Raw genomic sequence first — 55,670 nt, forward strand, 5'->3', positions numbered from 1 at the left:
CAGGAGCGGCTCACATCATGGATCGGGCATAGCTGCCCATCAGGAATCCGGATAGATTAGAGCAAGCCTTCCCTGTCATTGTTCATCACGATTCTGTCCTTGCAAAGTTCAGGCTGACCATAGATTTGGAATGGCATCCCTGGCCGAACGTTTCAGCCAGCCCGCACCCTGTTGGGGACGGGGAATTCCGGCTGCGCCAGCGCTGCCGGCAGCAACCCGTCGGCGTACCCGATATCGAACATCATCCCCTCTGACAGCACGCCGCAGATTTTCTTCGGTGCCAGGTTCACCACAAATAGTGCCTGCAGCCCCACGAGAGCCTGCAGGTCTGTGCGCTCCTGCTTGATGCCGCACACGATGGTTCGGGCAAAGTCGCCAAAGTCGACGGATTGCTGAACCACTTTATCCGAGCGAGGCACATCCATGAGCGCGGTGATGGTGCCGCAGCGGATATCGAGCTTGTCCAGGTCGGCCAGTGTGACCAGTGGTTTGACGGGGTGGCTCATGCGAAGCTCCTGAGTGGATTTGGAAGGTGAATGTCATTCAACACCTTGGGAGCCCTGCGAGGAAATGGAAAAAGGGAGCTGGCATAACGCCGAACCCAGGCGCCATTGCCAGCCGCTGGGTTTCCCGCTTGTAGAGGAGGGTGGCTGTCCTAGGTGGCTTAGGCTGGCATACCCAGCGTGAAGCGGCCTGTCGTGTCCCGCAGTGCCGCGGCCAGTTCCGCACTTTCGTTGATGGCCGCTTGGCTGTGGTCTAGCGCCTGCCGGTTCTGGTCGGACAGTTGAGCCAACTGTTCGACGGTTGCCGCAATTTCGCGGCTGGCTGCGCCTTGCTCGCCAATTGCATCGACGATCTGTGCGACCAGCACTTCGACGTCCCTACTTACCGTTGCGAGTTGCGCGAGCGTATCGCCGGCCTGTGTGATCAGTTTCTGCTGGGTCACGACAGCCTCGTTGCCCGCCTGCATCGCGTCGTTGGCTCCCTCGATGCTCCGCACGATCCGCGCCATTGTGCTTTCAATCTCGCCAGTCGAGCGGGCCGTGCGCTCGGCAAGCTTCCTTACCTCGTCGGCGACCACGGCAAAGCCGCGGCCGGATTCGCCGGCGCGGGCCGCTTCGATGGCTGCGTTCAGGGCGAGCAGGTTGGTCTGCTCGGCAACATCGCGAATCACGTTGACGATATTGCCGATTTTTTCCGATTCAGCGTGCAGTTCTGTCAGCACCAGACCGACCGCCTTGGCTGTCGCCTCGACTTCTCCCATCCCGGCCTGGGCGCGTCCGATCGCGGCCAGGCCTGCGCCTGACTGTCCGCGCCCTTCGCCAGCGCGTGCGAGGATGGTCTCGCCCGACTCGGCAATATGGTTGACGCTGACCGTCAGCTCTTCGACCGAGCTTGCCATCGACGAGACCGCGTCACCCTGCGCCGCCAGGCGGCCGAATAAGCCGTCGCTTTGCTCGCGAAGCTGTGCGGATTGGTTGGACAGCTCATCGGTGCGGGCGCGGATCGCACCGACCAGCTCGCGCAGGCCCTGTTGCATCTGCGCCATGGCGCCCATGGCACTGTGCGGTGCTGCCTTTGGTAATTCGGTGTCCAGGTGCCCGGCCGCAACTTGCCTTGCCGCATCCGACAGTGCGCGCGGATCCGCGCCGAGGCTGTTTTTCAATCCGCGCAGCATCCATGCGACCGAGGCCGCGGCGCACAGTACGGCCAGCGCCGCGAGCGCCGCGCAAGCAAGTTCAAGCTGCTGCAGTTGTGCGCCAAGCTGCTCGCGTTGTGCGGCAGCCCGGGCGTCGACTGCCTTGCCCTCGTCGATCAGTAACTGGCGGATTTCACGCCACAAGGGCGTTTCCCTGGCATTGAGCAGGCTGCGTGCCTGTGTGCCGTCGATCGACGCCAGACGGGCAACTTCCGCGATCAGTTGGTTGCGCTGCTTGCTCTTTTCATGGATGGCGGACAGCGTATTGGCCGTCGGGGTGTCGCCTAATGCCTCGGCCTGAGCCAAGGCCTCCGCGAAAGCCTGTTGTGCCTTGGCCAGGTTTTTGTGGCCGGTCTGGTTTTCCGGATCGAGCATCACGTTGCGCAGCGCCTGCCCGCTTTGCAGGCCTTGTGCGTACATCGACGAAAAGGCGTCGGAGAGAACTTGCTCGTGTTGCGCCAGCCGGGTGAATCCCGCGTTGATCTGACCCAGTCCGTATAGCGACAGCAAGACTGCCGCAGCCATCAGTGCCAGTGAGCTGATAAACGCCAGCAAGATTTGCTTCTTCAGTGACATGTTTTCCCCTTGTTCGGTGTTCAGATCCGCGCGCTTGGACGTTAAAAGCCAAGATTAATTAGATGTTGTATTCATGGGTGCATGAATTGACGGCGATCAAGCTAAAGGTTGTGTCTGGCTGTATGCAGGCAGCCCCCTCAAGGGGGGGCAGATTTTCTGGTTAGTGATCGCCGAATTGCTGGTGGTTCTTGCTGCGGTGGACGGGATCGCCTTGATGGCGACTTGCCAGGGAGTGTTCTTGTGTATCGGCAGCATGCCGGTATCCATACCACCACCCCCGGCGGGGGGGGGGCGGGTCTTGCACGGCCTGCTTGCCATTTAAGGTTGTTGATGCGTTCTTGCCAGCCCATGCCTGCCAGTCGGGTCAGCATTCGAATGTCAGCAATGCAGCGTGGCATCTGCTAGCTAGCGCTGCGTGCCCACAAGATGCCGGCTCGAGAGCCGGCATCTTGTAGCCGATCGGCTGCCGCCTACGCCGTGTATTGCGCGAAGCCGACGCTGGCGCGGCCCAGTCGGTCGCGCACCGCTGTCCATTCGGGTGTGGCCGGCGGCATCTCGACCAGGATCAACTCGCATCCGCTCTGGTCCGCTTCATGCAGCGTTGCGTACAGCACCTGTGCATAGTCGGTAGGGGCCGCCGGCAGCACTCGCTGCCAGTTCGCCGCTACATGCGGGCGGCCGAAAGCGAGCAGCGCGGTGCGGGCCCAGTCCCAGCCTGGCGGTAGCGTAGCCAGTTCACCCGCTTCCAGCCGGTAGCAGAGGCGGCGCGGCGCATAGTGGGCAGCCAGCGCGCCCGGTACGCGCGGCGCGTTGGCGGGGGCGTGCTCGGCGACGGAGAGCCAGGGAGCAAGTGCGTCCGCGGAAACCTGACCGGGGCGCAGGATGGCCGGGCTGGAGCTGGAGAGATCGATAATGGTCGATTCGATGCCAATGCGGCATTGTCCGCCGTCGAGTACCGCAGGAATGCGGCCAGTCATGTGTTCGAGGATATGGGGAGCCGAAGTGGGGCTGATCCGGCCAAACGGGTTGGCGGAAGGAGCGACCAGGGCTTCGCCCAGTTCGTCGAGCACCGCCTGCAGTAGCGGATGGTCGGCCCAGCGCACGGCGATGGTGGCTTGCCCGCCGTTAACCAGCGGCGAGACATGCTCCGCTGCCGGCAGCACCATGGTCAGCGGGCCGGGCCAGAATGCGTCGGCCAGTTGCCACGCCACGTCGGGAACCTGTTCGGCCCAATGCGCAAGGTGACTCTTGGATGGCAAGTGGACGATCAGGGGGTGGTCGGCCGGCCGGCCTTTGGCCGCGAAGACTTTGGCGACCGCTTCGGGCTTGCTCGCCAGCGCGGCGAGCCCGTAGACGGTTTCGGTCGGGATGGCAACCAGCTCGCCGGCGCGCAACAGGGCAACGGCCTGTTCAATGTCGGCGCGGGTATCTGTCAGGTGAAGCATGCTGCGGTTTTCCGTTCTTGGGTAGCGGCGCGTATTGTGCCATGACGAAAGATTTTTGGCGGCGCTGGTTTCGAGCTGCGCGTGTGGGCTGCGTGGGAATGAAAAGCTGGGAAGGGCTGGTGTCTCTGTTGCTGGAGACGGGAAAATTTTTTCTGAACGATAGCAGGGTGGATTTTGCGTAGTCTTATTACAAAAGGGTAAGCATTCGTCGGTAGCCTAGGCGTGCTAGCTGTTTTGCTGCAGGAGCGGCTCTCGGAAGGGTTGAAAGAAACGGATGGCTGTAAGTCAAGCCTGTTTTTGGTCTTGCAATCCGATGCTTGGAGTGATGCCATGGCTTGGCAGGCAGTCTGCAGGGCTGCTCGTACAAGTCGACCGGCTGTCTTCGTGGCAGCGCAGGATGGGATGGTGGGAGATCACTGCGCGTTGCAAAGCGCCAATGCGTACATCTTCTATATATGCCAATAGTGTTTTTCATCGCTAGCCAGCAATAGTATGACAGCTGCTTCTAGATGAGGTATCTCCGGACAATGTCTGCCAAATGTTGCCGATCTACAGCCCATGACCGGCTGGAAGTGGCAACTACGTTAAATGACGTAGATATTTTATTGTGCATATTAGTGGTAATGCCATTGTTATTTTATTTCAGTCGTTTGGTTTTTTTGTGTCTATAAAAATATTGCCTTGATTGTCTCATTTTTTAAATAAGATCATGTCATTTATTAACGGGTTAGAAATTTTTGTCAGGCGCAAGGTGTTGACGGTTATGATTTTTGGAGTCTATATTGGCGATTCCTGATTTTGGTGTTGTTTTGATTAACGCCTAAGTCATTGGATAATTTGCTTGGGTTTTCGTGCGGTTTTTATGTGCGAATCTTAAACCTCGAGTATCCCGAATCTAGCCGTGGCGGCTGCCTGAAATGAAGTTTGGAAGTGATGGCCACGCTTTTAACCAGAATCCAGCAGAAAGGTTTAGTAAGACTATGAGCGGCTTTAACGCAGTGCTAGCAAGAAATACCGAAAATGCACCCAAGGCTATTGGTGCATATTCGCAGACTGTGGCTTTTTCTCATTACAACAATCTTTCCGCACAATTGCCGGTTGACCCGAAAACCGGCGCACTGGTTGCCGGTGGTGTCAAAGAGCAGGCCGTCCAAAGCTTCAAGAACATCAAGGCTGTTGTTGAAAGCATTGGTCATGTAATGGACGACGTGGTCCGCATTTCGATCTTCGTCAAGAACATTGCGGATGTCGACGCTGTCAACGAAGTCTATGCGTCCTACTTCACCAACGGCTATATGCCGGCACTGACCACCGTTGCCGTTGATGCGCTGCCGATGGGCGCGCTGGTTCAGGTGGATGCACTGCTGTCAAACGGCGAAGGCACCATTCCGAATGCCCCGCAAGCTGGCGACCTGATCAAACTGTCCCGCAATACGGCCAACGCTCCGGTGAGCCCGCTGTCAACCCAGACGGTTGCGTTCTCCCACTACAACAACATCTCGGCACAGCTGCCGATCGACCCGAAAACCGGCAAGTTGGTGGCGGGCGGCGTCAAAGAGCAGGCTGCCCAGTGCCTGAAGAACGTCAAGGCCGTTCTTGAAGGTATCGACGTTCCTTTCGACGATATCGTCAAGGTCAATATTTTCCTCAAGAACTTTGCCGACGTTGAAGCAGTGAACGAAGTCTACAAGACCTTCTTCCCTGACTCCGCAATTGCCCGTGCCGTCGCCTACGTGCCGGCACGCACCATGATCGCTGCCGCCGCGCTGCCGATGGACGCGCTGGTGCAAGTCGAGGCGGTCGTTTCGCATGGTGACGGCACCCCGCCGCAGGCGGTGGAAGACCGTCACGGCATCGTGATCTGGGCGCATAACACTGACAATGCACCGAAGTGTCCGCTGTCGACCCAGACCGTTGCGTTCTCCCACTACAACCACCTGTCGGCCCAACTGCCGCTGGATCCCAAGACCGGCGCCGTCGTGGCTGGCGGTGTGAAAGAGCAGGCTGGCCAGTGCCTGAAGAACATCCAGGCCATCGTGGAGAGCATCGGCCACGTGCTCGCCGATGTGGTCAAGGTCAATGTCTTCCTGAAGAACATCGACGACATGGCAGCGGTTGAAGAAGTGTACGCAGGCTTCTTCCCGGGCGGCGTTCCTGCCCGCCGTACCGTGGGTGTGTCCGCCCTGCCGAAAGACGCGCTGATCCAGATCGACGTGGTTGTGGCAAACGCTGAAGGCACCGCGCCGAAGCTTTAATAGGTCCGAGCGTAAACGCTCGCGTTTTCTGAAAAAGCCGGAGAGTATTCTCCGGCTTTTTTCATACCTAGCGAAAAATGCGTTGCCTCATCACCAGCGCGCCTAGTGGCAACATGCCGATGGCCAACCCGGCGAATACCAGCTTGCAAGCGAGCAGTAAGGTCACCCCGCCTACACCGGCGGCCCCCAAGGGGATCAACCATCCAGCCAACCATTGCGTGGTGGCGGGATTTTGTCCCAAGGTATGCAGCATAAGCGTGGTCATGGCAACGCTGGACGAAAGCCCCAACTGACGCACGATGTTCTTGACCTGGTAACCATGCGAAAACACTTTGGCATGCAGGCCAGAAAAGGTTCCGAACGCGACAGGCCCCACAAACAGCGGGATCGCCATCCCGAGCACGATAATGGCCGGCACGATGGCATCCCAATCGCGCCCATCGCTCAGCGCCAGCGTCAGGCTGCCGGCGCAGAATAACGCCACGCCGCTTAACATGTAAACGCGGTGGCGTGGCCAGCGCCGCGACAACGCCAGATGCGCCAGTGCCACCAGCACGCTGGCCAGCATCCCGCACGAAGCCAGCAGCGCGGTTGCCAGTAAAGACAGTCCCAGCACCCCGTGCAGCAGGATCGGAACCATCAGCCCGGTCACACCGATCAGGCAGTAGCCTGCAAAATAGAGGCATAGCCCCAGCAGGTAACGTGCCTGCATCAAGCCACGGTAATTGATGATCGGCCGTTCGTTCTGCCATTGGCGCCAGGCAAACGCAGCAAGAATCAGGATCGACACGACTGCCGTCAGGGCTAGGCTGGGGAGCGCGCCGGGTGTCACACTGGCGGCCTGGATCGCATATTGCAAGCCAAATACCCCCACACACATCCACAACAACCAGCCCCAGTGCTCGCGGGAGCGCTCGTGCGATGGGGTACGCGCAGTGGACAAATGGGCAGCGGACAATCGATGCACGACAGCGGCCTGTACCACGCCAAAGGCGAAAATCGCCCGCCAGCCGCCTCCGGCGATCAGCAACGCGGCGAGCATCGGCGCCAGCGCCGACCCGCCCAGCAAACTGCCGACAAAAATGACGGTACCGGCAAAACGATCTCGCTCCGGCAAATCGTTAATCGCCATTCGCCCGGCGGTAAAGAAAGTCGCTCCCCCCAGCCCCTGCAACAAGCGGCCGATCGCGAATACGGCGAGCCCGTCCGCCAACGCACACAGCGCGGAACCGACGGCAAAACACAGCAGTGACCCCGCGACAAAGCGACGATACCCCAGCCGTTCCACCATCCATTGGTGCTTGTACAGCATTACGATGGCAGCGACGCCGTACAGGGTGTAAGCAAAAGCGAACGCCTGTACCGATAGCGCAAGGCCCATCATGATCTGCGTGGCGGCAAACATCACCATGCCGTTTTCAATGAATTCAACGCTGGTGACTGCGGCCAGCGTCATCAGCCGGGGGCGCAGCGGGCGCGGTGACGTGACGACAGAAGATGTCATAAGGATGCGCGCTCAAAAAACGACGACTGTAACGCGCACGAATGAATGTATAAAATCGATTCCGTTAATTAGAGGTATCGATATGGCCGATATTGAACACGCGGCGTTCCGTCGTCTTGATCTAAACCTGCTGGTTGCGTTCGATGCGCTAGTTGGCGAGCGCAGCGTCACCCGCGCCGCTGCGCGGCTGTGCATCGGTCAACCGGCGATGAGCCACGCCCTGTCGCGCTTGCGCGAGGTTTTTTCCGACGAACTGCTCTACCGCGCCGGCGCCGGCATGGCACTGACCGACAAGGCGCAGCGGCTGGCGCCGCGCGTCCGACAGCTACTGCTCGATGCGCAGGCGCTGGCGCTGGCCGACACCCCGTTCGACCCGGCGCAACTGGTGCATACCTTCCAACTGGCGCTGAACGACCCGCTGGAAGCCCTGCTGCTGCCCAACTTGGTCGCCAGCTTGCGCCGGCAAGCACCCGGCGTTGCGCTGTCGGTCAGGCCAATTCCGGCCTGGCAGCAATTGGAAAAACTGGACGAAGGCGAGATCCAGCTGGCCATCGGCCACTTCCCCAAGGTACGCTCCAGTCACCTGCAACACACGCTCTACCGCGCGCGCTTTGCCTGTGTGTTCAGCCCGGCGCTACTCGCTTTGGGCAGTACACCCGACCTCGCCACGCTCGCCACGCTACCGCATATTCATACCAGCTATACCGGCGACGGACCGGGCCTGGTCGATCGCGCGTTCCAGCGCCGCGGCCTGCAACGGCGCGTGGTCGCACACACGGCAAGCCCACTGTCGATTCCGTTCATCGTCAAGCAAAGTCCGCTGATCGCGATTCTGCCGGATCTGGTGACACGCCTGTTTGCGCGGCACCACGACTTGCGGATTTCGCCGCTGGCGCTGCCCGAGCTGGCGTTACCGGTTTCGATGGTGATCCACAAGCGGGACCAGACAGACCCCGCACTGGCCTTTTTCATGCAAGCGCTGCTTGAGACCATACGCAACGTGCTGCCGACCGACGCGTCCTAAACCGGCCGGTATGTCCGCCACAGCACAAGAAAACACCGGCGCCAGCGCCGGCGATCTGCCTTCTGAAAACTGCGCGGCAAGCCACGCAGCGAACCTTAGCCACCGATCCGCTGCACTTGCACTAGCGCCGCCAGCGCCGCGCGAATGGATTTCACCCGTACCGCGTCATGATCGCGGCTTTGTTGCACAACTCCCTCACGCTGACCTTGTCGGGTAGCATCCGGGCATGAGCAAACCCGCACCAACCCGCTACAAGACGACCAACTGGGCCAAGTATGATGCCGCTCTCAAGGCGCGCGGCTCCCTTCTGATCTGGTTGGACACCAAGCTGCAATGGCAGGCCGAACCTTCAGGCAAGCCCGGCCGCTCTGCAACCTTCAGCGATGCAGCTATCCAGTTCTGCCTGTCCATCAAATGCCTGTTTGGCTTGGCGTTGAGGCAGACCATCGGCTTGGTCGAAAGCCTGATCAAACTGGCGGGTCTGGACTGGCAAGTGCCGAATTTCAGCACGCTCAGCCGCCGACAACACTCGATCGCCGTCAAAATCCCGGCTCAGAAGCACGGACGAGGGCTTGAGTTGCTGATCGACAGCACGGGTATCCAGTTTCTCGGCGAAAGCGAGTGGAAGCGCAAGAAACACGGTGCCGAATACCGGCGACAGTGGCGCAAGGTGCATCTGGGGATCGATGCAGACACGTTGGAGATCCGCGCGATCGAAGTGACCAGCAACGGCGTGGGTGACGCCCCGATGTTGCCAGAGTTGCTCAACCAGATCCCGTCTAACGAGCCGATTGTAAGCGTCAGCGCCGACGGCGCGTACGATACCAAGACCTGCCACGCGGCTATTGCGGCACGTCACGCTGAAGGCATCGTCCCCGTCCGTAAGAATGGCCGACCGTGGAAGGAGGATGGCTCGGGCGCCAGGGCGTGGGCGTTTGAACGTCAGGTGGCAGAGCTACAGATTCGCGCGGCACTCCTCAACCGCTTCACGCTGTTGGGCAGGCCGATCACGGTGCGCGTAGGGTAACTGCGTCTGGGGAAAGGGGGCGCCTAGCCTTCAGGCGATTTGTGCAGCAAAGCCGAGAAAATTTTACATTTTGTTTCTTATGGAAATAAAAAAGCCCTGTAAAAACAGGGCTTTAGTATAAAAAATTTACACTTTATGTCTCAGGTATACCTCAAAAGGGTTGTGCTTACCTTGTGGTGCCAATTCTACCGTAAGTCTTTGTAAATAAAGAAAAATGTATATTTTATGTAAAGAATATTGTTAGTAATTCATGGATTTCTGTGGTGATTCTTTACAAAATGGTATGGTCGATTTTTAGATGAGCTTTGTTGCTCAACTCCTTCATGCTGACCATGTCGAGAGTAGCCCCACGGACAGTCAGCCTGCTGGTCACCAGCTTACGCGCCCGGTACAACTTGTCGGCTGTCACCTCCTGCTTGCGCCCACCTCTGCGCTCGCGCGCAGTCGCCGATTCCTGCACGCCCTGGGGCGCTCTCGGATCCGGTTCCGCTCGAACTGGCCGAGCGCGCCAAACAGGTGGAAAAACAGTTGTTCACTAGATGTAGTGGTATCGTGCTTTCGGTCCGTGAACGAAAGCCGACACCCCGTTCTTGCTGGCTGCTAACGGTTTCGATCAAATTCACTTTTGGCTAAATTGGGCTTTGTTGCACAACTCCCTCTTGCTGACCTTGTCGGGTAGCATCCGAGTATGAGCAAACCAGCACCGGCCCGCTACAGGACGACCAACTGGGCCAAGTATGATGCCGCGCTCAAGGCGCGCGGTTCCCTTCTGATCTGGCTGGACACCAACTTGCAATAGCAGGCCGAACCTTCCGGCAAGCCCGGCCGCTCTGCAACCTTCAGCGATGCAGCCATCCAGTTCTGCCTGTCCATCAAATGTCTGTTTGGCTTGGCGTTGAGGCAGACCATCGGCTTGGTCGAAAGCCTGATCAAACTGGCAGGTCTGGACTGGCAAGTGCCGAATTTCAGTACGCTCAGCCGTCGCCAGCACTCGATCGCCGTCAAAATCCCGGCTCAGAAACACGGGCGAGGGCTTGAGTTGCTGATCGACAGCACTGGTATCCAGTTTCTCGGCGAAGGCGAGTGGAAGCGCAAGAAACATGGTGCCGAATACCGGCGACAGTGGCGCAAGGTGCATCTGGGGATCGATGCAGATACGTTGGAGATCCGCGCGATCGAAGTGACCGGCAACGGCGTGGGTGATGCCCCGATGTTGCCAGAGTTGCTCAACCAGATCCCGTCTAACGAGTCGATTGCGAGCGTCAGCGCCGAAGCCATCATCCCGGTTCGCAAGAATGGCCGACCGTGGAAGGAGGATGGCTCGGGCGCCAGGGCGCGGAACGAAATTCTACGTGCTACCCGCAGGCTGGGCTCGACGATCTGGAAACGCTGGAGTGGCTACCACCGGCGTAGCCTGGTCGAAACAAAGATGCGCTGCTTCAAACGGCTGGGTGAGCGCGTCATGGCGCGGACGTTTGAACGTCAGGTAGCGGAATTACAAATTCGTGCGGCACTACTCAACCGTTTCACGCAGTTGGGTCGGCCGGTTACGGTGCGCGTGGGGTAACTGCGTCTGGGGAAAGGGGGAGCCTAGCCTTCAGGCGATTTGTGCAACAACGCCTCCCCATACTGGTAATGCGGTAGCCGAGGTGATGTACGCGGCGTGGGATAAGCTCAACGAAGCGGTGTTTGGAGGGCGTTTGCCGATCAGCAATGCAGCCGAGGCCAACATCGATCTGCGCAATCAGGTGGCGGCTCAAGACGGCAAGGTAGTCGAGGTGGACCACAGCCGTGGCAGCCTGACCAGCGCCAATGCTACGAAGACACAGGTTCTGCGCGGCGACCTGACCGTACCGTTAGGTTCAGTGACTTTCAACGGAGCGGCGGCCAATGCGGAACGAATGGCCGATATCGTGAGATCCGCGACTGCCGGGACGGGGCTGGTTTTTCAGAGCACCCATATTTCTGACCCAGTGGGTGCATGGATAGGCGGAAACAGTGGTACAGGCGGCATTCCAACCTGGGATGTTGTCGGGGCGCATGGGGCTTATGGGCTTAATGTCAATTCAGCTACCTTAAATAAATTTTGGGGGGCTGGGAAAATGGATCTGCGATATTGATTCCACAAAAAAATGGAAAGTGAGGTTGCGAAAATGTCGGCTCGTCTCTGTTGTTTGTCTTTAATGATCTTTTTAACTTCTTGCGGATCGCTCAAGTGCTTCGATAAGGCTCCGCCAGATGAGTGGCAATATTGGAAAAAATCTAGTGTCCGCAAAGATGGAGTTCTAGCTGCCTTGCACCATTGCGGATATGCCCCACCAAAAGATGATTTGGATGTCGAGCAGTGCATGCTGGATAGTGGATTCTACTTTGTTGAACCCCCATGTGGAGCGGTTTGCGATAGCAAAGAAAATGCAGGCCGCCCATCATGCAAATCGTTAAAGAAATAACAAATCAACTCAGGCAACAATCTAAAAATTATTTGGGCACAACCTTTGGCTATCTAGGATCGTGCATTACCAGCTCAAAATAACCTAAATTGTAAATTTGACAGTAGGTGGAACGGAATTGGTTTTTCAGAGCGCCCATATTTCTGACCCAGTGGGTGCATGGATATGCGGAAACAGTGGTGCAGGTGGCATGCCAACCTGGGATGTTGTCGGTGCACATGGAAGTCACACCGGATTTTTACCGCCGATTAAAGACGCATTAGTCAATAAAAACAAAGATAGGATAGAAGTGGACAAAATGTGGGGGATTGAATCATATAGTGTTTTAAAAAAGCTTGATTAGGAGGGGGTATGAAATCCACCTGCTACCTGTTGCTTTTCTCGATATCAATGACTACATGTGCGATCAGCGATCTTGGAAAAACAACTTTATCGACAGATCATTACTGGAGAAAGCGTGAGGCTCTTCCAGCAGAAAAAATCGCAACGCTAAGAGCATGCACTTTAGTTGGAGATTCTACCGGATATTATATTTCAGATATTCGCTATAGCTATGCTTTTGATGCATGCATGCTACGTAATGGATTTTTATTCATTCCAAATCCACGTGCTCTCTTAATGTTTGCAGAGGTCTAGATAAAGATGACTTAAGCTGCCGCTCCGTTCGCGGTGAGATTTACGTCGGCGCAGATGGCGATATTTATGACTCAAAAACCAAGGCGCGAATTTTTCCGTAGGCCTGTGAGTGATTTTTCTATCTTGCTGATAAGGAGTGGATGGTGATTTTTCACAAGAAAAAGAATCGGCTGGTGCGTTGGGTGACACTGTTTGGGGTAGCAGTACTCTCCGCTTGCGCCGCACCGCACAACCCAAATGTGCAATTGAACGCCTGGGTCAAAGCCAACCCTGTTGCTGCCGTGCAGGGTGCCCTGATCATCGATGTGCCGGTGGCAGGCAACGCCATTGCCGACGCGATGATGGTGGCCAGCTTGAAGGCAGGTGTGCGCAGCAACGTGGTCGACGCGATCGTGGAAATGCTCGAACGCCCGCCTGCTGGCCTGATGCTGGTCTCCAGCCGTGACGCGGACCTTGCCGCCGCCACGCTTGAGAGCGCGTTGCGGGCGGTAGCCGGCAGGGCGACGGCAGGCCATCGCGTGGTCTTGCTGGGTTCGAACCCGGTTCCCCAGGCGGTACTCGGTGCAGCCGGCGTCGCCGGCGTGAGCGTGGAGGCCGGGCCATCACCTCAACGATGAACACACGGCAAATGAAATCAGACGCCTTCAGCAAGGCTGCAATGGCGGAGGAAGAGCTTATCAATCGCCAACGCAGAAGGGCTTTGTTGCACAAATCGCCTGAAGGCTAGGCTCCCCCCTTACCCTAGGCGCAATTACCCTACGCGCACCGTGACCGGCCTGCCCAACTGCGTGAAGCGATTGAGGAGTGCCGCGCGAATCTGCAACTCTGCCACCTGACGTTCAAACGTCCGCGCCATGACGCGCTCACCCAGCCGTTTAAAGCAGCGCATCTTCGTTTCGACCAAGCTACGCCGGTGGTAGCCACTCCAGCGCTTCCAGAGGGGCGCGCCCAGTCTTCGGGTAGCACGTAGAATTTCGTTCCGCGCCCTGGCTCCCGCGCCATCCTCCTTCCACGGTCGGCCATTCTTGCGAACCGGGATGATGGCTTCGGCGTGACGTGCCGCAATAGCCACGTGGCAGGCCTTGGTATCGTACGCGCCGTCGGCGCTGACGCTTGCAATCGGCTCGTTAGACGGGATCTGGTTGAGCAACTCTGGCAACATCGGGGCGTCACCCACGCCGTTGCCGGTCACTTCGATTGCGCGGATCTCCAGCGTGTCTGCATCGATCCCCAGATGCACCTTGCGCCACTGTCGCCGGTATTCGGCACCGTGTTTCTTGCGCTTCCACTCGCCTTCGCCGAGAAATTGGATACCCGTGCTGTCGATCAGCAACTGAAGCCCTCGTCCCTGCTTCTGAGCCGGAATTGTGACGGCAATCGAGTGTTGGCGGCGGCTGAGCGTGCTGAAATTCGGCACTTGCCAGTCCAGACCCGCCTGTTTGATCAGGCATTCGACCAAGCCGATGGTCTGCCTCAACGCCAAACCAAGCAGGCTAGTGTCCAGCTAGATCAGAAGGGAACTGTGCGCCTTGAGCGCGGCATCATACTTGGCCCAGTTGGTCGTCTTGTAGCGGGCCGGTACGGATTTACTCATGCTCGGATGCTACCCGACAAGGTCAGCGAGAGGGAGTTGTGCAACAAAGCCCAGTCAGTTCTTGCCTGCGGAGAAATTTTTTCAACTTTGCTTTGTGTTTTTCGAGAAATAGTAACCAATCACGCTACCGAGTAGCGTTGTACAGAAGGTCAGAACCTCGTGGAAGTAGGGGCTGCCGGCGAAGCCAAATAGCAGTATCAGCCCGATTGATCCGAAAACAAGGCTGATGGACAGGATCGGCTGAGTTCGGTGGGTCATACGGTAGGTCATGGTGTCGGTTTTCCCCAGCCCGCCACAGGTGCCGCAGGCCAGTCCGTGGTAAGGGCCTTTTTTCAGCTCATTCCTTTTGGCGCACACCATGCAGCTGGCCCCGTCCGGTCCACTAATGCAGGTACCCGTTCCCTTGCAATGTGCGCAGGAGTGCAAGGTGTAGTGGCTGCGATCAAGTTCGTCCATTTCCATCCACATGGCCTGGTCAGGTTTTTATTGATGGCAATGTTATTGCAGTTTTTTCGTAGTTGCCAGAGTGTCTAGTCCCGGACGATGAACAAATCCGGGCGCTGTTTCTGCGATTCCTTCATGGCTTGAGTCGGTGTCCGGTGTCGCAGGGCCAACTGCGGCAGATGCTGGTTGTAGAGCAGTACATAGCGCTCCAGCGTAGTCGAGAGATCCTAGCCCGATTTGAAAGGGTGCGTGGCCAGCACCTCGCTGCCCCATCCGTTGATACGCTCGACCATTCCGTTCGTCTGCGGCGTACATGGTTTGGTCAGCCGGTGTTTGATCTCCAGCGCTGCACATCGCCGGTCGAATTCATGCTCGCCGCTGGCCTGCTTCTGACGGTTGAGCAGTCGATCGGTGAACTTGCTGCCGTTATCGGTCAGGATGGTGCGTATGTGACAGGGGACTGTCTTGTGCGGCTTGATCTGCACGAAGCCCCAACGGGTTGCCCGGTCGATGGCCACAAACAGATAGCGTCGTGCCGACTCGTCCGGCATCTGCGGCAAGTATTTGACGTCAATGTGGAAATAGCCGGGGTCGTACGCTTTGAACGGCTTGTGCACTAGTCGGCTTGACGTTGGTTCAAGATCACGCGAGTTCCTCAACCCGGCGGCGTCTCGCTCTGGTCTGGATCCTTGCCTGCGTCGGCACGGCGTGGGCAGCCTGCGCGATCTGGAGCCAACTGGCCGAATTACAGGCCCTTGCGGGCCTGTTGGTGTAAATGCTGTTTATGATTTGTCTTTTGTGTTTTCTACATGCAGGATGCTGGCATCCCTCGCAACGGATGAGGTGACGATACCTGATCCTGGAACTACTTTTGTGACTACTTCAGATACGGTTTTACTAGATGACCGAAGGTAAGGGCTAATTTCCACGTTACCTCGCATATGCGCAGAGACTAGCTGTGGGGTGCTGATAGTTTTTGTGATGGTGGTAGTAACTGATTGAAATAAATTACGCAGGCCAGCGACTATGAACATTAGCAGCATTGTGATGACCATAGGTGCCAGCCAGAAAGTACTAACACAGAACAGAGCATCTTCAATTGTAGCGGTTTTCATTTTGATGCATTGATGATATGCAAATATAGCATAAACTATACCAATTCCAGCCAAAATGGTTGGGTGACTGATATCGAAAATAAACCGAGTGATCAGTAGAGTTGCCATGATGATGCTAGCAATCGCTTGAGGCATCATTTCACGACAACACTGCAGGATTTCCACTATATTCTTCAATAAGAAGAATATGATGATAATCCATCCAATGACCGGAATCATAGCTAGTAAGCCAATTAAAAATGCTTTTCCAAGTCCTTTTAATATTTTTCCGCGAAGCCCACGGGCTAAAAGATATCTGACGAAAAATATGAAGGATCCTATGTATACTCCAAGAAATAAGAAGAGGGCATTCTTTGGGGTGATTGTCAGTGCCGTGATTCCAATAATAATAAAAATTATAAATGCTATTATTCCGCCTTTTTTCATTTTTTTTTCTCTCTCAAGTGAACTTATACGCGTGTCGGGATGAAGGTGTCCCGGGCGATGTTGCCGATAGCGTTAGTGGTGACAGAGTCGAACGTGGCACCGATGACGCCGCCAACCAGCGGGATTGCCTTGCCAAGATTAACCGCTCCGGTTTGTCCGAATTTTGTGAGTAGACGGAATCCAACTACTTGGTTGATCTTGACGATAGCCTGTTTGGAGATGCCGCGTATGGCTTGCTCTGTGAGTTTTGCACCGATCTTTATTCCGACTTCTTTGATAATGTCTTTGGCGGCGTTGCCGCATAGACAGGCATAGACTAATGCTCTAACCCTGTCATCTCTAATGTCGTGACCGCCAATATGGGCTATTGCGACAATCATTCGTACTTGCACATACATGACGCTGGTGATATTGGCCGGAACGGTGACCGGCATAAGCGGAGCGCCACCTAGTCCATTGATAAATCCGGAGGTCCCTGCTTTTGTGTTTTGCCAGCGGATCAGCGAGTTGGCTTTGTCGTGCAAATCTCCTTCTAATTTAAGATAGCTTCTGGCTAGTTCTTCGGCTGAGTCTAAGCCTGGGATGCCATTCAGTACTTTTTCATAGGTCCAGTCAAGAGCTTTAATTATTTTTTCCTCAGAAAATAATTCAGTCATTACTATCAGTCCTCGAGTTGTACGAAATTAATGAATTTCGGTTTGATCCAATGTCCTGGATGGAGTCGCCGATAAAGTCAATTAATACCACAATCTTGCCTTTTGTGCATGCAAAAGGCATTTAAAGGTGTGTGGCTGTGATCTGCTCCCCTTAGGCCATACCAATCAAAAGTAGAGAGAAGTCCGTCACTGAAGGAGAATGACGGACATGAAGAAGAGCAGATTTACCGAAGAGCAGATCATCGGCTTCCTCAGGCAAGCCGAGCTCGGCATGCGATCAAGGAGGTCTGCCGGCAGGGCGGCTTCTCCGAATCCACCTTCTACAAGTGGCGCAGCAGGTACGGCGGCATGAATGTCGCCGAACTGCATCGCACCCGGGATTTGGAAGCCGAGAACACCCGGCTCAAGAAGTTGCTGTCCGAGGCCCATCTCGATATCGAGGCCCTCAAGGTCGCCTTCGGGGTAAAGCGCTAGCCCCGCAAGCCAAACGGCAGGCTAGAAGCGTCATGCTGAGCTCCGGGCTGGCGCTATCCAAACGTCGCGCTTGCCGGCTTGTGGGGCTTTCCCGAGATGCCTGGCGGCATCCGCCGCAGGTGGATGCATTGACGTGCGAGCTGACAGCACGCATCGTCGAGATCGCTCAGACTCGCCGACGCTTTGGCTACCGCCGGGTGCATGACCTGCTGCGCGTCGAGTTTCCAGCCATTAATCACAAGCGGGTTTACCGTTTGTATCGCGAGCAGGGCTTGGCCGTTCGTCGACGTAACCGCCGACGCAAACTGGTTGGCGTGCGGACGCCGCTGCAAGCGGCTGCACAGTTGAATGAGGTCTGGAGCATGGATTTCGTCAGCGACCAGTTGGTCAGCGGCCGGCGCTTGAAATGCCTGACGGTGGCCGATGACTTCAGCCACGAAGCGGTGCAGATTGTGGTCGATTTTTCGATGTCTGGTCAATACGTCACGCGGATGCTGGATCAGGTCGCACAATTTCGCGGCTACCCGTTGGCAGTCAGAACCGACAATGGGCCAGAGTTCACCAGCCGGGTCTTTATGGTTTGGGCTCGGAGGCATGGCATCCAGCACATACTGATCCAGCCGGGTCGGCCGATGCAGAACGGCTACGTCGAAAGTTTCAATGCAAGATTTCGCGACGAGTGCTTGAACGAGCACGTTTTCGATACATTGGTAGTGGCGAGACAGATCATTGCGGCCTGGCGGGATGACTACAACCAGGTGCGTCCGCATGCGCGATTGGCCGGATACCACCGGCAGTATTTGCGGCCCGCTATCGCCAGCAGCAGGCCACCGAAGGATCAAGCAGTGTCACGACCATGCGAACCTAGGACTTCTCTCCTTATCGCTGGTATGGCTGGCGGGGGCAGATCACGTCCATTCCATTAAAAAAGCCAATGCACGGAAGAAATAAAAAAGTGCAACTAGTTGGCTGCCCCCTCAACTGCTAGGTAAGGTGCAAGTCCGGGTGAGTTCATAATGGCCAATCGTTTTTTTACTAGTGAAGTAATTTCCTTGTAGTTGATCACCGCCTTCAAGGCTTAGTTTTAGAATGGCGGCACCTTTATATGGGCTCTGGGGATCGGTACCTGACTTATGTTTTGGAGTAGTGAGAAATACATAATAAAGTACGCCGCGTCCCGTTTCGGGGTCTCTTTTTGGTTTTGCTAATAATGTTATCGATTCGGAATATTCGGCATCTACGTCCATTCCAATTTTCAGGAAGTCTTGTTTTATAATTGCCTTTGCGGAAGATGTCCCATGTTTCCCTTCCCCTTCCCAATGAATCACCATTGACCAAGTGCCGTTTAAATTTGGGAATATCCATTTGTTCAGTATAGGGAACTTTTTCCAAAGAAATTGCCATCCAAAATTGAACAATCCAAGTAGGGTAATATGCAATGCCGCCGACCCTCCGCTTGCGATTGATATGGCAGTTGAAAATCCAGTTTGACTATCGTAGATAGTCCATAAGATTATCCCGGTTGCGACTGCGTAAGCGACGGCAATAATAGTAATAATTCGCCCAATAGGAAGAAGACCGATCATTTTAGCGTCTCGAAGTGGGTTTCGTGGCCTTTCTCGAATATGGATAGGTTGTGTCTTTTGCTGACGATTCCGGTCATTAAAACCCCAGGGATGGTTGACCCAAAAATTCCTGCTACAAACCGTCCACCAATAGCTCGATTTCTATCCAAATAAACATCCGGTACAATGGGGGGGGAAAAATATTGTGAAAAATGAGAAATCAATCCAGCTTGATTAATTATGTGAAATCCGTCGTGGAATTTGCTTTTGTCACTAGATAGGCGTGACAGGGTTTCAGCGACTGTGCCTGAGATGCTTGGTAAATCTCCTCGTAGATTTATGATTGGCAAATAGGCTGGCGTGTCGCATACAATAATTCCGACGCCGGAGAAATTGGCATCAGAATTTAGCCATATATTGTGAAGTAGTTTTATAAAATCAAGTCTAGTCATCTCGATATAAATTTTTACGTATTAGCTCGTCGGGGTCGGGCATAAATTATTGCTTAAGCTAATTACTATACCTCAACTCTAAAATTTTGGCGACCGCCGGTGCGCGAAGCCCGGAGGATACCCAACGGCACAGCCGTTGGGTGATCGCTTTGATCCTCACCTCCATTGCTGAATTTCAGGCGTCGCTATTTCTTCCTGTTGCGCGTTCACGAGATTTGCGATGTGCTCCCGTCGCTGCTTCGAGAGGCATGTGTCACGACCAGTCCGTGAACCCAGCCTCTTTGAATCGTCGGAGCAGCAATGGTTTCGTGGTGTTGCGCAAAGCGACCATCGGCTTCAACTCTGGCAGGAAGTACCGAGCAATGTCCAGTTTCAGTGCCGGCGGTCTTCAGGTTGCCAAATTTGAACGTCAGCAGCCAGCCTAAAGCAGGCTTCCTCTGCCACAACTGTAGGCGACTGCTTTGGCCGAACCGTTGCCACCCACTGAGAGTGGCGGCAGATCATCGGACAGAGCGGCCGTTGGTGGTGCTAGTCCGATGCGGCAGCAATGCAGCAGTTAGCGACGTAGCAGTAATCAGGCACTCGTACGGCAGCTCTCTAGGCTAGTGAACGCGTGTTTTCGACCCAAAGCAGTCGATGCCTTCATGAAAAAGCGGACACTAACGCCTGAATTAAGCCGCGCCTCGAAGCGGCGTCGGCTTGAATGAATTGTTATGCCGTTTGACGAGTATCCACGAGAAGCACTGAGAGCCCGTCTTTGCTGTGCAAGACATCCATGGTATCAACATCATCGATAACATCGAAAAAGGCATTAAATGTTTGGCCACGTGTCGCCGATACTTTAGAGCGGGCGTAAGCCAAGAGCCATCTGTGAGTTTGCATTGCTAGATCAAGCGGCGCACCAACTTGGTGATCTAAAAGCGCGTCTAGGAAAGTCTCCAGCTCTGTCCTGACGAGTATCTCTGGGCCGTTATAGAAATATTGCTCAATATAAGCATTAGCAACCATCGTCGAATGCGTAGTCTTTGGACTACTACATGAGATGAACTTGGCAACGGAGTGCACAAGTTCGATCTGTGATGCGCGCTCATAAAAAATCCCGAATGAACCTATCGATCCAGAGCTAAAGCTTGTCAGTAGATCACCAGGCGGCATAAATGGTGGCACACCTGCAATAGCCGGCCTACGACTCAGAAGATCCCATTGATTAAACTGGCCTTTAAAATCCACATGCCGGTCGGCGGTGCCGTGAGCGACCCATTTGGCTTTTGCTTGCTTTTTGGCCTGCCAGAAAGTTGCGCGGTAGAAAGGCGCAAAATCAGATCTGGAAATGATGAGTAGATCAGCAATTTCGCATCTTGTCTTGATGCCAGTGGTGAGGTTGAACTCGACGTTGTACTTGACCGCTCCATGAGTCTCCTCAACAAAGATTGAGGAGGAGCCGTACTCAATAGCTTTTGCGAGCTTGCGGAAAAGCTCGACTTCTCCATCGCTCGAGAAATTTGCAGAGGTGCGGAACGCAGTGGATATTGCTGTTGCTGACACGCAGCCTCCTTGCGGCATAACGTACTAGCTCAGAGGCACGAAGCCGGCTTGCCGGCGCAGCGTCCCTCTGGAGCGGAGGGTTAGATTTGACTGTGGGCGATACGGTTACTCGCCAGAACCATTCTGGCACCTGATGCGATTTAGCTCGTCATTTGTGAAAAGAATGTTTTGAACATCCCCTGACGTCTCAGAGATTTCCTCAAAGTTACTAAACCTAGAAAACCAGATCCAAGCAGCGAAGGCATCTAGCTTTGTAAACCCAATAACTTTATGGAAGTCGGTCCAATGCCCGTTTCCAAGCGAGTGGAAGTGTGCTTTTTTTTTCACCCTGAAGAGAAGTGACCAAAATGAGGTTGCCTTGTTTCTCATACCTCCCCTTAAAGCTGGCCATTTTTGTCGCGACAAATTCAAATCTTGAGTCCTTTGTCTCTAGGACAATAAGTGCTGACGCTCCATTGGCTTCTACGTGAACAGGGAATCTGACGGCAAAGTTCAGATATTTCTTGGCAAGCGATTCGTACCCGGCCAGTTCCTCTGCCAAAGGCTGCCAGAACTTAACCTCTATGCGTACGCCTAGCCCGCTTGATAACGTTAGTTCAACAGCCTTGTTTACCAGCCCTGTATCTCTTTTGACTGTCACTACTATGATGTAATGCTTTAGCGGGTTTTTGAAGGATTTTGTCTTGTCAAATTCCTTGGCTAGATCATCGGCAGTAAAAGTCTCCACGCATTTACATTGCACACCGACAGCAGTGGTTTCGTCATATATGTAAACGTCGACGCCATCTTGGGCCTGCCCATGGGTTCCATATTCGTCGACAGTGCAGTCTGGAAATTTGCTTTTATAAAAATCTGCAGTTATGCGCTGTAGTTGCTGCCAGTCTTGCGGTGCTGGGATTCTTGTTTGATACAAGTCCATAGTTCATTCAGCTTGGTGAAATCTAACGTTAGAGTTAAGGGCGCATTTTCGGCGCATGCCGAAAACGTCGACCCTTGAACGACTTGTTAGCCGGATTTCATACAAACAATTCCGGCCGATAGTTGGTGCGGAGAGAGGGAATCGAACCCTCAACATTCACTCTTGGTGAGTACATAATTCCATGATTGCTTTATCTCTCATTTGGGTTGGAGTATCCACCAGGCTCCGCAGGAATGCGACTCCGCACCAAATACAGGCAAACAAATAACCAAAGATCTCCGTTTGGAGTTGATCTATCGCATGTGCGACTGACCCAATCACCGATTCCATTGCTGAATGGATATGCGATGCTGCTTGGTAAATATAAGCGATTGTGTTGTACATAAAATTCTCCATTGTTGATGTGAAATTACATATATCAGACATGGAAAACTCCAACCCAAACGAGATATCAACGCTCACTTCTATATGTACCCCTACCTCCAAGCTCGATAATCTACGATGCTACATTCCGGCTAATGTGAAATATACACCTTTGCAGGTGTATATTTGGTTTGTCTGTGTGTATAACTAGTTATGATATGCGCATTTAGCATTGTTTTGCAAGCCATTGGAGTTGCCAATGCCTGAAAGTACACAGCAAGATGGGACTGCAGCGCCACGCTTGCTCGATGTGTTGCGCGAGACGCTGCGAGTCAGGCATTACAGCCTGCGCACCGAGCAGCAATACGTCAATTGGGTACGGCGCTTTTTGCGCTTTCACCATCATCGGCACCCTCGCGAGATGGGGGCTGCAGAGGTCAGTAGCTTTCTCACCCACCTGGCCATTGAAGGTCAGGTGTCTGCATCCACGCAAAATCAAGCATTGTCTGCGCTTCTGTTCCTCTATCGTGATGTGCTAATGCTGAACTTGCCCTGGCTAGATGAGGTTGTTCGGGCCAGACCGTCCAGGCATCTGCCAGTCGTTCTGACGCGACTGGAGGTCGCGGCACTGTTGGCGAAGGTCGATGGGCTGTACGCGCTGCAGCTGCGTTTGCTATACGGCACCGGCATGCGGCTGATGGAGTGCATGCGCCTGCGGGTCAAAGACATCGACTTCGGGCGTGGCGAAATTCTGATCCGCGATGGCAAGGGGGCGAAAGACAGAGTGACAATGTTGCCTCAGAGCCTGGTGGCACCACTACAGGCCCATCTGCAGCGGCGGCGCGCCATCCACGAGGCAGACTTGCAGGCCGGAATGGCTGATATGTTTTTACCCGATGCGCTGGCACGAAAATACCCTCATGCCGGGCAGGAATGGGGCTGGCAATATGTGTTTGTCACCACTGGTTATGTGCGCGATCCGCGCTCTGGCGCACAACGGCGGCACCATCAGGATGAAAAGCTACTGCAGCGAGCGATGAAGCGGGCGGTAACTGCTGCCGGGATTGCCAAACTGGCCACACCGCATACGCTACGCCACAGCTTTGCCACCCATCTGCTTGAATCCGGCTACGATATTCGCACGGTGCAGGAGCTACTGGGCACGCGGATGTCAGCACCACGATGATTTATACCCATGTACTGAACAAGGGAGACTGGGGCGTGAGCAGTCCGCTAGATAGCTTGTGAGCGCATTATTTGTCGTGCCGGAAGGCACGCGACGATATTCTTTAATGTCGGCTTTGCTGCAGCTAGCTGCCAATGACATCGATGTTATCGACAGGCAGCTTTGGCCGAGTAGCCGACTTAGAGTCGGCTTTTGATCGACGTACTTCAAAGGTGGATTAGCTGCCGCCTGCGGGTTTTCTAAGAAGTTGCTATCGATACCCAAAGTACAACTTCGCAGTCTCCCGCAGTACCGCGTTTTCCTGCTCTGATCAGCCCCCGTCAGCCATACCAACGATAAGGGGAGAAATCCTCTGTTTGCATGCTCCTGGCGCTACCCGACATGTTCAGTGGGAGGTAGTTGTGCACCACAGATGTGATGGGTGAGATTTCTTCTAGGACCGATTAAGACACCGTCGGTAACTGATCGAAGCGAGTGGTGTAACACGGGCTCGCGTGTTCGCGCCGCATCTGCCAGCCGTGGCCGATCGCCTCGGCGCCCAGCCTGAGCGTGCCGCGCCCGTAGCGGTGGTTGACGGTGTCGAGCGCGCCCAATAGCGCCTGGCGCGCGGGGTCGGTCTCCGGCGCGAGCCAGTCGGCTTGCCGTGCGGCCCCCGTTAGCAGCTCGCCCAGCAGCACACCAACCTTTTTGTACGAAAAACCCTTCCTGTACAGCTTGTCCAGCAGCGCGAGTGCCGCGCGGGTGAGCGCGAGCGTGTCGCAGCTTGCGACGGGCAGCGCCTGCCAGTCGCAGGCGTGGTACTGTGCGTCCTGCGCGCGGAAACGGTGGGTGTGCAGTTGCACGCCAATCAGGCCGGCGATGCTGCCTTGCGCGCGCAGGTCGGCCGCCGCCTGTGCAGTGTGGTGGGCGAGGGCGGCGGCCAGCGCGTCGCGCTCGTGGATCAGCTGCCCAAAGCTGCGGCTGCGCACCAGTTGCTGGCGCGGCGGCGCGACGTCCTCCAGTGTGAGGCAGGAGGTCCCGTTGAGTTCGCGCACCACCCGTTCTACCACCACCCCGAAGCGGCGCCGGATCAGCGCGGGGTCGGCGCGGGCGAGATCTAGTGCGCTGTCGATGCCCATGCCTGCCAGTTGCTCGGCGAGCCTGCGCCCGATCCCCCACACTTCGGCCGCCGGCTCGCTGGCCAGCGCCTTCGTCTGTCGTTCCGGGGATAGGCTGCCCCAGTCGAGCACGCCAGAAAGCTTGCCGTGCCGCTTGGCCAGGTGGTTGCTGAACTTGGCCAGCGTCTTGCTCGGGCCAATGCCGACGCAGGTGGGTAGGCCGACCCACTGTTCGACGCGCGCACGGATGCGCTGGCCAAGACAGGTGGGGTCGTCCGTCAGGCCGGTCAGGTCGGCGAAGCATTCGTCGATCGAGTACACCTCAAAGCGCGGCACCAGCGAGGCGATGGTGTCCATCATGCGCCGGCTCATGTCGGCGTACAGCTCGTAGTTGCTGGAGAACACCGTCAGCAGCCCCTTGCGCTCCAGATTCGCGACCTCGAAATACGGCGCGCCCATCCGGATGCCGAGCGCCTTCGCTTCACGGGTACGGGTGATGACGCAGCCGTCGTTGTTGGAGAGCACCACGATAGGCGTTTTCGCCAAGTCCGGCCGGAACACCCGCTCGCACGAGGCGTAGAACGAATTGCCGTCGATCAGCGCGAACGTGGGCATGCGTGCTTGACGATGAAGGTGACCACGCCGATGAGCCGCCACTCCTCGTCGTCGCCCGGGCGCAGCACCGGGTAGGGCACCCGCGCGTTTTCCGGATGCAGCTCGAGGCCGGTCGGCGTCTTGCGCAGGCGCTTGACGGTGAATTCGGTGGCAAGCTGCACGATCACGATGTCGCCGCTGACCGCCTCTCGCGCACGGTCGACCACCAAGAGATCGCCGTCGTCGATGCCGGCGTCGCTCATCGAGTCTCCCGCCGCGTACAGCGCGAAAGTCGCCGGTGGGTGGGCGACCAGATACTGGTTGAAGTCGAGCGCGCCGGCGGCGTAGCTGGCCGCCGGTGACGGGAAGCCCGCCTGCACGCGCGCGAGCATCAGCGCGGTGGTGGCGGCGGTCGGAGCGAGGGCGACGGGGAGCAGGGACAGTGTCATCGCGGCAAACTTGAATAATGAAACTTAATTCAAGTTTGCCGCAAGACTGATGTGAGTGCAATTTTCAGCTTAAGCGTGCAAGCCCGCGTTACCGATGTATAGGCAATGCGCTATGTCGCGAAGACCGCTGCTAGTGGGGAGATTGTTGAACACGGGCACCGAATACGTCATTTCCGTGGGCAAGGTCGTGATGTATGCGGTAGGCGTTTCGCGTGGGCGCGGGGGCATTTCCTGTCGTTGGGAGATGAGGACACTTGCTGCTACTTGTACCCAAAGTACAACTTCGCCGCCTCCCGCAGTACCGCGTTTTCCTGTTCCAGACGCTGGATGCGGGCGTTGGGGTCGGTGGGAGCTGGGCTGACTGGGGGCGGGCAGAGGGAGGCACGTTGGCGGAAGGCTGCCAGGCCGATGTGTTTCCACCCGTACACGGTGGAGGGGTGGATGCTGAACTTGCGGGCGGCCTGCGTCACGCTGCCCACCTTTTCCAGGTGCTGCAACACCTCGATCTTCAAGTGGTCCGGATAGTGGTGTTTCATGGGGTCTTGCAAACTAAGAAAACCTTAGTATACCTTACGGAGTAGGGCTAAGAGAATCTTAGGCATGAGCATCCTGCCCTTGACCTCCTCATGTCTTTGACCAGCCCGTTTCCCCAGCGCCTGAAGCAGGCGCGAGTCCGTAAGGGTCTTACCCAGCAACAGCTTGGCGTGTTGTTGGGGTTGGATCCGAACAATGCGAGCGCACGCATGAATCAGTACGAACGCGGCAAACACGCGCCAGATTTTGCGACGCTCAAGCGGATCGCCGAGCTGCTGGACGTGCCGGTCGCCTGGTTTTACTGCGAAGATGACCTTGACGCCTCTATCGTAGATGCTGCCCACCAACTGACGGCCGAGCAGAAGCAGGCGCTGCTGAGCTTCATTGAGCAGCTACGGCAGCAACCGTAAGCCGTCAGCCGCCGTTTTCCCCCTTGCGTTTACGCAACGAGATACGCACTTTGCATTTCCCTGTCTTGTCCGGCTGAAGGACAATTTCTGCTACCAGCTGCGGCAGGTCATACGCGCACACACCCTGCGCGGTAGCCGCACCACCGAACAGCGCACCGTGCAGCTATTGCGCTGGCAACGGGCCGAACTCAAGGGCTTGTCCGAACCACTGCTGGACCAGTGAAAGACAGCGTTGGGGGGAGGAGGGCGGCGACGTGGGGCGTGAAACGGATGAAAACCAAGTGGGGTAGCTGCAACCCGCAGACGAGCAGCTTTTGGTTCAACCTGGAACTGGTCAAGCAGCCCCCAGCGTGCATCGAGTGCATCGTGGTGCACGATCTGATGCATCTCGTGAAGCGTCATCACAACGACCACTTTACCACGCTCCTGGATCAGCACCTGCCGAACTGGCGCTCGTTGCAGCTGCTGCTGAACCAGAGCGTGCTGGTGCATGAGCGGAGGGGGGGAGAATTGGTATTTATTTGATATCCTCAGTTCGCTCTCTATCAATACGGGAAGCTCAGGAAGATTCCCGCCACGTGTACCCGCGATGTATGGCGTAGCGTTTCTAGCTTACAATACCCCGCTTCATGCCATATGAAGTCTGGATCCCGTGGCATCAAGATGGGGGCTATAATTTAGTCGGCGTTGATACTAGACAACCTGACTCCGAGCGATTATCTGCTCGTTTACCTTGCAGCCGGAAATCTCGAGTTTCGAATGCTCGGTTAAGTAGGAGGAGATCAGTCGCTCAGCCCTTCTGCTCGGATGAGTCACGATCAATGACAGGTAATGGTGCATCGAGCTTTGCCGGCGTCATTCCATTCTTGTAGGCATTGTATTGCCAGACTACGAAGCGTTGCAGTAGTAGTTCGTTCTCACGCCTGAGACGCTCATTCTCGCTTTCCAGCCGTCTGATGCGCTGTTCGGCAATCGCTAGGCTTGCTGGTCGTTTCGATGGATGAAATCCATCTCTTAGCAGATCTTTCTTGAGAGCGAATGCAGTCTTGATACGTTCATGGGCATTCAGAGTCTGCCTAGTTGGTCTCGTGCCGATCAACGGTTCGACCGCATCGCACAAGCCGTTCCAAGTCAGCTTGTCTCGGACGCTATCGATCTGATTGATAATGATGCCGATGTCTCTATCTGTCAGGTGCTTGGCCATGGCTTACACTCCGAGCAATGTCCGCAGATCATCCATATTCGGGGCTTCATTTTTATTTGCCGGTGCCACCAGCTTAGGTGCCTTAGACTTTGCGGCAAGTACCCGCTTCAGTGGACTGAACTCTTGATCATGTCGCATGCGGATCACTGCACCATTTTCAGTTTCTGGTGATTCGAGAATATGGATTAATTGATCTACTCTCTCCAACGTCTTGATCTGATGGGTTGTCCAACGGTCAATGCTGGCCATGTCGTACTCACCGGAATCCGTGGCGTCATATGCCTTTTTGAGCTGCAGGCGAATGCCATCGCGCTGCTGTCTCAATCGCTGCAACTTCCCCTCATCACCTTTTACGCACACTTGCTCAACGCAGTTCAGGCAATCACGATGCTTTTGACACGGAAGCATCGAAAAATCATGGATGCAGAAGCCAAACTCGGTTACATGAGCAATTCCCTCGCCCATCGCATCGAGATCAGAAAAAGTTACCGGCATATTTTTCTTGATCTTGGCAAGTGCTGTGCCGATTCCAACACCTTTAGCCAACTCTACATATTCATCGGTGGTCATGTGATTGTATGTGGCGTTTTGATGAACATTCGCTCGTCCTGACCAACGTGCAATATAAAGCTCGCCAAGCCCCCCCCGCTGCCCAATGGTATTCAAGTAATGTCGAATCTGGTGGGAGGTCATCGAAATTTCAGACCCGTCTGGATTTTTGTAACCGTGGCGCATCCAAATACTGTGTTTATGAGTATCTGTATAACTCAAGTCGCTAGTAAACATGCTTTTTCCGGGTGGCCCTAACAAAACTGGGCTTGGCTCCATGTCGCTGCGAAGTTCGTTCCAGCGGAAGCAGCAAAGTGCTTCAGAATATTTGATGTTCCGCTCTTTGTTTTTCCATGGCCAACCTTCAGGTAACTTGCTCCGGCAATAAGTATTTAGAAATGCCAAGGTCAATGAATCACCCGTGGCTTTTAGTGTCTGGTAGGGGGTGTAGTCTCTAAAGTATTTCCGTAGGGAATTAGATGAGTAATTTTCTTTCAGGCCCAGTGCCCTACACGCTTGCGCATCAGTCAAAGGCTGCATTTCGCCTACATTCGGGCAGTTCTCATGGCGGTAGAATCTCTCTGGGTTTTCTTCGTACCACCGAGCCAGCTTTCGCCCCTCTTCGGACAGTTCAGTGAGCCGCCGAACCGCTTCGATCGCCGTTGCGTTGAAGACCTCAGACGACCACTTTATATCAGCACCAAACCCCTTGCCTGCGTAAAACCTAAGACCTACGCACTTGGTACCTTGGTTGTCAACTTCGTAATGCAAGCAATTCACTGGCAAATCCTGAATTTCGGAGATGCGTGATGGAGCGCACATCATCAGGGCGAAGATCGACGTAGTGAAGCGGTCTCGCGGTGCCGGGAGGTTGTTTGCAAACATCTCGGCCATCCAGTCCAGCCATTGCTCATTTGGTATTTTTGCTGCGCGCTTAGCTTTGGTTTCCGCGTCTGTTCTGGTAATTTCCGATGGTTTTGATATGGGGTTTTCCCAGATGATTTGACGCGGAATTATTCTGCTTTCGTTAAGGAAAAAAACTAGTTTTTTAAGGGCAATTCCGGCTTGATACGCAGTGGCCTGATATTCCCGCGCAACTTCTACAGCAACATCCATAACATTGCCATCAACCAAGGTTATATCTGCCTTGCCTTTAACTTGCAATAAGGATCTTTCAATGCAGCGTATGGCCTTTATTTCGCCTTTTAACTTCGTGGGGTTGTGGCCTTGCTGGTAGCGAATATAAGCCTTTGCAAATGGAATTATCTGTTCGTCTAGCAGTTGATCTTGCGAATATCCTCGCGAAGGTGCCCCAATGACAGTGAAGTTGCAGACTTTTGGCCATGAACTGCTATCCCAATCTAAATTAGCCCCAAACACAGTCAGTTTGTTACGGCACAAGGCAATGAATTCTTCCAGGTTAGCTCTGGCATCATTTTCAGTCTTGGGTTTGAACAGCAGGATGTTAGACATTTTCGACCTTTTCCTTCATTGCCTTGCAGCGGTTCACGACGTCACCGACGGCAAGAATTAAGCGGTCATTGATGGACGCTATCTTCAAGTCGTTTGTCTGCTCAAGGATACTGTCGCGCTCCTTGATTAGCTTCTCCAAGACTTCTTCGTGAGGGCCATTAAGCCATGGTTGAAAATTATTGCAGGTGTAACAAGCAATGGGGGCAAGCGCCCCGCAAAAGCCATAGCTACCGCAAGTGCCAACACTCTGGGTCCCGTTGGTGATACGACTACTCCGATCATTGCCACGTGCAGCATCTTTCTCAGACATGACGAGCACGCCATGGAAGGCTTGGGCGTGCCGCGCGAGATGCAGTGCTACTGCTTTGTTAATGTGCTTAACTATATCTGGAATGTTTTTTACATAAACACTAGCATTCTGAGTGTCAGAGTGATCAAGTGCCTCGGCAATTACGTATTCACTATTTCCATCGCGCGCCAAGTTTGTGCCCAAGGTATATCTGAAACGAATCGGTGATAAATGAATCGGCAGACCGGTGCGCTCGCTAGTGATATTTATTTCTTCTGAAATTTCATTCAGCACGTTTGTCATTGTATACGTGGGTGCGTGAAGGGTGTCTATCTTTAACTGATCCTCGAGGCAGGCATTGATATCGAGCAATTTCAGATTTGGAAATAGCGGCAGATCAGGTACTAGCTTAGAAGGCACCGCATCGCCAATTATTTCTTTAAATTCTCGCTGGACCGATGCTGCCTGTTGTTGCAAAATAAGCCAGAGGTCTTCACTGATCGGAAATTTACTGAATTGGGTTCGCCAGGATTGATGACGCTGCTTGGCACGCGGGAAGTTGATAAAGAATTTGTCGATGCCGTCTTTGCTGGTCTGCTTGAGCATATCTTTAATCTTCAACGCGGTGATCTGAACAGGACGCCGACCTGTCAGTGCGACTGTGAGCGTCAGAGCAGTATCCAAAAGTGCCAAGCGTCCTTCTCCAAAAGCAGTGGTAATGGCTTCAATCACTCCCTGCATTTCGATGTCGGTCAACGGCCCGCTCTCAGGACACATCGACTGGACTGCGTAGCCTTTCTCGTTTCCTTTTAGACGCCACTTGCCCAACAACTGAATAACTTCATCAGTAATTCCAGGGTGCCCCATTGCATGCCACTGTTTGAAAAATCCACGCAGCGTGCCCAGATACCACTCGTTGTTTTTTTTGAGCGTGGAACGGTATGAAATCAGCGATTCAACGCTGAATGCTGACTGCCCAGTGGTCGCTTCCAGATAGGCTTTGCATCGGTAAAAACAATTGTGAACATGAAAGGCTGATGTTGTTGTTGCATAGAAGGCAAGCACATGACGAATTGCCAGATCGATCTCTGGATTCAGTAATTTTCTGATCGAAGAAACGGGAATTTCACAATCTTTGTTGAGTCTCCAGCGGTCATCGTCAAGTCTGAACTGGTAGCCCTCTCGCGAAAACATCTTTTCGCTCCAAACTGCCTGTGCAACTGGCATGTTCATGCCTCATCCCCTTTGTTCAAATAGCGTTCTTGCAACCCAAGCACTACCTCACCCGCCTTTTCTTTGATATGTCGCTTGTTGTATGTCGCTGCCGTATCCGATGTCGGATTCCAGCCCATGAGGTAGGAGCGTAATTGTCGTTCTCGCTCGGGTGTCACGCCCTTTTCATCAATCCTCTTCGAAAATTCATAATTCCAAGCATGGCGAAAAGCGTGAGGGTGTATTTTATTAAACTCAGAGTCTATCCCTTTTATTTCATGCATGAGTTTTGAAAATCCGGCAATCGAGAGGGGATGGCCGCAAGAGGGGCCTGCTTTGTGCGTCACGAAGAGATAGCCGTGTTTTTTCGCACCAGATACTTTGCTCCGATACTTGAGCACGTAATCATAAATGCGATCAGCTAGCAAGGGATCTAGTGGGATTGTTCGCTCCCTAGTCTTCGCGACAGGCTGATATGACCGGAGATCGCTTTGGGCATCTGGTCGCCGCACGATTGACAGCCTGTTAGAGGAAAAGTCGATGTCTGTGACCTTGAGGTTCAGCAACTCTCCACGCCGCATTCCTGTCACTCGCAAAATGACAATCATTAATGCGTTGCGAATCTGCGTTCCGTAATCTTTCACTGGATTATTCTTGGAGCCAGGCTTGAGTGCATTGTCGAGTCTGTCGAGCAACTCATCGTCTAGATGAATATCATCTCGATCCATTTGTGATTTGTTAGAAATTTTCGGTCGATTAGCCTTGATCATGTTGACCATGGCTTGAATGCGTTTCTTATTTTCTTCAGAGCCGTTTTGAAGCTGCACCGCGAGGAATCCGAGGTAATCGGCAACGACAGACAGGCGGGCATATTGCACCTTGGTTGAGACAGTCTTTCCTTTGCGCTTTTGTGCAGTGAGTGAGATGACTTTCTGTTCGGGCTGCGCATTGTTCGTCAATGAGCGCTGCATGAAATCTCGCAAGGCGTGAATTTGATGGGCTTCGAGAAGCTCGCCACAGGCAAAGCTTGACTCAAGGTTGAGCTTGTAGTAGTCCTGCCAACCGTAGAGAGCTTTTATCGCATGCAAGACGTTTTGAATGGTATTGGTCGCCTTGCTGCTCCCACGGATAATCACGGTGATGTACAGGCTTGGAAAGTAGATGGGCATGCCGCTTTGGTCAACAAGCAGCATGTAACGCTCACCATCACCAAAGCGGATATGCCTGACTGATAGCTCCATGGTGAGCTCCATATGTTTACATTTCTACATGGTATGCAACATACTTTTATTCTGCCAGAATTTTTTTTTACACTACAAAAGTAGAAAACCCCCGGTGTACGGGGGTTTTGGGTAAAAATTTTACAAAAAAGTCTATGGTGACTCCTAGAAGGGAATATCGTCCTCGAGGTCGTCCATGCGCTGCGGCGGGGCAACCGGAGCTTCCTGGCGGCGCGGGGCGGCCGGCGGAGCGGACGGTGCGCTGCGGGCGGGCGCGCTACCGTAGTAGCCGTCGTCCATGGGCGCGCCTTCGTCGCGCTTGCCGCCTTGCAGGCTCAGTTCGTTGACGCGCACGTCGGGCGATAGGCGCTTGCCGCCGTCCTTGTCGGTCCATTCACGCAGGGTCAGCTGGCCGTAGACGGTGACCTGCTGGCCCTTGGAGAGGAAGCGCTGCAGGCTCTCGCCGCGCTTGCCCCATACCTGGCAGGCAAACCAGTTGGTGGTCTTGCGTTCGCCAAAGCCGATGTCGCTGGCCACACGGAAGCTCAGTACCGGCTCGCCGCTCGGGGTGTAGCGCAGTTCGGCGTCGGCGGCGACGCGGCCGTCAAAGGAAATGCTGTTCATGTTCTCGTCTCCGTTCGTTTCTTGGCCGGCGGCGTCGCCGCGGGCCGGGTGTTCAGGTCGGGAAGGTTTCCCGGATCAGCTTCTCGACGGCAGCCTGGTCCCACGCTTGCTGCGAGACCTTCAGGTAGGCGACACGCTCCTCGGGCACGACGACAGCTTCGCGCACCCCGCTTTGCGCCGCAAGTTTCTGCGACAGCTTTTGCGCGTCGCCCTGCCAGCCGTTGCCGATACGCAGCATCACCGTGCGCACCGCCATCGGTGGGCGCATCGACGAGGCCAGCACCAGCCACAGCGCCATCAGGGTGCCAGTGAAGGCGAATACGCCCGTAGCGCCGTAGCGGCCGTACAGCCAGCCGCCGGCGGCGGCGCCGACGAAGAGGCCGAAGGACTGGGCGGTATTATACACGCCGATGGCCGTGCCCTTGGCGTCGGCCGGCGCGATCTTGGAAATCAGCGAGGGCAGTGTCGCCTCGAGGATGTTGAAGGCGATGAAGTAGAGGCCGAGCCAGAGCACGATCTGCCAGAAGGTGTCGAGCGTCGCGGCCATGCCCAGTTGGGCGACGGTCATCAGGCCGACGGCGCCGACGAACACCTGCTTGAGCTTGTGCTTTTTCTCGCCGTAGATGATGGCCGGCACCATCAGCACGAAACCGACGACGACGACCGGCAGGTAGACCTGCCAGTGGTGCGCCTTGTCGAGCCGGGCGGTGGCGGTCAGCGCGAAGGGCAGGGCGACGAACATCGCCATCTGCGCGGCGTGCAGCGCGAAGATGCCGAAGTTCAGGCGGGCGAGCTGGCCGTCCTTGAGCACCGGCATCAGGCGCGCCGGCTTGGCTTCGGCGTCGGCGTGAAAGCGCGAGCGGGCGGGGTCGGGGATCAGCCGCCACACGCCGACCAGCGCCATCAGCGTGAGCACGCCGGTGAGCGCGAAGATGCCGGGCACGCCGATCACGCTGGCGAGCAGGGGGCCGAGCACCAGCGACACGGCGAAGGTGGTGCCGATGCTCATGCCTATCATCGCCATCGCCCGGGTGCGCACTTCCTCGCGGGTGAGGTCGGCCAGCAAGGCAGTGATCGCGGCCGAGATCGCGCCGGCGCCCTGGATCACCCGGCCGATGGTGAGCCAGACAAGGTCGGTCGCACCGGCGGCGACAAAGCTGCCCGCGGCAAACAGCACGAGGCCGCCGTAGATGACTTTCTTGCGGCCGATGCGGTCGGAGAGCATGCCCAAGGGCAGCTGCAGCAGCGCCTGGGTCAGCCCGTAGCTGCCCAATGCAAAGCCGATCCAGGCGGCGTTGTCGCCGCCGGGCAAGGTGTGCGCGTAGAGCGCGAACACGGGCAGGATCAGAAACATGCCCAGCATCCTGAGGGCGTAGACGCCCGCCAGGCCTAGGCTTGCGCGCAATTCCAGAGAATTCATGGTATGACGGTGGTTCCGGGGGACGGTATCCGGGCGGCCGGCGTGGCTGGAGCCCGACTCGGTAAGTCGGGTATATTATCAGGTTCACCGATTCATTGTGGGTAAGGCATGGACAATATCCGCATCCGCGGCGCACGCACGCACAACCTTAAAAACGTCGACCTCGACCTGCCCCGGCACCGGCTGATCGTGATCACCGGCCTGTCCGGCTCCGGTAAGAGCTCGCTGGCGTTCGACACCCTGTACGCAGAGGGGCAGCGCCGCTACGTCGAGAGCCTGTCCGCCTACGCCCGCCAGTTCCTGCAATTGATGGAAAAGCCGGACGTCGACCTGATCGAGGGCTTGTCTCCGGCGATCTCGATCGAGCAGAAGGCCACCAGCCACAACCCGCGCTCGACCGTCGGCACCGTCACCGAGATCCACGACTACCTGCGCCTCCTGTACGCGCGGGTCGGCGAGCCGTACTGCCCGGATCACCATGTGCCGCTCGCCTCGCAGACGGTCAGCCAGATGGTCGACCATGTGCTCGCGCTGCCGGCTGAGACCAAGGTGATGGTACTCGCGCCGGTCATCGTCGGGCGCAAGGGCGAGAATGTCGACCTGTTTGACGAGTTGCGCGCGCAGGGCTTCGTGCGCGTACGCGTCGACGGCGAGGTGCACGAGGTCGACGCCGTGCCCAAGCTCGACAAGAACAAGAAGCACTCCGTCGAGGTGGTGGTCGACCGCCTGAAGGTGCGCGCCGACGCGAAGCAGCGGCTGGCCGAGAGTTTCGAGACCGCGCTGCGCCACGCCGAAGGGCGGGCGATCGCGGTGGAAATGGACAGCGGCCAGGAGCACTGGTTCTCGGCCAAGTTCGCCTGCCCGGTGTGCAGTTACAGCCTGCCCGAGCTCGAGCCGCGCCTGTTCTCGTTCAACAACCCGATGGGCGCGTGCCCGAAGTGCGACGGCCTGGGCGAGATCACCTTCTTCGACCCCAAGCGGGTGGTCGCCCATCCCGAGCTGAGCCTCGGCGCCGGCGCGATCAAGGGCTGGGACCGGCGCAACCAGTTCTACTTCCAGATGCTGCAGAACCTGGCGGCCCATTACGACTTCGACATCGACACCCCGTTCGAGGAGTTGCCGCAGAAGGTGCGCCACGTGGTGCTGTACGGCTCGGGGCGCGAGGCGATCGCGTTCAGCTACCTGTCGGAGAAGGGCACCCGCTTCTCGCGCGAGCACCCGTTCGAAGGCATCCTGCCCAACCTCGAGCGCCGCTACCGCGAGACCGACTCGTCCGCGGTGCGCGAGGAGCTGGCCAAGTACCAGAACAACCAGGCGTGCCCGAGCTGCCACGGCTCGCGCCTGAGGCTGGAGGCGCGCAATGTGCTGGTCGGCGGCCGCCCGCTTTATGAGATCAACACCCTGTCGCTGAAGGACGCGTCGTCGTTCTTCGCGAGCCTGGTGTTCGAGGGCCAGCGCCAGCAGGTCGCCGACAAGATCGTTAAGGAGATCCGAGAGCGGCTGTCCTTCCTCAACAACGTCGGCCTCGACTACCTGTGCCTGGCCCGCTCGGCGGACACCCTGTCCGGCGGCGAAGCGCAGCGCATCCGGCTGGCCAGCCAGATCGGCTCGGGGCTGACTGGCGTGATGTACGTGCTCGACGAGCCGTCGATCGGCCTGCACCAGCGCGACAACGACCGCCTGCTCGCGACGCTGATGCGCCTGCGCGACCTGGGTAACAGCGTGATCGTCGTCGAGCACGACGAGGACGCCATCCGCGCGGCCGACTATCTGGTCGACATGGGGCCGGGTGCCGGCGAGCACGGCGGCGAGGTGCTGGTGGCCGGCACGCCGGCCGAGGTCGCCGCGTGCGAAGGGTCGGTGACCGGCGCTTACCTGTCCGGTCGGCGGCGTATCGGCGTGCCGCATGAGCGGCGGGTGCCCGACCCCGAGCGCATGCTCGAGCTGATCGGCGCGACCGGTAACAACCTGAAGGACGTGACGCTCAGCCTGCCGCTGGGGATGATGGTGTGCGTGACCGGTGTCTCCGGCTCGGGCAAGAGCACGCTGATCAACGACACCCTGTACAAGCTCGCCGCGCGCGAACTGAACCGCGCCAGCGAAGAGCCGTCCCCCTACCGCGAGGTGAAGGGGCTGCAGCAGCTCGACAAGGTGATCAACGTCGACCAGAGCCCGATCGGGCGCACGCCGCGCTCGAACCCGGCGACTTATACCGGCCTCTTCACGCCGATCCGCGAGCTGTTCTCCGGCGTACCGCTGTCGCGCGAGCGGGGCTACGGCCCCGGGCGCTTCAGTTTCAACGTCAAGGGCGGCCGCTGCGAGGCGTGCCAGGGCGACGGCATGATCAAGGTCGAGATGCACTTCCTGCCCGACATCTACGTGCCGTGCGACGTCTGCCACGGCAAGCGCTACAACCGCGAGACGCTGGAAGTGCAGTACAAGGGGCGCAATATCACCGAAGTGCTCGAGATGACAGTCGAGCAGGCGTTCGAGTTCTTCTCGGCGGTGCCTTCGATCGCACGCAAGCTCTCGACGCTGATGGACGTCGGCCTCGGCTACATCCGGCTGGGGCAGAGCGCGACCACCCTGTCCGGTGGCGAGGCGCAGCGGGTCAAGCTCGCGCTTGAACTCTCCAAGCGCGACACCGGCCGCACGCTGTACATTCTCGACGAGCCGACCACCGGCCTGCACTTCCACGACATCGACCTCTTGCTCAAGGTGCTGACCCGCCTGCGCGAAAACGGCAATACCGTGGTGGTGATCGAGCACAACCTCGACGTGATCAAGACCGCCGACTGGCTGGTCGACCTCGGGCCGGAGGGCGGTGCCGGCGGCGGCACCATCCTCGCCGAGGGCTCGCCCGAGGTGGTGGCCGCCAACCCGGCCAGCCATACCGGCCGCTACCTCGCGCCGCTGTTGCAGGAAAAACAATAAGCGGTTTCGGTTGGCCGGGTTTTGTCACTAGAATAAGTCTAAAGTCATAAGACGGTCCGCGACGTGCCGTTACAAGGGGCAGACATGTTGAATCTGGGCAAGATCGACCATATCCACGTCAGGGTGGATAACCTGACGCAAGCGCTGGGCTGGTACCAGCGCGTGCTCGGGCTGGGGCCGGACGCGCGTTTTCGCAAGACCAACGGCACGACCATGCTGGCCAACGCCTCCGGTTCGATTCGCCTCGCGCTTGCCGAGCATGCCGCGCCCGAATGCCCGCCGGGGTCGGTGTCGTTTGTCGTCGGCGGGCAGGACTTCATGGAGTGGCTGGATCAGCTCGCCGGCGAGCGGGTGAAGGACGCCAAGGGCGAGACCATCGCCCGCGACTCGGTCGAGGATCACGGCAGTTACCTGTCGGTCGCCTTCGTCGATCCCTTCGGCAATCCGTACGAGATCGTCAGCTACGACTACACCTGGCTGACCGGCAAGCTCAAGATCGGCAAGGCGCGCAGCATCGCCGGCTGAGCAGGCTGGTCGCGACAAAAAAGGGCAGCCCGAGGGCTGCCCTTTGTCTTGTGTGCTTCTGTCAGAGGATGATGCCGCCGCCCAGACAGATATCGCCGTCGTACAGCACGGCCGACTGGCCGGGGGTCACCGCCCATTGCGGTTCGGCGAAGGTCAGCGTCGCGCGGCCGTCCGCCACCGCGGACAGCGTGCACGGCGCGTCCGGCATCCGGTAGCGGTTCTTCGCGCTGTACGCGCCGGGGGCGGGCGCTGCGTCCAGCGTCCAGCTCAGTTGCGACATCTCGAGCACCGGCTTGAGCAGCAGCGGGTGGTCGTGCCCCTGCACGACGACCAGCCGGTTGGCCGGCAAATCCTTTCCGGCGACGAACCATGGCTCGCCGCTGCCGTCCTTGGCGCCGCCGATGTTCAGGCCCTTGCGCTGGCCGAGCGTGTAGTACATCAGCCCGATATGTTCGCCGACGACCTTGCCCTCGGGGGTGACCATCTCGCCCGGCTGCGTCGGCAGGTAGCGTTGCAGGAACTCGCGGAACGGCCGCTCGCCGATAAAGCAGATGCCGGTCGAGTCCTTCTTCTTGGCGGTCGGCAGTTTCGCTTCCTCGGCCAGGCGGCGCACCTCGCTCTTGCGGATGTCGCCCAGCGGGAAGATCGCGCGCGAGAGCTGCGACTGGGTCAGCCGGTACAGGAAGTAGCTCTGGTCCTTGGTCTCGTCCAGACCCTTCATCAGGTAGTGGACGCCGCCTTGCTCGAGCTTTCTCGCGTAGTGGCCGGTCGCGATGCAGTCGGCGCCGAGCGACATCGCGTAGTCGAGGAAGGCCTTGAACTTGATCTCGGCGTTGCACAACACGTCCGGGTTCGGCGTGCGGCCGGCCGAGTATTCGTCGAGGAAGTACTTGAACACGCGGTCCTTGTACTCGCCGGCGAAGTTGACGATTTCCATGTCGATGCCGACGATGTCGGCGACGCTCAAGGCGTCGAGCGCGTCCTGCTTGATCGAGCAGTACTGGTCGTCGTTGTCGTCTTCCCAGTTCTGCATGAACACGCCGATCACCTCATGCCCCTGCTGCTTGAGCAGCCAGGCGGTGACCGACGAGTCGACGCCGCCGGACATGCCGACGACGATGCGTTTTTTTCCCGTCACGGGGTATAGCCCTTCTTCCACTGTTGATACGGTAAGACCACCGGCTTGTGACCGAAGTCGAAAAACCAGCTGTCGACGATCCACGTCTCGCTGCTTTTGGCGTCGGTCAGGCGGCTCGCGTAGTGCAAATCGACGATCCACGGCGCGCGCCACGCGGGCTTTTCGACGCGGTGGTGACGCAACCAGCCTTGCCCTGCAAGGTAGCGCATGAACGTCGTGTCGTTCTCGCTGTGGTCGACGCAATCCATGCGGCCGTCCGCGCTGCCGTCGCCGAAGTTGCCGCCCTTGTCCGCGCTGATCGGCGCGTGGGCGGCCGCCTCGCGATAGAGCGCCACGATGGCGCCGGCGATCGCGTCGCGTTCGGCCGCCGCGTCGCCGACACCCGAAAAAATTTCGGCGAGCCGCGCGCGGCCCGCCTCGCTCACCTCAAACGACACCTGTTTGCTGCAGCCGTAATGATAACAAAGCCTTAGCGTGTCAGCCCACCCCTGTGCGCTCGCCAGCAGCATGCACGCCGCCGCTGCGAGGTGTACCAGGGGTTGCCGGCACCGGGGTTCGCGTTCATCAGAAGCGGCAGGTATCATTTGCTTCATCCCGATCAAAGAGAGGCGGCGGCCCGCAAGGGGGGCGCCGCGCAGGAGCCTGAATGAACAAGCAGATGCCCACGATACTGGTGACCGGTGCCGGCGGCCAGCTCGGTTTCGAGCTGATGCGCGCGCTTGCGCCGCTGGGGCGCGTCCACGCGCCGGCCCGCGCGCAGTTCGACCTCGAGTCGCCCGAGCGCATGCGTGCGTGGCTGGACAGGGTGCGGCCGGACCTGATCGTCAACGCGGCAGCGTATACGGCGGTCGACCGTGCGCAGACCGAAACCACCCACGCGTGGGCGATCAACGCGGCCGCTCCCGAGGTGCTCGCATGCTGGGCCGGCGAACACGAAGCGGCGATGGTGCAGTTCTCGACCGACTATGTATTCGACGGCCGCGCAGAGCGCCCTTATGTGGAGACGGATACGGCCGGCACGCAGATGGTGTACGGCGCGAGCAAGCTGGCTGGTGAAGAGGCGGTGCTCGCGCATTGCCCGCGCGCGCTGGTGTTGCGCGTCAGCTGGCTCTACAGCGCGTTCGGCAACAACTTCCTGCACACCATCCTGCGCCTTGCGCTCGAGCGGCCCGTGCTCAAGATCGTCGACGACCAGGTCGGCGCGCCGACCTCGACGCAACTGGTCGCCGATACCACGGCGCACCTGTTGCGCACGCTGCTGTCCGCAGGTGATGTCGCGCCGTGGGGTGTCTACCACCTGACCGCCGGCGGCGAGGTGAGCTGGCACGGCTTCGCCAGCCATATCGTGCGTGAACTCGAGTTCGCCGGCGTCAAGCTTGCGTGTACGGCCGGGAATGTGCAGCCCATCCCCAGCTCGGCCTGGCCGACGCCGGCGGTGCGGCCGCTGAACTCGCGGCTGTGTTGCGACAAGCTGACCGGGCAATTCGGGCTGAACCTGCCGCACTGGAGCCACGGGGTCAGCTATGCGCTCGCGCAATTGCAGCGCTCCGGTGCGCTGCGCGTGCGGCGCTGGACGCACGGCCCCCGAGAGGACTGAGCCCGTTCAGGGCAGGGTGTGCAGCAGCGATAGCGAGTAGCGTGCGCCGGCGCGCCAGTCGTCCACGCAGCGCGTCACCAGCGCGCTGCGCAGTCGGTCGGCAGACGCGGCAAGCGCGTCGTAATCCAGCCAGCGTGCGGCGATAATGCCCGAATCCAGGCGCGTGCTGACCGGTGCGTCGCCCACGCTGCCGTAGAAGGCGAAGCGCAGGTAGGTGGTCTTGCCGGGTGCGAGGTAGACACCGACCAGCCCCTCGGGGGTGAACGCGTAGCCGGTCTCCTCTAGCACCTCCCGGCGCACGGCGTCCAGCAGGCTCTCGCCGGCTTCGAGGTGGCCGGCCGGCTGGTTTAGGCGCACGCCGGCGTCGGTGTGTTCCTCGACCAGCAAGAAATGGCCGCCGCGTTCGATGACGGCGGCGACGGTGGTATTCGGGCGGAATCTTTCGCTCATGTCGGCAGGTTTCCTGTCGTCTAAGATGGGCTGACTTTACCGCGAGTCGTGCCTGCCATGTACGTCTGCCTGTGTTACCCCACCACCGAGCGGCAGATCCGCGCCGCGGCGCTCTGTGGCGCCCGCCGCCTGCGCGACATCCGGCCAGTGGCGACCCAGTGCGGCAAATGCGCGCGTTGCGCGCACGCGCTGCTGAGAAAAGCCGCGCGCGAATTGCTGCCTGCGGCAACGCCGCCGTCCTTGTGATCGGCCGATCGCTTGCCATACTGCGGCTCAGGGACGAACCCGCAGGAGCATGCCATGCAAGGCGACCGTAAAGTCATCGATTACCTGAACAAGGTCCTCAAGAACGAGCTGACCGCGATCAACCAGTACTTCCTGCACGCGCGCATGTGCCGCAACTGGGGGCTCGCCCGGCTTGACGCGCACGAGTACCACGAGTCGATCGACGAGATGAAGCACGCCGACCGGCTGATCGAGCGCATCCTGTTCCTCGAGGGGCTGCCCAACCTGCAGGACCTGGGCAAGCTCTATATCGGCGAATCGCCCGAGGAGATCATCGGCTGTGACCTCAGGCTGGAGCGCGAGGCCATCGTGGTGCTGCGCGAGGCGATCGCGTACTGCGAGACGGTCGCCGACTACGTGTCGCGCGGCTTGTTGTCCGACATCCTCGAGGGCGAGGAGGAACACGTCGACTGGTTGGAGACGCAGCAGGAGCTGATCGGCCGGGTCGGGCTGGCCAACTGGCTGCAAAGCCAGATGGGCGGTGTGGCGTCCTGACGGGGTGTGGCCAGAAAGAAACCGGCGCGGGGCGCCGGTTTCTTGTTTTTACAGGGCCGTGCCTTCGGCCGCAGGGGCAGATGCCTCGTCCGGAGCGTCGGCCTGCCAGGGTAGTGCGACCGGTTTCCGGTTGATCTTCAGTTCGCCCTCCTTGAAGTCGAGCGTGGTCGCGACCTGGTTGCCGTCGAGCTTGAGCAGGCCCTGGCGCGCCCACTCCGAGAGCTGGGCGTCGAGCAGGCTGCGCGCCAGCTCGTCGATCTCGGCCATGTCCGGCTGCTCCTCGGCGCTGGCGTCGACGGTGAACAGGTTGCGCGCCTGCGCGACAACCAGGGTCTCCAGCGCCGGCTTGGGCAGCGACACCGAGGCGTCGACGTTGAAGCGGCGGATGAAGGTCAGCGGCGACTTGAGGTCGGCTTCTTTCAACCCCTTGATCGCCAGCGTGCCGGTGAGCGAGCTCATGCCGCTGGGCAGACCGAGCTTGAACTCGTGGACGACCAGCTTGGGGTCGTTTTCCAAGAGCGGTACGCCGTTTTGCAGGATGGTGTCGATATAGCGCTTGCGCAGTTCGGCCGGAGGCAGCTTCTCGAACGGTACCTTGGACAGTGCCTCGTCGAGCTTGACCAGGGTCGGGCCGTGCAGGTGGTTGGCCGACACGTCGAGCTTGAGCGGGCCGTATTTCTGTTCGTCGTAGCGGAAACTGTCGAAGGTCAGCTTGCCGCGCGTGTTGACGAAGTCGTCCTGTTCGCTGGTGACGATCTGGTAGTTCAGCTGTTTCAGTTCGACGCTGGAGGGCTTGAGCTCGCCGGACGGGTTGATGAACTCGCCGACGCGCACGCGGCTGACCAGGTAGATCAGCTCGTTGAGCTTGATGCTGTAGGGGATCGCCTCTTTCCACGCGAAGCGGATGTCGCCGATCGCAAGCTCGCTGCTGCCCAGCCGCACGCCGGTCACGCCGGGGCGAACGTCGGAGGCGTAGCGCACGCCGTTGAAGGTGAAGCTGCCCTTGCTTGCCGCGTCGAGCATGAAGCCCGGCGACAGCGCGTCGACCCGGTATTCCTTGAAGCCCTTGCCGTAGTCGACTTTCAGGTCGAAGCCCTGCCACTTCATTTCGACGCCGGCCAGCGTTTCCTCGTAGTCGAACTTCGGGATGGCGACGTTCAGTTCGCCCCCGCCGCCGAAACCCAGCCGGTTGGTCACGGTGATCGGTTCGGCGTCGCCGAAGAAACGGGCAAGCGTCTTGCGGGTGGCCGCGCTCATGTCGAATTCGGTGCGCACCAGCGCGCGCGCCGGCACGAAGTTGAAGCGGGACAGCCCCGGCAGCGGGCCGTGCTCGATATGGTTGGTGTAGCGCAGCGTGCCCGAGAGCAGGGGCTTGAGGTTGTCCGGCAGCGTCGCGAGGTAGGGGCCGAACAGCTTCTTGTTCAGCTCAAGCTCGGTCGTCTCGGTCGACGAGAACCAGCCGCGCTCGTAACGGTGCGACTTGACGGTAAAGGCCGGCATCGTCGAGAGCAGGCGATACTGCTCGTTCAGCGTCTGCTCGGCCTTGACGCCTGCCCAGTACGAGAAACCGCCGTAAAGCACGGCAAGGGTGGCCACGCCGGCGGCGGCCAGGGTCCAGCGGTGTGCGTTGAGGTTCACTATGGCTCTACCTGTCAATCCAGCGGGTCATCTTACAATAAGGGATTCAAACTGACGACCGTCTCGCGCGCATGGGGCTGGACGCCCGCCATATGACATGTACAATCGAGCAATTGTTCGAAACACGAGGCAACGCTTCAAGATGCAATGGCTTAACGGCTTGGTCGACCTGCCCTGGTGGGGCTATGTCCTGGTGGCACTGGGGCTCACCCATATCACCATCGCTTCGGTGACCATCTTCCTGCACCGGCACCAGGCGCATCGTGCGCTGGACCTGCACCCGATTCCCAGTCACTTTTTCCGCTTCTGGCTGTGGCTGACCACCGGCCAGGTCACCAAGGAGTGGGCGGCGATCCACCGCAAGCACCACGCGCGCTGCGAAACCGCCGAGGACCCGCACAGCCCGCAGGTGCTCGGCATCCGCAAGGTGCTGTGGCAGGGCGCCGAACTGTACCGCGCCGCGTGCAAGGACCGCTCGATCATGGCGAAGTACGGTCACGGCACGCCGGACGACTGGCTCGAGCGCAACGTCTACACCCGCTACAGCGGCAAGGGCATCGTGCTGATGCTCGTGATCGACCTGGTGCTGTTCGGCGCCGCCGGCCTAACCATCTGGGCCGTGCAGATGGTGTGGATCCCGTTCTTCGCCGCCGGCGTGATCAACGGCCTCGGCCACTTCTGGGGCTACCGCAACTTCGAGAACGAGGACGCGTCGACCAACCTGGTGCCGTGGGGCATCCTGATCGGCGGCGAGGAGCTGCACAACAACCACCACACCTTCGGTACCTCGGCCAAGCTGTCGTACAAGTGGTTCGAGTTCGACATCGGCTGGATGTACATCCGCATCATGGAAATGCTGGGCCTCGCCCGCGTGCGCAAGGTCGCGCCGCGCCTGATCGTCGACGGTGCGAGCAATGTGGTCACGCCGGACAGCCTGCAGGCGGTGATCGCCAATCGCTACGCGATCGCGGCGGGCTACGCGCGCGAACTGAAGGCCGTCTACCGGGCGGAGCTCACAAGGCTGGGCCATTCTTCGCTCGCCGCGCAGATGAAGGTGTGGTTGAAGCAGGAAGCTAAGGACACGCCGGAGCCCGAGCGCGCAGAACTTGCGCGCCTGCTCGAGCAGAGCGAGCTGTTGGCCAAGGTGTACGCGATGCGCCAGGAGCTGTCGCGGCTGTGGGAGCGCTCGAGCCTGACCCGCGACCAGCTGCTCGCCGAGATGCACGACTGGTGCGTGCGCGCCGAGGCGAGCGGCATCGAGTCGCTGCAGTCGTTCAGCCGCAAGCTGCGTGGTGCGGCACTGGCCTGACCGGCCTGCGCCTCTGCATTGCCGACGACGGCCCCGTACGGGGCCGTTTTGGCGTCCGGCGGGGCCGCGTTACAATCTGCCGTCATCACTCAGCATACAAGGACGCACCATGTCGCTTTACCGTCACAAGGTGGGCAGCCGCCTCGCCGAAGCCGTCGTCAGCAACGGCCTGATCTTCATGGCCGGGCAGGTGCCGGAAAATACCGACGCCGACGCGCGTGCGCAGACCGAAGACGTGCTCGCGCAGATCGACGCACTGCTCGCCGAACTGGGTTCGGGCAAGGATAAGCTCATCGACGCGACGATTTATCTTGCGGATCTGGCCGACTACGACGCGATGAACGCAGCGTGGGACGCCTGGGTGGTGCCCGGGCAGACCCCGGCGCGCGCGACGGTTCAGGCGCGTCTGGCCAACCCGGCGTGGAAGGTCGAAATCAAGGTGGTCGCCGAGCGCTGAACGGCGCGAGCTGAAACAAAAACGGACCGCATGGCGCGGTCCGTTTTTTTTGGGAGCAAGGCAGATCAGGCCTTTTTCGCCCACACATTGCACCAACCCTTGCCGGAGACCAGCTTGCCGCCGAGCATCGGGCACGGCGCGGACGCGTCGGTCGGCTTGCCCTGGTAGAACTGGCAGTTGCTGCAGGTCTGGCCAGCCGCGTACTTCGGGTACTTCGCCTTGTCGACCTTCTTGGCGTCGGTGACGTAACCGAGTGCCTTCGCCTGCGGGTCGGCTTCGGTCGCGGTCGCCGGAGCGGCCAGCGCCTTGTTGCCGAGGACGGCGAGGGCGCCGGCTGCGGGGAGGACTTTCATCAGGAAGGTTCTGCGGCTGGTCATGCGTCGTACTCCTTGCGGTTGCGTGCTTTGTAATGGGTTTGCCCGCGGGCTTGTTCGACATGCTTTATGCGCCCGCGTCCGACGGCTGCGTGCGCAGCCGGCCTGATGCTTATTTTATGCGATTGGGAAGTGGTGGCCTTGACGTGGGTCAAGCCTGCCGCGTTCAGTCGCGCTGGGGGCGCAGCCCCATCTCGATGTCCCAGCGGCGGGACTCGATCTCGCGGCGCGCGTCGTTGCGCAGCTTGTCCTGGGGGTTGGGGCGGTTGGGGCCGCCGACGGTGCGGTTGCGGATCGCGTGGACGGCATGGATGCGGTCGCGCTCGAAAAGGTACATGCTTCGGCTCATGGTCGCTTCTCCGGCAGGGTGTTGCAACGCAAGACTGAAAATATCATGAATTTTCTTGCAAAAACATGATGTTTGTCAGACATGGGTGCGCAAAGTTCCCACCGTGGCCCTCAAGCAACAGTCGCCATTTGTCCGCTCGCCGTGCCGGCGCGGTAGACTGGGCAGTTTCTTGACGCAGGAGGGAATATGCAGCAGATCCTCGCCATATGCGCGGGCGCGAGCCTGGGCGCCCTGTCGCGCTGGGGCTTGTCCGAGCTTCTGAACCGCCACTTCCCGCTCTTGCCGCCGGGCACGCTGGTCGCCAACCTGCTGGGGGCCTACCTGATCGGCGTCGCCATTGCGCTGTTTGCGCACAGCGAACTCTCGCCCGCGTGGCGGCTGTTCGCGATCACCGGTTTTCTCGGCGCGCTGACGACCTTTTCCTCGTTCTCGGCCGAGGTGGTCGGCCTGCTGCAGCAGGGGCGGCTGCTTTGGGCCATGCTGACTGCCGGCACTCACCTGTTCGGTTCGCTCGCGATGACCGCGCTGGGGCTGGCCAGCTTCAGCGTGCTGCGCCGTCTGTTCGCCTGACTTCCGATGTGCCCAGCAAGGTGGCGAGCAGGCGGCGCGCCGGCGTGCCCAGTACCTCTTCCTTAAAGCAGAGTTTCAGCTCGCGCTCGGCCCACGGGTCGGTCAGTGCGATGGCGGCAAGGCCGTGCGTCGGCGCGAGCTGGCACGCGCTGCGTTCGGGCAGAATGCCGACGCCGGCGCCGCTGCCGACGATGGCCGCCAGCGACGCGAAGCCCGGCGTGCGCACCCGGATGCGCAGGCTGTGTCCCTTCAGTTGCGCCATCCCCTCGATGAAGCGCTGCATCGCGATGGCGGGTGTCAGCCCGACGAAGGGCTCGTCGAGCAGTTCGGTGAACGCGACCGTGTCGCGGCGCGAGAACGGGTGGCCCGCCGCGCAGACCAGCACCAGGCGGTCGCGCGCGAACGGCAGCAGTGTCAGCCGTTCGACGCCCAGGCTGCCGTCGATCACGCCGATGTCGATCTCGTCGTGTTCGATCAAGGGGACGATCTGCCGGCTGGGGCGCTCGGTCAGCCGCACGTCGACGTCCGGTTCGCTGGCGAGGAAGGCGCCCAGCCGTTCGGGCAGGAACACGCTGGTCGCCATCGTGTTGCCGCAGACGCGGATCTCGCGGCGCATGCCACTGCTGAGCCTGCCCATCTCGTCGTTCAGCGCCTCGGTGCCGCGGATCAGCCCCTTCGCGTGCAGCCGCAGCGTCTCGCCGGCCTCGGTCAGGGTGACGCCGCGCGAGTGGCGTTCGACCAGCGGCACGCCGTACAGCTGTTCGAGCTTCTTCAGGCGCTGGCTTGCCGCCGACAGCGCCATCGGGTAGCGCTCGGCGGCGACGGTCAGGTTGCCGGCCTCGGCGAGCAGCAGGAAGAATTTCAGGTCGACAAAGTCCAGTCTCATCGCTCAGCCTTCTGTTTTGGTGAAGGCTTGCTCTGCCAATCAAGCAAATGAAGCCCGCCTTTGGCTTGCATAATCCCCGCTCCATTCATTGCAGTCAAAGGCTGTCGCATGTCGGTTTACGCGCTGGGGAGTTGGCGAGCCGCCTTCTTGAATCACAAAGGGGTGGCGCTGGCCGTGCTGTCGGCCGCCGGCTTTTCGGCGAAGGCAATCTTCGTGAAGCTGGGCTTCCGCTACGGTGCGAGCGCCGAGGCATTGCTCGCGCTGCGCATGCTGTTCGCGCTGCCGTTTTTCGCCGCCATGCTGTGGCTGTGCATGCGCGAGGGGGCTTTGCGGCGGATCGGCCGGCGCGACTGGCAACTTGTCGTGCTGCTCGGCCTCTGTGGCTACTACCTGTCCAGCCTGTTCGACTTCATCGGTCTGCGCTATATCTCGTCGGCGCTCGAGCGGCTGACCCTGTTCCTCTATCCGACGCTGGTGCTGCTGCTGTCGGTGATCTTCCTCGGCAAGCGCTATTCGGTGTGCGTGTGGCTGGCGGTCGCGCTGGCGTACCTGGGCGCGGGGCTCGCGCTGAGCCACGACCTTTCCGACGCGGCGCTGGGCGCCGACGTGTGGGTCGGCGTCGGCTGGGTGTCGCTGAGCATGCTCTGCTACGCCGTTTATGTGGCCGGTTCCGGCGAAGTGGTCGGGCGGGTCGGCGCGACGCCCTTCTCGGCGCTGGCAACGCTCATTGCCTGCTTCGCGGTGCTCGCGCACTTCATGGTCACCCAGCCACTTTCCGCATTGGTGCTGCCGGGCGAGGTCTACCTGATCACGCTCGCGATGGCGCTGTTCTCGACGGTCTTCCCGGTGTGGGCGCTGACGCAGGCGATCCGCCTGCTCGGTGCCGGACGTGCCGCGTCGATCAGCACGCTGGGGCCGGTGCTGACCTTGTCCATGGGCTGGACGGTGCTCGGCGAGTCGTTCTCGTGGACGCAGATCGCCGGTGCCGCGCTGGTGATCGCCGGGGTGGTGCTGGTGTCGCGCTCGCGCAAGGCGGAAGAGGCGGCCGGCCCCGACGAGGTGCGCTGCCCGATCAGCCCCAGGCTCGCGCCGGGCCGCTCCTAGCCGCCGACGCCCATCTGCTGCAGCCATTGCAGCGTGCGTGCCCACGCGTCGCGGGCGACGTCCGGCTGGTAGCTTGCGCGGTAGTCGGCGTGAAAGGCGTGCCCGGCGTCCGGGTAGACGACGATCTGGCCGGACGCGGACAGCCGCCTGCGCATCGCGTCGACGTCGGCCTGCGGGATGCCTTCGTCCTTGCCGCCGTACAGGCCGAGTACCGGCACCTTGAGTTCCCCCGCCACGTCGAGCGGCTGCTGCGGGGTGAGTGCGTCGTGCTTGCCGGCGAGCCGGCCATAGAAGGCGACGCCCGCCTTTAGGTTTGGGCGCGCCGCCGCGTACAGCCAGACGATGCGCCCGCCCCAGCAAAAGCCCACCACCCCGGCACGCGCGCTGTCGCCGCCATGCCGTCCCGCCCACGCCAGCGTCGCGTCGAGGTCATCCATCACCTGACGGTCGGGCACTTTTGCGACGATGTCCGCGAGGATGGCTTGCACGTCGGCTTTGCCGCGCGGGTCGCCCTGGCGCACGAAGAGTTCGGGGGCGAGCGCAAAATAGCCCTGGTGCGCCAGGCGGCGGCAGACGTCGCGGATATGCTCGTGCACGCCGAAGATCTCCTGCACGACCAGCACCACCGGCAACTTGCCGACGGCTGCCGCCGGACGCGCCCAGTACACCGGCAGGTGCTGGCCGTCTGCGGTGTCGACGAGGGCGTCGCCCTGTGCCAGCCCGGTGTCGGGGGTACGGGTGGGCGCGGCGGCCAAGGGGCCGGCCGCCAGCGCGTACGCTGTGGTGGCGAGGCAGGCCAGAAAAGTGCGGCGGGGCAGCGGCATGGCAGTCTCCTTTTGACGGGCTTGGTACTTCAGGCTACGCGCTGACGCCGTGTTGTCACCCCTGCGCCGTTGCCCGCGAGGCGGGGCGGCGACTATATTGGCCGCCTCAATAATGCCCGCCTGTGCCATCCTGTCCAGATGACTGCCCGGAAACTGATTTTGCCGATCGACGGCATGAGCTGCGCCGCGTGCGCGACCCGCATCGAAAAGGTGCTGAACAAGCTGCCCGGCGTCGCGGCCAGCGTGAGCTTTGCCAGCGAGAGCGCCGAGCTCTCGCTGCAGGAGGGCGGCGCCACGCCCGCCGATGCGGTGGCGGCGATCGGCAAGGCGGGTTTTTCGGTGCCGATGGCGCACGCCGAGCTTGCGCTGGAAGGCATGAGCTGCGCGGCGTGCGCGACGCGCATCGAGAAGGTGCTGAACAAGCTGCCCGGCGTCACGGCCAGCGTCAACTTTGCCAGCGAGCGCGCAAACCTTAGTTTTCCCGAGGGCAGTTACTCGCCGGCCGCGCTGCTGTCCGCCGTGCAGAAGGCGGGTTTCGGCGCGCGCGTGGTGCAGGGGGAGGCCGACGACGAGGCGGCCGCCCGCCGCCACGCCGAGCACTACCGGCACGAGCTGCGCGTGTTTGTGGTGTCGGCGCTGCTGACCTTGCCCTTCCTGCTGGAAATGATCGCGATGCTGTTCGGCGTGCACGCGCTGATGTTGCCGCGCACGCTGCAACTGGTGCTCTCGGCGCCGGTGCAGTTCTGGGTCGGCACGCGCTTTTACAAGGGCGCCTATTCGGCGCTCAGGGGCGGCGGCGCCAACATGGACGTGCTGGTCGCGCTGGGCACCAGCATGGCGTGGGGTTTCTCGGCGTGGGTGACGCTCGCCGGGCTGGATGGCCAGCATGTGTACTTCGAGGCGTCGGCCGCGGTGATTACGCTGGTGCTGTTGGGTAAATTGATGGAGGCGCGCGCCAAGGGCAAGGCCGGCAGCGCGATCGAGGCGCTGGTCAGGCTCGCGCCCAAGGTGGCGCGCGTCGAGCGGGACGGGCAATTGCTCGAGGTCCCCGTCGGCGAGCTGGTGTTGGGCGACGTCGTCGTGGTGCGCAACGGCGAGTCGGTGCCGGTCGACGGCGAGGTGGTCGACGGCGAGGGCGCGTTCGACGAGAGCCTGATGACCGGCGAGAGCCTGCCGGTCGCCCGCAGGGTCGGCTCGCGGGTGGTCGCCGGCAGCCGCGCGGTGGCCGGCAGCGTGCGTTTGCGTGCCAGCGGTGTCGGCAACCGCACCCAGTTGGCGCAGATCGTCCGCCTGGTGCGCGAGGCGCAGGGCTCGAAGGCACCGATCCAGCGGCTGGCCGACGTGATCTCCGGCATGTTCGTGCCGGTGGTCGTCGTCATCGCGCTGGTGACCTTTGCCGCGACCGGCTGGTGGCTGGGCGACTGGACGGTCGCGCTGGTGCACGCAGTCGCCGTGCTGGTGATCGCCTGCCCGTGTGCGCTGGGGCTGGCGACGCCGACGGCGGTGATGGTCGGCATCGGTAACGGCGCGCGCCGCGGCATCCTGTTTCGCAACGCGGCGGCGTTGGAGACGGCCGGGCGGTTGCAGGCGGTGGTACTCGACAAGACCGGCACGCTGACCGAGGGCAAGCCGACGCTGGACGCGATGCTGGTGCTGGAGCAGGACGAAGACCGGCTGCTCGCCGCCGTCGCCGCGGTCGAGGCGGGCAGCGAACACCCGTTGTCGCGCGCGCTGATCGGCGCGGCTGCCGCGCGCAAGCTTCCCTTGCCTGTGGTGAGCGGGTTTGCCGCGCACGCCGGCGCCGGTGTCGAGGCCGACGTCGCCGGGCTTGGCCGGTTGGCCGTCGGCGATCCGCGCTGGCTGGGGATCGATTTGCCCGACGCCGCGCGCGCGTGGCGCGACGAGGGCAAGACGGTGGTCGCGGCGTGCGTCGACGGCGCGCCGGCCGGCTTCTTCGCGATCGCCGACCGGCTCAAGCCGGGTTCCGCCCGCGCGGTCGGGCGCCTGCGCGAGATGGGCATCCGCGTGCTGATGCTCACCGGGGACAACCGCGCGACCGCCGCCGCGATCGCGCGCGAGGCGGGCATAGACGAATTCGAGGGCGAGGTGAAGCCGCGCGGCAAGGCCGACATGGTCGCGCGCCTGAAGGCCGAGGGCTTGAAGGTCGGCATGGTCGGCGACGGTGTCAACGACGCGCCGGCACTGGCGCTCTCTGACGCCAGCTTCGCGATGGGGGCGGGGTCGGACGTCGCGATCGAGGCGGCCGACGTGACGCTGATGCACGACGACCTCGAGCATCTGGTCGATGCCATCGCGCTGTCGCGCGCGACGCTCTCCAAGATCCGCCAGAACCTGTTCTTCGCCTTCATCTACAACACGCTGGGCATCCCGCTGGCGGCGCTGGGCTACCTGAGCCCGGTGATCGCCGGCGCGGCGATGGCGTTCAGTTCGGTGTCGGTGGTCAGTAACTCGTTGCTGCTGCGCCGCTGGCGCTGAGTGTGCGTTTTTTGAGCAACGGCCGGCAGGCCGCGCGGCGATTGGCCGGGGGCGGTCTGTCCACAGCTTCTCCCCAGCCTTGTCCGCGCAGACTGTGGATGGGGGAGAAAGACAGGAGGGGGCGGAGGATGAAAATCGGCGAACTTGCGGCGAGCGCCGGCGCCACGGTGGAAACCATCCGCTACTACGAGAAGGCCGGCCTGTTGCCGGGTGCCGTGCGCGACGCCAGCAACTACCGCGTGTACGGCGACGCGCACCTGGCGCGGCTGCGCCTGATCCGCAACTGCCGTCTGCTTGACATGAGCCATGACGAGATCCGCACCCTGCTCGCGCTGGTCGATACGCCGGGGCAGGCCTGCGACGAGGTGAACGCGCTGGTCGACGCGCATATCGGCCACCTTGACGCGCGCATCGCTGCGCTGTCGTCGCTGCGCGATACCCTGGGCGCGCTGCGGGCGCGCTGCGCCGGCGGAAGCGAGGCCTGCTTGATTGTCGACGGCCTCAGTGACGCGCCGCTTGCCGCGCAGCCGGTGACGGACGGCTGCCATCACAGTGCTAAGTAATAAAAAGCCGCATCGAATCGATATATTTACCTGATGAAATCTGCGAACATCAGGACGTCGACATTATCTGGGCCGCGACCATGTCCGCCGCGGCGTGTCTTGCCATGACAGCAACTTCCCTTGCGCGCCCGCCGGCGTCGCTTCCCTCTCTTGCCGAGCTCGAACGCCACCAGCAGGCACTGCGCCGGCTTGCTGCCGACGACGCGCGTCTGGCCGCGGAAGGCATGGCTGCGTTGGCAGCGTGCGAGGCGTGCGTCGCCGGTGGGCGGCGGGTCGCGGACGCGGTGCGCGGGCAGGCGCAGGGGCTTGCGGAGCAGTTGTTCGGCCTGTGGCATGTACAGGCGCTCGCGGCGCTTGGCCGTCGCGGCTGGCTCTCGGGCGGGCGCGACGACGTGGAACCCGTGGTGCTCGCCTTGCGTGCGGCCGACCTGGTACAGCGGCTGGCCGCCTGCCGTTACGTGGTGGTGCCGCCTGGCTTGTGGCGCAACGTGCATGCGCTGTTCGCGCAGGTGCTCGAGCGCGGCTGGCAGGGCAAGCGCGGCCGCGCCGACGCGCTGACGCCGGCGCTGTGTTACGCGCGCCTGTCGCTGCTGGGTTTGACCGCGTGCGGCAGCCTGGAGCCGGCCAAACTCGCCACCCTGTTTGCGTGGGTGGACGCGCAGGCCGCGGCTGTCGCGTTCGCGACCGAAGGCGAATACCGGCGCTCGGGCGGCTTTGTCGCCAATCTGGCGTCGGACGCGCCGCCCCGTTTTTACGATGCGGCCGAGCCTGTCCCGGCGAACGCGCTCGGGCTCGACCTCACCGGTGCGCTCGCGGCCGTCGCCGCACGGCTCAACGACAACGCCGACGCGCTGCCGGTGGCCGAACTGCAATTGCTGCTGCGCCTGCGCAGCGAGTGGGGCGGGCAGGCCAGGCGTCGTCACCTGCGTTACCGGCGTTTGCAGCGGCATACGCTGACCGTGCACCCGGGCTTTACGGTCGGCTGGTGCTTGCTGGGCGGGGACGAGCTGGCGGCCGGTTTTGAGGCCGATACCGGCGCCGACCCGCTGCGCTGGCAGATCGTCGATTTGAGCCTGTCCGGCCTGCAGCTCGAAGGCGGCGACGCCGGGGTCGAGGCGGGATCCGTGCTGTTGTTGGGGAGCCAGGGCGGGCGCCTGCGCTGCGCGCTGGTGCGCCGCGTGCGCCGGCAGGCGGACGGCTCGGCGCTGTACGGGGTCGAGTACCTGGGCAAGCGTGCCGGCGCCGGCCTGATCCGTGTCGTGCATTCGCTGGGCAGCCAGGAGGCGTGGCAGCCGGTGATGATCCTGCAGGGGGACGGCCTGCGCGGCAGCGGCAACATGCTGCTGGTCGAGGGGCGGCCGTTCCAGGCGATGCGCACCTTCTCGCTGACCGACAGCGCCGGTCGCAAGACCATCCAGGCGACGCGGCTGCGCAGCCAGACCACCCGCTACCAGCTGTTCGATTACAAGATCGTCGCCATCGAATCCTGAGCCTTGGCCGCTTAGGCGCTCGGGTCAGCCTGCAGCAGGGAAGTTCGGCCTTACCTCGCGCCGGGATGCCGTTGGCAGGTGTCGGCGAGCTTTAGCCAGCCGACCTGGCTGTCCGTGAAGAGGTGGTACGAAGGTTGGACCGCGTCGGGCGCATCCAGCGTGGTGATGCTGAGCGTCAGGTAATCGGGGTGGGCAACGCTGCGGTAGCTGAGGGTCGAGCCGCAGGCGGGGCAAAAGCCGCGGCGGATAGAGGGCGAGGATGCGTATTCGGTGGGAGCGCCCTTGATCCATTGCACTTGCTGTATCTTGAAGTCCATCCACGCCGCGACAGGTGCGCCGGTGATCTTCTGGCAGTCACGGCAATGACAGAAATCGGCGTCAAACGGCCGGCCAGAGATCTGGTAGCGGATTGCACCGCAGTGGCAGCCGCCTTGCATGTCTCGTCCCCTTATCTTGGTTCATCGTCCAGCCATGCTGCTGCCCGCTTGCTTTCAGGGCGCGGCAGCCAGGCCTTGAAGGCATGGCTGCCGCCTGCTAAGCGTGCTGTGGGCTTCAGCCCGCTTCGGCGTCGATCGCGTCGATCGCGTCCTGCGTGGCCAGCCATTCCTCCTCGACGACGGCCAGCCGGGCGGCGACTTCTCCCTGGCGGCGCACCGTCTCGGCAAGCTTCGCCTTGTTGGCGTCGGCGTACGCGTCTTCCGAACACAGGAAGGTGTCGAGCGCTTCCTTCTCCTTGTTCAGCTGGTCCATTTCCTTCTCGTGCCTGGCGAGCGCGCTGAGTAGCGGCTTCTTCTGCTGCGACAGGCGCTGCCTCGCCTCGGCTTCCAGCCGCTTCTGCTCCTTGCGGTTGGGCTGCGCGGCGTCGCCCTGCGAGGGCTTGCCGGCGTCGGAGAGTTCCGCGAGGCGCTCGCGCCGGTAGTCCTCGAGGTCGCCGTCAAACGGGGTCACCCGGCCACCCTTGACCACCCAGAAGGTGTCGGTGGTGCTCTCCAGCAACGAGCGGTCGTGCGAGACGACGATCAGCGCGCCGACGAAGTCCTGCAGCGCGAGGGTCAGCGCGTGGCGCATCTCGAGGTCGAGGTGGTTGGTCGGCTCGTCCAGCAGCAACAGGTTGGGGCGTTCCCACACGATCAGCGCGAGCGCGAGGCGCGACTTCTCGCCGCCCGACATCGGGCCGACCGGGTCGTTGACGGTGTCGCCGCGGAAGTTGAAGCCGCCCAGGAAGTTGCGCAGCTCCTGCTCGCGCACGTCAGGCGCGCGCTTTTGCAGGTGCCACAGCGGGCTCTCGTCCGGGCGCAGGGTTTCCAGCTGGTGCTGCGCGAAGTAGCCGATCTTCAGCATCTGCGAGCCGGTGGCGTGCCCCGACAGCGGCGCGAGCTCGCCGGCGATCAGCTTGACGAGTGTCGACTTGCCGGCGCCGTTGACGCCGAGCAAGCCGATGCGCGCGCCCGACTCGACCGACAGCGTGACCCTGTCCAGGATCACGCGCTCGCCGTAGCCGACGGCGACGTTGTCGAGTACCAAGAGCGGGTTGGGCAGCTTGTCCGGCTCTGCGAACGAGAAGTCGAACGGCGAGGCGACGTGCGCCGGCGCGATACGCTCGAGCTTTTCCAGTGCCTTGACCCGGCTCTGGGCCTGCTTGGCCTTGCTCGCCTTGGCCTTGAAACGGGTGATGAAGGACTCGAGGTGCTCGATCTGTTTTTGCTGCCGCTCGAAGGCCGATTGTTGGCGTTCCTGCTTTTCGGCACGCATCACT

General features: G+C 59.9%; 53 protein-coding genes and 5 pseudogenes (1 of these 58 running past the window's edge). 24 read left to right on the top strand and 34 right to left on the bottom strand.

What is annotated here, in order from left to right:
• Nucleotides 1–152: 152 nt before the first annotated feature.
• From GZH52_RS09180 to GZH52_RS09190, 3 genes are all read right to left on the bottom strand, one after another.
• Nucleotides 153–506: a tRNA-binding protein gene (locus GZH52_RS09180; RefSeq protein ID WP_163316189.1), complete on the bottom strand. Its 354-nt coding sequence runs from the start codon at nt 504–506 to the stop codon at nt 153–155.
• A 158-nt stretch (nt 507–664) separates the two neighbouring features.
• Complete coding sequence (locus GZH52_RS09185) at nt 665–2,275, bottom strand: methyl-accepting chemotaxis protein (protein WP_163316190.1); 1,611 nt, start codon at nt 2,273–2,275, stop codon at nt 665–667.
• 470 nt (nt 2,276–2,745) lie between these two features.
• A complete protein-coding gene (locus tag GZH52_RS09190) occupies nt 2,746–3,720 on the bottom strand; it encodes an L-threonylcarbamoyladenylate synthase (RefSeq protein WP_163316191.1) in 975 nt (324 codons plus the stop codon).
• A gap of 980 nt (nt 3,721–4,700) precedes the next feature.
• Here GZH52_RS09190 and GZH52_RS09195 point away from each other — a divergent pair.
• On the top strand, nt 4,701–5,975 hold the full coding sequence (locus GZH52_RS09195; protein ID WP_163316192.1) for a Rid family detoxifying hydrolase: 1,275 nt from the start codon (nt 4,701–4,703) through the stop codon (nt 5,973–5,975).
• A gap of 67 nt (nt 5,976–6,042) precedes the next feature.
• Here GZH52_RS09195 and GZH52_RS09200 read toward each other — a convergent pair whose 3' ends face one another.
• Nucleotides 6,043–7,479 carry an MFS transporter gene (locus tag GZH52_RS09200; protein ID WP_203525691.1) on the bottom strand — a complete coding sequence of 479 codons (1,437 nt, stop codon included), beginning with the start codon at nt 7,477–7,479 and terminating at the stop codon, nt 6,043–6,045.
• Nucleotides 7,480–7,561: 82 nt separating this feature from the next.
• On the opposite strand from GZH52_RS09200, the gene GZH52_RS09205 reads away from it, so the two are divergent.
• Nucleotides 7,562–8,503 carry a LysR family transcriptional regulator gene (locus tag GZH52_RS09205; RefSeq protein WP_203525692.1) on the top strand — a complete coding sequence of 314 codons (942 nt, stop codon included), beginning with the start codon at nt 7,562–7,564 and terminating at the stop codon, nt 8,501–8,503.
• A 226-nt stretch (nt 8,504–8,729) separates the two neighbouring features.
• Nucleotides 8,730–9,530, top strand: coding sequence for an IS5 family transposase (locus tag GZH52_RS09210; RefSeq protein WP_163316194.1), 801 nt, complete (start codon nt 8,730–8,732; stop codon nt 9,528–9,530).
• A gap of 405 nt (nt 9,531–9,935) precedes the next feature.
• Here GZH52_RS09210 and GZH52_RS16810 read toward each other — a convergent pair.
• Nucleotides 9,936–10,109: pseudogene (locus tag GZH52_RS16810) on the bottom strand (recombinase family protein); the annotation flags it as partial.
• Between the two features lie 109 nt (nt 10,110–10,218).
• Between GZH52_RS16810 and GZH52_RS09220 the strand changes: the two are divergent.
• From GZH52_RS09220 to GZH52_RS09240, 5 genes and pseudogenes are all read left to right on the top strand, one after another.
• Nucleotides 10,219–11,097 (top strand): annotated as a pseudogene (locus tag GZH52_RS09220) (IS5 family transposase).
• Nucleotides 11,098–11,182: 85 nt separating this feature from the next.
• Nucleotides 11,183–11,650, top strand: a complete 468-nt coding sequence (locus GZH52_RS09225) for a hypothetical protein (protein WP_163316195.1) — start codon at nt 11,183–11,185, stop codon at nt 11,648–11,650.
• Between the two features lie 448 nt (nt 11,651–12,098).
• On the top strand, nt 12,099–12,323 hold the full coding sequence (locus tag GZH52_RS09230) for a hypothetical protein (RefSeq protein ID WP_163316196.1): 225 nt from the start codon (nt 12,099–12,101) through the stop codon (nt 12,321–12,323).
• An 8-nt stretch (nt 12,324–12,331) separates the two neighbouring features.
• A complete protein-coding gene (locus tag GZH52_RS09235) occupies nt 12,332–12,616 on the top strand; it encodes a hypothetical protein (RefSeq protein WP_163316197.1) in 285 nt (94 codons plus the stop codon).
• Nucleotides 12,617–12,756: 140 nt separating this feature from the next.
• Nucleotides 12,757–13,233: a hypothetical protein gene (locus GZH52_RS09240; RefSeq protein WP_203525693.1), complete on the top strand. Its 477-nt coding sequence runs from the start codon at nt 12,757–12,759 to the stop codon at nt 13,231–13,233.
• Between the two features lie 134 nt (nt 13,234–13,367).
• Here the strand turns inward: GZH52_RS09240 and GZH52_RS09245 are convergent.
• The 5 genes and pseudogenes from GZH52_RS09245 to GZH52_RS09265 form a co-directional block, all read right to left on the bottom strand.
• A pseudogene (locus GZH52_RS09245) lies at nt 13,368–14,210 on the bottom strand (IS5 family transposase).
• Nucleotides 14,211–14,291: 81 nt separating this feature from the next.
• Entirely contained in the window at nt 14,292–14,672 is a 381-nt protein-coding gene (locus tag GZH52_RS09250) for a hypothetical protein (protein WP_203525694.1), read from the bottom strand.
• Nucleotides 14,673–14,740: 68 nt separating this feature from the next.
• Nucleotides 14,741–15,316, bottom strand: a pseudogene (locus GZH52_RS09255) (integrase core domain-containing protein); the annotation flags it as partial.
• 120 nt (nt 15,317–15,436) lie between these two features.
• Nucleotides 15,437–16,195: a hypothetical protein gene (locus GZH52_RS09260; RefSeq protein ID WP_163316201.1), complete on the bottom strand. Its 759-nt coding sequence runs from the start codon at nt 16,193–16,195 to the stop codon at nt 15,437–15,439.
• 23 nt (nt 16,196–16,218) lie between these two features.
• Nucleotides 16,219–16,851 carry an EcsC family protein gene (locus GZH52_RS09265; protein ID WP_163316202.1) on the bottom strand — a complete coding sequence of 211 codons (633 nt, stop codon included), beginning with the start codon at nt 16,849–16,851 and terminating at the stop codon, nt 16,219–16,221.
• 208 nt (nt 16,852–17,059) lie between these two features.
• On the opposite strand from GZH52_RS09265, the pseudogene GZH52_RS09270 reads away from it, so the two are divergent.
• Nucleotides 17,060–18,193, top strand: a pseudogene (locus GZH52_RS09270) (IS3 family transposase).
• A 109-nt stretch (nt 18,194–18,302) separates the two neighbouring features.
• Here GZH52_RS09270 and GZH52_RS09275 read toward each other — a convergent pair.
• The 5 genes from GZH52_RS09275 to GZH52_RS09295 all read right to left on the bottom strand — a co-directional run bounded on the left by GZH52_RS09275 (nt 18,303) and on the right by GZH52_RS09295 (nt 22,190).
• Entirely contained in the window at nt 18,303–18,911 is a 609-nt protein-coding gene (locus GZH52_RS09275; protein ID WP_163316203.1) for a Cap15 family cyclic dinucleotide receptor domain-containing protein, read from the bottom strand.
• Nucleotides 18,908–19,342 carry a hypothetical protein gene (locus GZH52_RS09280; RefSeq protein ID WP_163316204.1) on the bottom strand — a complete coding sequence of 145 codons (435 nt, stop codon included), beginning with the start codon at nt 19,340–19,342 and terminating at the stop codon, nt 18,908–18,910. The genes GZH52_RS09275 and GZH52_RS09280 overlap by 4 nt, the downstream gene beginning before the upstream one ends.
• Before the next feature lie 711 nt (nt 19,343–20,053).
• Complete coding sequence (locus GZH52_RS09285; RefSeq protein ID WP_163316205.1) at nt 20,054–20,887, bottom strand: hypothetical protein; 834 nt, start codon at nt 20,885–20,887, stop codon at nt 20,054–20,056.
• 268 nt (nt 20,888–21,155) lie between these two features.
• Nucleotides 21,156–21,806, bottom strand: a complete 651-nt coding sequence (locus tag GZH52_RS09290) for a hypothetical protein (RefSeq protein ID WP_163316206.1) — start codon at nt 21,804–21,806, stop codon at nt 21,156–21,158.
• A 156-nt stretch (nt 21,807–21,962) separates the two neighbouring features.
• A complete protein-coding gene (locus GZH52_RS09295) occupies nt 21,963–22,190 on the bottom strand; it encodes a hypothetical protein (protein ID WP_163316207.1) in 228 nt (75 codons plus the stop codon).
• Nucleotides 22,191–22,428: 238 nt separating this feature from the next.
• Between GZH52_RS09295 and GZH52_RS09300 the strand changes: the two genes are divergently transcribed.
• Complete coding sequence (locus tag GZH52_RS09300) at nt 22,429–23,355, top strand: integron integrase (protein ID WP_489884323.1); 927 nt, start codon at nt 22,429–22,431, stop codon at nt 23,353–23,355.
• 443 nt (nt 23,356–23,798) lie between these two features.
• Here the strand turns inward: GZH52_RS09300 and GZH52_RS09305 are convergent, their stop codons facing one another.
• The 3 genes from GZH52_RS09305 to GZH52_RS09315 all read right to left on the bottom strand — a co-directional run bounded on the left by GZH52_RS09305 (nt 23,799) and on the right by GZH52_RS09315 (nt 26,031).
• Nucleotides 23,799–25,067, bottom strand: a complete 1,269-nt coding sequence (locus tag GZH52_RS09305; RefSeq protein ID WP_163316208.1) for a Y-family DNA polymerase — start codon at nt 25,065–25,067, stop codon at nt 23,799–23,801.
• Nucleotides 25,049–25,495, bottom strand: coding sequence for a LexA family protein (locus GZH52_RS09310; RefSeq protein ID WP_163316209.1), 447 nt, complete (start codon nt 25,493–25,495; stop codon nt 25,049–25,051). Before GZH52_RS09310 ends, GZH52_RS09305 begins: the two co-directional genes overlap by 19 nt.
• A 260-nt stretch (nt 25,496–25,755) precedes the next feature.
• Entirely contained in the window at nt 25,756–26,031 is a 276-nt protein-coding gene (locus GZH52_RS09315; protein ID WP_163316210.1) for a transposase, read from the bottom strand.
• Between the two features lie 90 nt (nt 26,032–26,121).
• On the opposite strand from GZH52_RS09315, the gene GZH52_RS09320 reads away from it, so the two are divergent.
• On the top strand, nt 26,122–26,439 hold the full coding sequence (locus tag GZH52_RS09320) for a helix-turn-helix domain-containing protein (protein ID WP_203525695.1): 318 nt from the start codon (nt 26,122–26,124) through the stop codon (nt 26,437–26,439).
• 219 nt (nt 26,440–26,658) lie between these two features.
• Nucleotides 26,659–26,964: a YgjP-like metallopeptidase domain-containing protein gene (locus tag GZH52_RS09325; protein WP_349290648.1), complete on the top strand. Its 306-nt coding sequence runs from the start codon at nt 26,659–26,661 to the stop codon at nt 26,962–26,964.
• Between the two features lie 265 nt (nt 26,965–27,229).
• Here GZH52_RS09325 and GZH52_RS09330 read toward each other — a convergent pair whose 3' ends face one another.
• The 6 genes from GZH52_RS09330 to GZH52_RS09355 form a co-directional block, all read right to left on the bottom strand.
• A complete protein-coding gene (locus GZH52_RS09330) occupies nt 27,230–27,643 on the bottom strand; it encodes a hypothetical protein (protein ID WP_163316212.1) in 414 nt (137 codons plus the stop codon).
• A gap of 3 nt (nt 27,644–27,646) precedes the next feature.
• Complete coding sequence (locus GZH52_RS09335) at nt 27,647–29,665, bottom strand: integrase (protein WP_163316213.1); 2,019 nt, start codon at nt 29,663–29,665, stop codon at nt 27,647–27,649.
• Nucleotides 29,658–31,187, bottom strand: a complete 1,530-nt coding sequence (locus GZH52_RS09340; RefSeq protein WP_163316214.1) for a site-specific integrase — start codon at nt 31,185–31,187, stop codon at nt 29,658–29,660. The genes GZH52_RS09335 and GZH52_RS09340 overlap by 8 nt, the downstream gene beginning before the upstream one ends.
• Nucleotides 31,184–32,407 carry a site-specific integrase gene (locus tag GZH52_RS09345; RefSeq protein ID WP_163316215.1) on the bottom strand — a complete coding sequence of 408 codons (1,224 nt, stop codon included), beginning with the start codon at nt 32,405–32,407 and terminating at the stop codon, nt 31,184–31,186. Before GZH52_RS09345 ends, GZH52_RS09340 begins: the two co-directional genes overlap by 4 nt.
• 144 nt (nt 32,408–32,551) lie before the next feature.
• The gene (locus GZH52_RS09350; RefSeq protein WP_136551628.1) at nt 32,552–33,010 is read right to left on the bottom strand and encodes a single-stranded DNA-binding protein; all 459 of its coding nucleotides are present in this window, start codon (nt 33,008–33,010) and stop codon (nt 32,552–32,554) included.
• Nucleotides 33,011–33,062: 52 nt separating this feature from the next.
• Nucleotides 33,063–34,430: an MFS transporter gene (locus GZH52_RS09355; RefSeq protein WP_163316216.1), complete on the bottom strand. Its 1,368-nt coding sequence runs from the start codon at nt 34,428–34,430 to the stop codon at nt 33,063–33,065.
• A 108-nt stretch (nt 34,431–34,538) separates the two neighbouring features.
• Between GZH52_RS09355 and uvrA the strand changes: the two genes are divergently transcribed.
• Both uvrA and GZH52_RS09365 read left to right on the top strand, forming a co-directional pair.
• On the top strand, nt 34,539–37,364 hold the full coding sequence (gene uvrA / locus GZH52_RS09360) for an excinuclease ABC subunit UvrA (RefSeq protein ID WP_163316217.1): 2,826 nt from the start codon (nt 34,539–34,541) through the stop codon (nt 37,362–37,364).
• 84 nt (nt 37,365–37,448) lie between these two features.
• Nucleotides 37,449–37,889, top strand: coding sequence for a VOC family protein (locus GZH52_RS09365; protein WP_136551631.1), 441 nt, complete (start codon nt 37,449–37,451; stop codon nt 37,887–37,889).
• A 61-nt stretch (nt 37,890–37,950) separates the two neighbouring features.
• On the opposite strand, the gene mnmA is transcribed toward GZH52_RS09365, so the two are convergent.
• Both mnmA and GZH52_RS09375 read right to left on the bottom strand, forming a co-directional pair.
• Nucleotides 37,951–39,027, bottom strand: a complete 1,077-nt coding sequence (mnmA, locus tag GZH52_RS09370; RefSeq protein WP_136551632.1) for a tRNA 2-thiouridine(34) synthase MnmA — start codon at nt 39,025–39,027, stop codon at nt 37,951–37,953.
• The gene (locus GZH52_RS09375; RefSeq protein ID WP_163316218.1) at nt 39,024–39,536 is read right to left on the bottom strand and encodes a hypothetical protein; all 513 of its coding nucleotides are present in this window, start codon (nt 39,534–39,536) and stop codon (nt 39,024–39,026) included. The genes mnmA and GZH52_RS09375 overlap by 4 nt, the downstream gene beginning before the upstream one ends.
• A gap of 137 nt (nt 39,537–39,673) precedes the next feature.
• On the opposite strand from GZH52_RS09375, the gene rfbD reads away from it, so the two are divergent.
• The gene (gene rfbD, locus GZH52_RS09380) at nt 39,674–40,624 is read left to right on the top strand and encodes a dTDP-4-dehydrorhamnose reductase (protein ID WP_239058081.1); all 951 of its coding nucleotides are present in this window, start codon (nt 39,674–39,676) and stop codon (nt 40,622–40,624) included.
• A gap of 6 nt (nt 40,625–40,630) precedes the next feature.
• On the opposite strand, the gene GZH52_RS09385 is transcribed toward rfbD, so the two are convergent.
• The gene (locus GZH52_RS09385; protein ID WP_163316219.1) at nt 40,631–41,074 is read right to left on the bottom strand and encodes an NUDIX hydrolase; all 444 of its coding nucleotides are present in this window, start codon (nt 41,072–41,074) and stop codon (nt 40,631–40,633) included.
• A gap of 57 nt (nt 41,075–41,131) precedes the next feature.
• Between GZH52_RS09385 and GZH52_RS09390 the strand changes: the two genes are divergently transcribed.
• Both GZH52_RS09390 and bfr read left to right on the top strand, forming a co-directional pair.
• Nucleotides 41,132–41,320 (top strand): bacterioferritin-associated ferredoxin, encoded by a 189-nt coding sequence (locus GZH52_RS09390; protein WP_163316220.1) that lies wholly within the window; start codon nt 41,132–41,134, stop codon nt 41,318–41,320.
• Nucleotides 41,321–41,374: 54 nt separating this feature from the next.
• The gene (gene bfr, locus GZH52_RS09395; protein WP_163316221.1) at nt 41,375–41,854 is read left to right on the top strand and encodes a bacterioferritin; all 480 of its coding nucleotides are present in this window, start codon (nt 41,375–41,377) and stop codon (nt 41,852–41,854) included.
• 48 nt (nt 41,855–41,902) lie between these two features.
• On the opposite strand, the gene GZH52_RS09400 is transcribed toward bfr, so the two are convergent.
• Nucleotides 41,903–43,492: a YdgA family protein gene (locus tag GZH52_RS09400; protein ID WP_349290649.1), complete on the bottom strand. Its 1,590-nt coding sequence runs from the start codon at nt 43,490–43,492 to the stop codon at nt 41,903–41,905.
• A 142-nt stretch (nt 43,493–43,634) separates the two neighbouring features.
• On the opposite strand from GZH52_RS09400, the gene GZH52_RS09405 reads away from it, so the two are divergent.
• Together GZH52_RS09405 and GZH52_RS09410 are read left to right on the top strand one after the other, a co-directional pair.
• A complete protein-coding gene (locus tag GZH52_RS09405) occupies nt 43,635–44,801 on the top strand; it encodes a DesA family fatty acid desaturase (protein ID WP_163316222.1) in 1,167 nt (388 codons plus the stop codon).
• 109 nt (nt 44,802–44,910) lie between these two features.
• A complete protein-coding gene (locus GZH52_RS09410; protein WP_163316223.1) occupies nt 44,911–45,258 on the top strand; it encodes a RidA family protein in 348 nt (115 codons plus the stop codon).
• Nucleotides 45,259–45,323: 65 nt separating this feature from the next.
• On the opposite strand, the gene GZH52_RS09415 is transcribed toward GZH52_RS09410, so the two are convergent.
• Nucleotides 45,324–45,635 carry a high-potential iron-sulfur protein gene (locus tag GZH52_RS09415; RefSeq protein ID WP_163316224.1) on the bottom strand — a complete coding sequence of 104 codons (312 nt, stop codon included), beginning with the start codon at nt 45,633–45,635 and terminating at the stop codon, nt 45,324–45,326.
• A 163-nt stretch (nt 45,636–45,798) separates the two neighbouring features.
• Nucleotides 45,799–45,981, bottom strand: coding sequence for a hypothetical protein (locus GZH52_RS09420; protein WP_136551651.1), 183 nt, complete (start codon nt 45,979–45,981; stop codon nt 45,799–45,801).
• 186 nt (nt 45,982–46,167) lie between these two features.
• Between GZH52_RS09420 and crcB the strand changes: the two genes are divergently transcribed.
• Nucleotides 46,168–46,551, top strand: coding sequence for a fluoride efflux transporter CrcB (gene crcB, locus GZH52_RS09425; RefSeq protein WP_163316225.1), 384 nt, complete (start codon nt 46,168–46,170; stop codon nt 46,549–46,551).
• Here crcB and GZH52_RS09430 read toward each other — a convergent pair.
• Nucleotides 46,523–47,437, bottom strand: coding sequence for a LysR family transcriptional regulator (locus GZH52_RS09430; RefSeq protein WP_163316226.1), 915 nt, complete (start codon nt 47,435–47,437; stop codon nt 46,523–46,525). The genes crcB and GZH52_RS09430 overlap by 29 nt on opposite strands.
• Nucleotides 47,438–47,584: 147 nt before the next feature.
• On the opposite strand from GZH52_RS09430, the gene GZH52_RS09435 reads away from it, so the two are divergent.
• Nucleotides 47,585–48,541: a DMT family transporter gene (locus tag GZH52_RS09435; RefSeq protein ID WP_239058082.1), complete on the top strand. Its 957-nt coding sequence runs from the start codon at nt 47,585–47,587 to the stop codon at nt 48,539–48,541.
• Here GZH52_RS09435 and GZH52_RS09440 read toward each other — a convergent pair.
• Nucleotides 48,538–49,365 carry a dienelactone hydrolase family protein gene (locus GZH52_RS09440; protein WP_163316228.1) on the bottom strand — a complete coding sequence of 276 codons (828 nt, stop codon included), beginning with the start codon at nt 49,363–49,365 and terminating at the stop codon, nt 48,538–48,540. The two genes, GZH52_RS09435 and GZH52_RS09440, sit on opposite strands and share 4 nt — an antisense overlap.
• Before the next feature lie 138 nt (nt 49,366–49,503).
• On the opposite strand from GZH52_RS09440, the gene GZH52_RS09445 reads away from it, so the two are divergent.
• From GZH52_RS09445 to GZH52_RS09455, 3 genes are all read left to right on the top strand, one after another.
• The gene (locus GZH52_RS09445; RefSeq protein ID WP_163316229.1) at nt 49,504–51,861 is read left to right on the top strand and encodes a heavy metal translocating P-type ATPase; all 2,358 of its coding nucleotides are present in this window, start codon (nt 49,504–49,506) and stop codon (nt 51,859–51,861) included.
• 128 nt (nt 51,862–51,989) lie between these two features.
• On the top strand, nt 51,990–52,424 hold the full coding sequence (locus tag GZH52_RS09450; protein ID WP_163316230.1) for a Cd(II)/Pb(II)-responsive transcriptional regulator: 435 nt from the start codon (nt 51,990–51,992) through the stop codon (nt 52,422–52,424).
• A gap of 104 nt (nt 52,425–52,528) precedes the next feature.
• Entirely contained in the window at nt 52,529–53,914 is a 1,386-nt protein-coding gene (locus GZH52_RS09455) for a cyclic-di-GMP receptor FimW-related protein (RefSeq protein WP_163316231.1), read from the top strand.
• A gap of 50 nt (nt 53,915–53,964) precedes the next feature.
• Here GZH52_RS09455 and GZH52_RS09460 read toward each other — a convergent pair whose 3' ends face one another.
• Nucleotides 53,965–54,351 (bottom strand): GFA family protein, encoded by a 387-nt coding sequence (locus tag GZH52_RS09460; RefSeq protein ID WP_163316232.1) that lies wholly within the window; start codon nt 54,349–54,351, stop codon nt 53,965–53,967.
• A 115-nt stretch (nt 54,352–54,466) separates the two neighbouring features.
• Nucleotides 54,467–55,670, bottom strand: the 3' portion of a protein-coding gene (locus tag GZH52_RS09465; RefSeq protein ID WP_163316233.1) for an ATP-binding cassette domain-containing protein. 704 nt of this gene lie beyond the right edge of the window; the window shows 1,204 of its 1,908 coding nt (coding positions 705–1,908); the start codon falls outside the window, past its right edge; its stop codon occupies nt 54,467–54,469.

It is taken from the genome of Crenobacter caeni, assembly GCF_010435965.1.
GTDB classification, from domain to species: Bacteria; Pseudomonadota; Gammaproteobacteria; order Burkholderiales; family Chromobacteriaceae; genus Craterilacuibacter; species Craterilacuibacter caeni.

Bases quoted from the DNA above. Each gene is read 5' to 3' on its own strand.
- GZH52_RS09180 (WP_163316189.1), bottom strand. From the start codon at position 506: ATGAGCCACCCCGTCAAACCACTGGTCACACTGGCCGACCTGGACAAG.
- GZH52_RS09185 (WP_163316190.1), bottom strand. From the start codon at position 2,275: ATGTCACTGAAGAAGCAAATCTTGCTGGCGTTTATCAGCTCACTGGCA.
- GZH52_RS09190 (WP_163316191.1), bottom strand. From the start codon at position 3,720: ATGCTTCACCTGACAGATACCCGCGCCGACATTGAACAGGCCGTTGCC.
- GZH52_RS09195 (WP_163316192.1), top strand. From the start codon at position 4,701: ATGAGCGGCTTTAACGCAGTGCTAGCAAGAAATACCGAAAATGCACCC.
- GZH52_RS09200 (WP_203525691.1), bottom strand. From the start codon at position 7,479: ATGACATCTTCTGTCGTCACGTCACCGCGCCCGCTGCGCCCCCGGCTG.
- GZH52_RS09205 (WP_203525692.1), top strand. From the start codon at position 7,562: ATGGCCGATATTGAACACGCGGCGTTCCGTCGTCTTGATCTAAACCTG.
- GZH52_RS09210 (WP_163316194.1), top strand. From the start codon at position 8,730: ATGAGCAAACCCGCACCAACCCGCTACAAGACGACCAACTGGGCCAAG.
- GZH52_RS09225 (WP_163316195.1), top strand. From the start codon at position 11,183: ATGTACGCGGCGTGGGATAAGCTCAACGAAGCGGTGTTTGGAGGGCGT.
- GZH52_RS09235 (WP_163316197.1), top strand. From the start codon at position 12,332: ATGAAATCCACCTGCTACCTGTTGCTTTTCTCGATATCAATGACTACA.
- GZH52_RS09240 (WP_203525693.1), top strand. From the start codon at position 12,757: ATGGTGATTTTTCACAAGAAAAAGAATCGGCTGGTGCGTTGGGTGACA.
- GZH52_RS09250 (WP_203525694.1), bottom strand. From the start codon at position 14,672: ATGGAAATGGACGAACTTGATCGCAGCCACTACACCTTGCACTCCTGC.
- GZH52_RS09260 (WP_163316201.1), bottom strand. From the start codon at position 16,195: ATGAAAAAAGGCGGAATAATAGCATTTATAATTTTTATTATTATTGGA.
- GZH52_RS09265 (WP_163316202.1), bottom strand. From the start codon at position 16,851: ATGACTGAATTATTTTCTGAGGAAAAAATAATTAAAGCTCTTGACTGG.
- GZH52_RS09275 (WP_163316203.1), bottom strand. From the start codon at position 18,911: ATGATCGGTCTTCTTCCTATTGGGCGAATTATTACTATTATTGCCGTC.
- GZH52_RS09280 (WP_163316204.1), bottom strand. From the start codon at position 19,342: ATGACTAGACTTGATTTTATAAAACTACTTCACAATATATGGCTAAAT.
- GZH52_RS09290 (WP_163316206.1), bottom strand. From the start codon at position 21,806: ATGGACTTGTATCAAACAAGAATCCCAGCACCGCAAGACTGGCAGCAA.
- GZH52_RS09295 (WP_163316207.1), bottom strand. From the start codon at position 22,190: ATGTACAACACAATCGCTTATATTTACCAAGCAGCATCGCATATCCAT.
- GZH52_RS09300 (WP_489884323.1), top strand. From the start codon at position 22,429: ATGCCTGAAAGTACACAGCAAGATGGGACTGCAGCGCCACGCTTGCTC.
- GZH52_RS09305 (WP_163316208.1), bottom strand. From the start codon at position 25,067: ATGCCCACGTTCGCGCTGATCGACGGCAATTCGTTCTACGCCTCGTGC.
- GZH52_RS09310 (WP_163316209.1), bottom strand. From the start codon at position 25,495: ATGACACTGTCCCTGCTCCCCGTCGCCCTCGCTCCGACCGCCGCCACC.
- GZH52_RS09315 (WP_163316210.1), bottom strand. From the start codon at position 26,031: ATGAAACACCACTATCCGGACCACTTGAAGATCGAGGTGTTGCAGCAC.
- GZH52_RS09320 (WP_203525695.1), top strand. From the start codon at position 26,122: ATGTCTTTGACCAGCCCGTTTCCCCAGCGCCTGAAGCAGGCGCGAGTC.
- GZH52_RS09330 (WP_163316212.1), bottom strand. From the start codon at position 27,643: ATGGCCAAGCACCTGACAGATAGAGACATCGGCATCATTATCAATCAG.
- GZH52_RS09335 (WP_163316213.1), bottom strand. From the start codon at position 29,665: ATGTCTAACATCCTGCTGTTCAAACCCAAGACTGAAAATGATGCCAGA.
- GZH52_RS09340 (WP_163316214.1), bottom strand. From the start codon at position 31,187: ATGAACATGCCAGTTGCACAGGCAGTTTGGAGCGAAAAGATGTTTTCG.
- GZH52_RS09345 (WP_163316215.1), bottom strand. From the start codon at position 32,407: ATGGAGCTATCAGTCAGGCATATCCGCTTTGGTGATGGTGAGCGTTAC.
- GZH52_RS09350 (WP_136551628.1), bottom strand. From the start codon at position 33,010: ATGAACAGCATTTCCTTTGACGGCCGCGTCGCCGCCGACGCCGAACTG.
- GZH52_RS09355 (WP_163316216.1), bottom strand. From the start codon at position 34,430: ATGAATTCTCTGGAATTGCGCGCAAGCCTAGGCCTGGCGGGCGTCTAC.
- uvrA (WP_163316217.1), top strand. From the start codon at position 34,539: ATGGACAATATCCGCATCCGCGGCGCACGCACGCACAACCTTAAAAAC.
- GZH52_RS09365 (WP_136551631.1), top strand. From the start codon at position 37,449: ATGTTGAATCTGGGCAAGATCGACCATATCCACGTCAGGGTGGATAAC.
- GZH52_RS09375 (WP_163316218.1), bottom strand. From the start codon at position 39,536: ATGCTGCTGGCGAGCGCACAGGGGTGGGCTGACACGCTAAGGCTTTGT.
- rfbD (WP_239058081.1), top strand. From the start codon at position 39,674: ATGAACAAGCAGATGCCCACGATACTGGTGACCGGTGCCGGCGGCCAG.
- GZH52_RS09385 (WP_163316219.1), bottom strand. From the start codon at position 41,074: ATGAGCGAAAGATTCCGCCCGAATACCACCGTCGCCGCCGTCATCGAA.
- GZH52_RS09390 (WP_163316220.1), top strand. From the start codon at position 41,132: ATGTACGTCTGCCTGTGTTACCCCACCACCGAGCGGCAGATCCGCGCC.
- bfr (WP_163316221.1), top strand. From the start codon at position 41,375: ATGCAAGGCGACCGTAAAGTCATCGATTACCTGAACAAGGTCCTCAAG.
- GZH52_RS09405 (WP_163316222.1), top strand. From the start codon at position 43,635: ATGCAATGGCTTAACGGCTTGGTCGACCTGCCCTGGTGGGGCTATGTC.
- GZH52_RS09410 (WP_163316223.1), top strand. From the start codon at position 44,911: ATGTCGCTTTACCGTCACAAGGTGGGCAGCCGCCTCGCCGAAGCCGTC.
- GZH52_RS09415 (WP_163316224.1), bottom strand. From the start codon at position 45,635: ATGACCAGCCGCAGAACCTTCCTGATGAAAGTCCTCCCCGCAGCCGGC.
- GZH52_RS09420 (WP_136551651.1), bottom strand. From the start codon at position 45,981: ATGAGCCGAAGCATGTACCTTTTCGAGCGCGACCGCATCCATGCCGTC.
- crcB (WP_163316225.1), top strand. From the start codon at position 46,168: ATGCAGCAGATCCTCGCCATATGCGCGGGCGCGAGCCTGGGCGCCCTG.
- GZH52_RS09430 (WP_163316226.1), bottom strand. From the start codon at position 47,437: ATGAGACTGGACTTTGTCGACCTGAAATTCTTCCTGCTGCTCGCCGAG.
- GZH52_RS09440 (WP_163316228.1), bottom strand. From the start codon at position 49,365: ATGCCGCTGCCCCGCCGCACTTTTCTGGCCTGCCTCGCCACCACAGCG.
- GZH52_RS09445 (WP_163316229.1), top strand. From the start codon at position 49,504: ATGACTGCCCGGAAACTGATTTTGCCGATCGACGGCATGAGCTGCGCC.
- GZH52_RS09450 (WP_163316230.1), top strand. From the start codon at position 51,990: ATGAAAATCGGCGAACTTGCGGCGAGCGCCGGCGCCACGGTGGAAACC.
- GZH52_RS09455 (WP_163316231.1), top strand. From the start codon at position 52,529: ATGACAGCAACTTCCCTTGCGCGCCCGCCGGCGTCGCTTCCCTCTCTT.
- GZH52_RS09460 (WP_163316232.1), bottom strand. From the start codon at position 54,351: ATGCAAGGCGGCTGCCACTGCGGTGCAATCCGCTACCAGATCTCTGGC.